Below are 50,496 nucleotides of genomic sequence, written 5' to 3'. Positions count from 1 at the left end.
GGCGGGGGGCTGGCTTCCCCGCGCGGGGCGGCCGGGGGGCGGCGCCGGGGGTCCCCCCCCTCTGGGGGCGCGGCCGCGGGCCGGCGGGCCTACCCCGGGCGGATACGCAGTTTCAGCGCCCTTTCAACACCTTCAGCAGCGCGGCATTGAACTGCCTGGGGTCCTGTACCTGCGGCGAATGGCCCAGTTCGGCGAATTCGACAAGCGTCGCGCCGGCAATCGCCGCAGCGGCCGATTTGCCCAGCGCCGGATAGTTGCCCAACCGTGCCTTCACTTCTGCCGGTGCCAGGTCACGACCGATCGCGGTGCGGTCCTTCTGGCCGATGAACAGCGCGGTCGGCACCTTCAGATTCTTCAGCTCGTACACCACCGGCTGGTTGAACACCATGTCCGAGGCAAGTGCCTGGCTCCAGGCCACCGCCTGCCTGCCGTCGCCCTCGTACATGCCCGCTTGCATGCGTGCCCAGGTTTCATAGGCAGGCTTCCAGGTGCCGTCGTAGTACACGTCCAGCTGGTAGCGGCGGATGCTCTCGTAACTGGTTTTCAGCTCGCCGGCATACCAGGCATCGACGCTTCGCCACGGCACGCCCAGCGCCTTCCAGTCCTCCAGGCCGATCGGATTGACCAGCGACAGGCTGCGCAGGTCCTGCGGATAGGTCAGTGCATAGCGCACCGCCAGCATGCCCCCCATCGAATGGCCGACCAGGTGCACGGGCAGGCCGCCGAGCTGCAGCTGCTGCAGCAGTGCATGGGTGTTGGCGGCGAGCTGGCCGAATGAATACTGGTAGCGCTCGGGCTTGCTGGATTTGCAGAAGCCGACCTGGTCAGGTGCGATCACGCGGTAGCCGGCGGCGAGCAGGGGAGGGATGGTTTCCTTCCAGGTCGCCGCGCAGAAATTCTTGCCATGCAGGAGCACCACCACGCCGATCGGCGCGGTCGTCGGCGCGATATCCAGATAGGCCATCTGCAGCGGTTGCTGCTGCGATTCCAGGGTGAAGGTCTGTACCGGATGGCCGTAGTCGAAGCCCTCCAGCCGTGGCCCATAGGCCGGTGCGGCAGCGGCGGTGAGGGGCAGGGAGGCCAGCAGCAGGGCGGCGATCACGCGCATGGGACATTCCGTGACAGGGGACGCCCGAGCCTAACCGGAATGCGGTGACGGTGTCGTCCGCCAGATGCCCGTCATCAGCACTCGATGACATTCACCGCGAGGCCGCCGCGGCTGGTTTCCTTGTACTTGTCCTGCATGTCGCGGCCGGTGTCGCGCATGGTCTTGATGACCTTGTCCAGCGACACCTTGTGCTTGCCATCGCCGCGCATCGCCATGCGCGAGGCGTTGATCGCCTTCACCGCGCCCATCGCGTTCCGCTCGATGCAGGGAATCTGCACCAGCCCACCGATCGGGTCGCAGGTCAGGCCGAGGTTGTGTTCCATGCCGATTTCCGCGGCATTCTCGATCTGGCTTGGATTGCCACCCAGCGCCGCAACCAGGCCGCCGGCCGCCATCGAGCAGGCCACGCCCACTTCGCCCTGGCAGCCTACTTCGGCACCGGAAATCGAAGCATTCTCCTTGTAGAGGATGCCGATCGCCGCCGAGGTCAGCAGGAAGTCGAACACGCGCTGCTCGTTCGCGCCCGGGCAGAACCGGTCGAAGTAATGCAGCACCGCGGGCAGCACGCCGGCCGCACCGTTGGTCGGCGCGGTCACCACGCGGCCACCGGCGGCGTTTTCCTCGTTCACGGCCAGCGCGTACAGATTGACCCAGTCCAGCGTGGTCAGCGGATCGCGCATCGCCGCTTCCGGCTTCGACGACAGCTCGCGGTACAGCGCCGGCGCGCGACGGCCGACCTTCAGGCCGCCCGGCAGCACGCCTTCCTCGCGGATGCCGCGCGTCACGCACGACTGCATCGCGCTCCAGATCTCGCGCAGCTGGGCGCGGATCTCGTCCTCGCTGCGCCAGCACTTCTCGTTCTCGAACATCAGCTGCGCGATGCTCAGGCCGCTGCGCGCGGTCTGCGCGAGCAGCTCGTCGCCGCTCTTGAACGGATAGGGCAGCGGGGTTTCGTCGGGCACGATGCGGTCATCGGCCGCGTCGTCCTGGTTGACCACGAAGCCACCGCCAACGGAGTAATAGTCGCGCGTGGCGATCACTTCATCGTCGGCGTTGTACGCGGTGAAGCGCATGCCGTTGGTGTGGTACGGCAGCTTCTGCCGCTTGTTCATGCCGAGGTCGCGCTTCTCGTCGAAGGCGATCTCATGCTGGCCCATCAGCTGGATGCGCTTGCTGCTGCGGATGCGATCCAGCGTGGACGGAATGATGTCCGGATCGATCAGGTTGGGGCGCTGGCCTTCCAGGCCAAGCAGGATCGCCTTGTCGGTGCCATGGCCGCGACCGGTCAGCGCCAGCGAACCGTAGACGTCGGCGCGGATGCGTGCGACCTCGTGCAGGCGGCCGGGGTCGAGCAGCCAGCGATGGATGAACCGCTCGGCGGCCTTCATCGGTCCGACGGTGTGGGAAGAGCTCGGGCCAATGCCGATCTTGAAGACGTCGAACGTGCTGACAGCCATGGATGCCAAACTGCGGGTACCGGACAAGCGGCTATTCTAGCGGCTTGCCGGGCCCTCCGATGGCTGCGGCGCAGCATTTCCGCCAAGCGAGGCAAGCCGGTGTTGACCCTGTTCCAGCGTGACGACTGCCACCTGTGCGATATGGCCCTGGCCGAACTGGCCAAGGCACGCGCGCCCGAGTTCGAATCGGTGTTCCTGGATGACCATCCAGCGCTGGAGGCGCACTACGGCGCGCGGGTACCGGTGCTGCGCGACGAGGCGGGCGGTCGCGAACTGGACTGGCCCTTCGATGCGGCGCGGGTGCGGGCCTGGCTGGCTGCGGGGTGAAGCCGCCGGGCATGGCCCGGCGCCACCCTGTATCACCGTTCCAAGGTGGAGCCGGGCATGGCCCGTGGCTTACTTCGCGTCGAACTTCACGATCGTGCTGATCGCGGTTTCGTCGGGGATGGTCTTGGTGTCGGCCCAATCGCCGGCGCCGACGCTGAAGTCCAGGCGCTTGACGGTGGCCTTGCCGGTCAGCACCGGCTGCGTGCCCGGCTTCCAGGTGAAGGTGAGCGTCACCGGCTTGCTGACACCACGCAGCTCGAGCGTGCCATCGGCGGCGAACTGGTCATTGCCGATGGCGCGGAAGCCCTTCGCGGTGTAGCGCGCGGTGGCGAACTTGCCGACATTGAAGAAGTCCGCGCTCTGCAGCGTCGAGTCACGATCGCTGTTGCCGCTCCTGGCGCCGGCCAGCGGAATCACGACGTCGAGTGAGCCGGCCGCCGGATTGGCGGGATCGAAGCTGAGCTTGGTGGCGAAGCCCGGGAAGCTGCCGGTGAACACTTCGCCGTCGTACTTGCTGGCAAATACCAGGATCGAGCCCGCGCCGGGAGCCTGTGCATAGTCAGCGGCCAACGCCGGGGCAGTGGCCAGCATGCCGGCCAGGGCAGCGGCCACGGCCGCCGGGGTGGTCAGTTTCAGATTCATCGGTCAGTCCTTCTGGGGAGAGGCAAGCCAGCCACGCGGCAGCATGCGGCTCAACGTCGCGTCGCGCTGGAACAGGTGGTGGTAAAGGGCAGCGCCGGCATGGGCCAGCACCACAGCGATCAGCAGCCAGAAGCCGTACTCATGGATCGCATGCGACACGGCGACGACCTGCGGATCCGGTCCGCTGAGCTTGGGCACATCGACCAGGCCGAACCAGCGGAAGGGCCGCAGCCCGCTGGCAGAGTCGTACAGCCAGCCCGAAAGCGGAATGGCGAACATCAGCACGTACAGCAGCACGTGGGTAGCGCTGGCGATGCGCTCCTGCCAGCTGGGCACACCCGGCACCGGCTTGGGCGCACCGGCGTAGAGGCGCCAGACCAGGCGCAGCAGCACCAGGGCCAGCACGGTGATGCCGATCGACTTGTGCGCGGTGTAGACCCAGAAGTATTTGGGCGTCCTGGGCAGTTCGCCCATGGTCAGGCCGACCACGCCAAGGGCGAGGATCAGTAGTGCGATCAACCAGTGCAGGGTCTGGCTGACACTGCCCCAGGCGGCAGGGGAGTTCTTGGCGGTCATGCGGGGTCCTTGGGGGCCGTCTTGCTGTCGGAGTGGGGAACCGGGGCAGGAGTTCCCGGCCTGTCGCTGCGGTCGAGGAAGGCCTCGGCCTCGATCCGTACCTGTACCGCGTCGCCGATCACCCCGGGCCAGGCGGTGATGCCGAACGCGCGACGGCTCAACGTGGTGCTGGCGGAAAAACCGGCGGTGCGGCGGAACGGCGGCAACGGATAGCGTTTGATGGCATTGAGGGTCACATCCAGCGCGACCTCCTGGCTGACCCCGCGCAGGGTCAGCGTGCCGAACACACGGGCGTGGTTGGCATCGATCGGTTCGACCCGCGACGATACGAACCGGGCGCTGGGAAACCGCTCGCCATCAAGCAGGCTGCGGGCCAGCGTGGCCTGGTTCCATTTGGCATCTCCCAGATCCAGCCGGGCGACCGGCACATCGACCTGCAGGGTTGCCTCGCGCCAGTTGTCGGGATCGAACTGAAGGTGGCCCTCACTGCCCGATACCGTCCCCATGGCCTGCGAGTAGCCGGCATGATCGATCATGAACAGCACCCGCGTGTGCACCGGATCCAGCCGGTAGGTATCGAGCTGTGCCCAGGCGGGCGCAGCGGCGAGCAGCAACGGCAGCAGGAGCAGGCGGGGTCGCATCGATGGCGGGCTCCGGGAGGGGACGCTGCGATCATACGCACAGCCCCCTGACAACGCTGCGTGCATGGCTGCAACAGTTCGTGGTGGCGGTGCCACTGGAAACGGGCTGTTGCAGTCGTGAAGCCTGGGCTGTGTGACAATCGCGGCTGGATCGGGGGTTCAGGATGACGAGTGGCTGGCGTCTGTGGTGCCGAGGCATCGCAGTAACGGGTCTGCTGCTGTTGGCAAGCGCCACGGTGGCCGCGACTCTGGACATGGCTGGGGAGACACCACGACTGCGCCGCTTCGGCGCCGCCGAGGGCTTGCCGTCGCGCATGGTCGTGGCCCTGGCCGAGGACCGCCAGGGGTACATCTGGGCGGCCACCGATGGTGGGCTGGCCCGCTATGACGGCACGACGCTGCGGGTCTGGCAGCATGAACCGGAGCGGCCGGGTTCGCTGCCGGGCAACGAGATCGAGACCCTGCTGGTGGATCCGCTGGACCGGGTGTGGGTCGGCATCAACGGCAAGGGCATCGCCCGGCTGGACGCGGATCGCGAGCGTTTCTCCAGCTTCGCCGCGGTGAACAATGAATGCCAGAGCCAGTTCTGGACACTGGCCTACGCGGGCGATGCGCTGTGGATCGGCACCAGCGGCCATGGCGTGTGCCGCTTCGGCGAGGATGGCAGCCTGCGCTTCTTCCAGCATGATCCGCAGCGCCCCGACGGCTTGCCCAGCAACACCATCTTCAGCAGCCTGGTGGACGCGCAGGGCCGCCTGTGGGTCGGTACCGAGGCCGGTGTCGCCCGCTGGAACGGCAACGGCTTCGAGGCCATCGCGCCGCGCGAGCTGGGCAGGGTCAGCGTGCTGCGTCTCAGCCGCGACCCCGATGGATCGATCTGGGTCGGCAGCCAGAACGAAGGCCTGTTCCGCATCGATGCCCAGGACCGCGTCAGCCGTCCACGCTGGTCCGGCAGTGATCGCTTTCGCTCGGCACTGGTGCTGGCGGATCGGCAGGGAGGCTACTGGGCAGGTACCTCAGATGGGCTGCTGCGCGGTGATGCGCAGACACTGTGGCGCCTGGAGGGCGATCGCGGCAGCGGCTTCCTGACCGCCCACAGCGGCGTGCTCGATCTGCTGCAGGACCACGAAGGCGGGGTCTGGGTGGCCCTGCTGAGCCAGGGGTTGGCCTATCTGCCGCCGGACTGGCGCCGCTTCTCCACCTGGAACCAGCTCGACGGCAAACCGCTGGACAGCCAGTACCTGCTCAGCGCGGCCACCGATGGCCGGAATTACTACGTGAGTTCGGCACACGGCGTGTACCGGATCGATGCGCAGGGCGTGCTGAGTCTGCTTGCCAGTGATCGCGAGCTGGGCAGTGGCGCGGTCTGGTCGGTATTGCCGCGGCCGGACGGCCGCCTCTGGCTGGGCCGCGCCGGGCGCATCACCGTCTATGACCCGGCTACCCGCGCAACCCGGGAGTGGCGCATCGACGGCGGCTCCGACCTGCGCCAGCGCATCGACCTGATGCGGCAGGCGCCGGATGGCACCGCCTGGGTGTCGGTGATGAATGTCGGCGTGCAGCAGCGTCTGGACGATGGCCGGGTGCTGCGCAGCTTCCCCGTCGAGGGATTCCGCGGCCTGGGCGATGCGCCGATCGAACAGATTCGATTCGATCCGCGCGGGCAGGCCTGGGTGATGGGTGACATGGGCCTCTGGCGCCAGCAGGGTGAGCGCTTCGAGGCGGTTCCTGGCGTCTCGCGGGGATCGATCTACGACCTGGTGTGGATCGATCCGCAGCAGCTGTGGCTCGCCCGCCAGGGCGCCTTCGAGCGCTACCAGTGGGATGGCATGAGCCTGCGCCTGGTGCAGCGCGTCGATGCTGCCGCCGGCGTGCCACCCCTGAGCATGGGTGGGCTGGCCTTGGCCGACGATGGCCGCCTGTGGGCCACCACGCCGCGCGGTCTGCTGCGCTGGGATCCGAAAACGAAGCGGCTGAGGCAGTTCACCGAGCGCGACGGACTGCCCGATGCCGAATTCACCGGCCGGCCGCCTGCGGTGAACGCCGATGGCCGCGTGCTCGCGGTGACCCAGACCGGCGCGGTCGGTTTCGACGTCAATGCCGCCGACACCCCGCTGCCATCCTCCGCGCTGGTGATCGCGCAGGTGCGCGTACGTCGCGACGATGCGCGCGGCTGGCAACCCCTGCCGACCACCGGGGTGCTGCTGCTGGGTCCGGATGACCGTGATCTGCAGATCGACGCGCGGCTGCTCTCGTACGGCAACCCGCAGGGCAACCGCTATCGGTTCCGGGTGCAGGGCTATGACCAGAACTGGGTGGAGCAGGGTGGCGACGGCCAGCGCACGCTGTCGCGCCTCGCGCCCGGTGCCTACGTGATCGAAGTACAGGCGGCCACCGACAGTGGTCCGTGGACGCCGTCGCAGCAACTGCAGGTGAAGGTATTGCCGCCCTGGTGGCGCAGCGGCATGGCGATCTTCGGCTACCTGCTGCTGGGCTCGTTGCTGCTGCTGGTGCTGGCATGGGCGATCCGCAGCCGTCTGAGAAGGCGCCAGCAGTGGCAGCTGACCGTGCACAAGCAGCAGCTCGCCGAGCAGGCCTCGCAGGCCAAGAGCCACTTCCTGGCCACGCTGGGTCATGAGGTGCGCACGCCGATGACCGGCGTACTGGGCATGAGCGAACTGCTGCTGGCCACATCACTGGATCCGGTACAGCGCAGCTATGCCGGATCGATCCAGCAGGCGGGCAGCCATCTGCTGCGTCTGGTCAACGATGCCCTGGACCTGGCCCGGATCGAAGCCGGGCGACTGGAGCTGGACCTGCGTCCGTTCGATCTTGCCGCGCTGCTGGACCAGGTGCAGATGCTGATGCGGCCGATGGCGCAGCAGCGCCAGCTCGATTTTGTACGCGAGGATGCCTTGCCCGGCCCGATCAGCGTCAGTGGCGATGAAATGCGCATCCGCCAGATCCTGCTGAACCTGCTCGGCAATGCCATCAAGTTCACCGAGCGCGGCCAGGTCGGCCTGGGCGTGCGGCTGCAGGAGGATGGTGGCGGGGTGTGCTTCGAGGTGTTCGATACCGGCCCCGGCATCAATGCCGAACAGCAGCAGCGTCTGTTTCATCGCTTCGAGCAGGCCGATGGCCCGCGGACAGCATCGCGCTATGGCGGCAGCGGGCTGGGCCTGGCGATCTGCCAGGAACTGGCCGTGGCGATGGGTGGGCGCATCGATGTCGACAGCCAGCCGGGCAGGGGCGCACGGTTCCGCGTGCAGCTGCCGCTGCCGTGGACCCGCCAGGCTGCCCACAGTGGTTCCGACAGGGCGTCGCCACCGCCGCTGCCGCCGCTGCGCATCCTGCTGGTCGAAGATGACCCCACGGTAGCGGACGTCATCGCCGGCCTGCTGCGCAGTCGTGGCCACGACGTAGTGCACGTGCTGCACGGCCTGGGGGCCTTGTCGGAGATCGCGACCGAGGGGTTCGATGTCGGTCTGCTCGACCTGGATCTGCCGGCCCTGGACGGAACGGCGATCGCCCGTCAGCTGCGCGCCATGGGCTATGAGCTGCCACTGGTGGCGGTGACCGCGCGGTCCGATGCCTATGCGGAGGCGCAGGTGCTGGCCGCCGGTTTCGACGGCTTCCTGCGCAAGCCGGTCACGGGCGACATGCTGGTGGCGGCCATCGTGCAGGCTCGCAGCAAGCGCCAGGGTGAGGGCTGATTGCGCCGGCGCCGGGCGTGAACGGCGCGACTTTCGGTTTACCATGCCGACGCCCGCACGACGGGCACCATCTGGGAACGCGTGAGGAGGCGATCAGTGGCGTATCTGCGGGCGGCGATGCTGCTGATGCTTCTGCTGTGCTGCCTGGCGCCAGCTGCCGCACAGCCGGTACCGCCCACGCCCCGGCAGGTGACGGTGTTCGATGGCCTGCCGTCCAACACCGTCAACCGCATGGCGGAGGACCGCTACGGCTACCTGTGGATCGCCACCAATGACGGGCTGGCACGATACGACGGCCGCAACTACCGGGTCTGGCGCTCCGAGGATGGCCTGCGCGACAACCGCATCTGGACCGTACTGGTCGATACCCGCAACCGCTTGTGGATCGGCACCGAGAATGCCGGCCTGGTAAGGATGTCGGCCGACCGCCGGCAGCTGCGGTTCTTCGACCGCAGCAGCCAGCCGCTGATGAGCACCAATACGATCTGGAGCCTGGCCGCCACCCCCGATGGCTCGATCTGGTTCGGTACCCACGAAGGCGGGCTGTACCGGGTGGATGGCAATGATCGGGTGCAGCGCTTCCTGCCCGAGGCGAACAATCCGCGCAGCCTGCCGGCCGCTGCGGTGCCCTATCTGGCCACGCTGCCCGACGGCAGCCTGTGGGTGGGCACCAAGCATGGCGTGGCGCGTTGGACCGGCAGCGATTTCGAGCGGGTCGGCGACGAGCAGGTGCCCGGCCAGCTGATCAACGGTTTGACCGCCGAGCCTGACGGCAGCCTGTGGATCAGTACGCTGGCCGGCGCATTCGTGCGCCGGCCGGATGGTCGCTTCGAGCGGCAACCCTGGTCGGTGCCGGCCGGCGACGAGGTGCTGGGCATGATGCTGCGCGATGAGCAGGGGGGCTACTGGCTGGACACCCGCAGCGGACTCGGTCGCGGGGTCGATGGCCAGTACCAGACGGTGCCGCTGTACAGCGCGATCGCGCGCGGCCAGGTGCGGCCGAACTGGACCGGCGCCTACGAGGATCGCGAGGGCGGCATCTGGCTGGCCAGCACCAATGCCGGTCTCTGGCATCTGTTGCCACGGTGGTGGCAGTTCTCGGTGTTCTCGCGTCTGGAGGACGATGCATCGTCACTGCGCAACGCCTACGTACTCGGCACCAGTGCGTCCAGCAACGGAGGTGTCTGGACGGTCGGCAGCCACGGCGCGCTGGATCGCTTCAATCCCCGTACCGGCCAGATCGAGCAGTTCCGGCGCGGCGTCAATGGCATCCACTGGCTGACCTCGGTTCGCGAGGACCGCCATGGTCGGGTCTGGATCGGTTCGTCCGGAGCGCTGCTGCGCTATGACCCGGCACGCGACGAGCTGCGCCGCTGGGGACGCGACGCGCCTGCCGATGCCGCGATGGAGGGCGATGTCGACGCACTGATGATCTGCGACAGCAACAGCCTGTGGTTGATGATGCCCGCCGGCCTGCAGCAGCGCGATCTGGAAGGTCGGCTGCTGCTCGAACTGGACAATGGCCAGAACGGACTGCAGACCGGCCAGCTGAACCAGGATCTGGTATGCGGTCCGCAGAACCAGCTGTGGCTGGCCAGCAGCCGCGGGCTGCTGCAGTGGCAGCCTGAGCAGCAGCGCTTCCAGCCGGTGCCCGGCGCGCCGGCAACGGCACTGTACGCGGCGTATACCGGCAGCGACGGCCAGGTGTGGCTGTCCGAGGACGGCCGGTTGTCGCGCTATCGATGGAGCCAGGGGCGTCTGGAGCGGCAGGGGGTCATTGGTGCCGAACAGGGATATCCGGCGGTTTCCGCCACCGGTCTGGTGGTCGATGCGCAGGGTGTGGCCTGGGCCACCAGCGCACGCGGCCTGGTGCGGGTCGGCGCGGACGGCCAGAGCGTGCGCCTGTATGGCGTGCACGATGGCCTGCCCAGCCAGGAGTTCCGCGCGCATACCTTGATCGCGACGTCTTCGGGACGGCTGGTGGCAGGCACGCCGGCCGGCGTGGTGGTGTTCGATCCGGAACAGGTGCGGCCTTCGGTGCGCCGCGCACCGCTGGTGATCGAGCGGGTGGAGGTGCGCCGCAACGAGCAGGTGCTGGACCTGACCCACGACGCACCGTTGCTGATCGCCGACGGCGACCGCGATCTGCGCATCGTGGCGCGCCTGCTGTCCTTCGCCGATTCGGCCTCCAATTCGTATCGCTACCGCCTGGCCGGCTATGACCCGGACTGGGTCGAGGTCGGGCCCGCCGGTGAACGCCTGTTCTCGCGGCTGCCGCCGGGCAGCTATCGGCTGGAAGTGCAGGCGCGCTCGGCCGACCACGTCTGGTCGCGGGTGCAGACCCTGGAGTTCCGCGTGCAGCCGCCGTGGTGGCGCAGCCTGTCGGGCCTGCTGGTGCTGACGTCGATCGCGTTGCTGCTGACCAGTTGGTTTGCATGGCTGTACCGTCGCCGCTTGCAGCGTCGCCACGCCTACCAGCTGGCGTTGCACAAGCAGGAACTGGCCGAGCAGGCCTCGGCGGCCAAGACGCGCTTCCTGGCCAATCTGGGCCATGAGATCCGCACGCCGATGACCGGTGTGATGGGCATGAGCGAGCTGCTGTTGTCCTCGCCGCTGGATCCTCAGCAGCGCGGCTACACCCAGTCCATCCGCCAGGCGGGCGAGCATCTGCTGCATCTGGTCAACGATGCGCTGGACCTGGCGCGGATCGAATCGGGGCGCCTGGAACTGCAGTCCCGGCCGTTCGCGCTCCATTGCCTGCTGCAGGACTTGGCCGCGCTGATGGGGCCGCTGGCCGCGCAGAAGGGACTGCGTTTCGTCCTGGACAATCGCTTGCCGCCCGGCCTGCAGGCCACCGGCGATGCGATCCGGGTGCGGCAGATCCTGCTCAACCTGCTGTCCAACGCGGTGAAGTTCACCAGCCGTGGCACCATCACCCTGCATGCCCGGTGCGATGAGGCGATGCGTGCACTCCAGTTCGAAGTGCGTGACACCGGGCCGGGCATCAGCCAGGAACAGCAGCTGCGCCTGTTCCGCCGGTTCGAGCAGGCTGACGGTGCACGTACCGCGGCGCAGTATGGTGGCAGTGGCCTGGGGCTGGCGATCTGCCGCGAGCTGGCGCAGGCGATGCAGGGCCGGATCCAGGTCGAAAGCCAGTTGGGGCGCGGAACCTGCTTTGGAGTGATGCTGCCCCTGCCGCTGGAAGTGGACGCCGACGCCGATGCGGACAGCGCCGCGCGGAGCGAGGATGCAGTAGCGAACATGCCCCCCCTGCGCGTGCTGCTGGTGGAGGATGACGCGACGGTGGCCGATGTCGTGCAGGGTCTTCTGAGTGCGCGCGGCCATGAGGTGGTGCATGCCGGGCATGCGTTGGCGGCGCTGCGCGAGATCAGCGGGAGTGATTTCGATGTGGCCCTGCTTGACCTGGACCTGCCGGGCCTCAGCGGCTTCGAGCTGGCCGAGCATCTGCGCAACCAGGGGTACACGCTGCCGTTGCTGGCGGTGACCGCGCGCACGGACCCGGACCTGCAGAAGCAGGTGGAAGCGGCCGGGATCGGCGGTTTCCTGCGCAAGCCGGTCACGGGCGAGCTGCTGGTGGAGGCCATCGCCAAGGTGTTGGGGCGCTGAGGCCGGGCACAGTCCGGCAGGCTACTCCGCGACGTGTTCGACCTGGCGGGGTTCGGGCTTGGTGTCCGGCAACTGCCAGAAGATCATCGTCGAAGTCAGTGTGATCGCGCCCACGCACAGGAACGTGGCGTGCAACGCCGCCGTCGCGCCGTGGCCCTCCAGGTGCGTGCCGAAGGCGGCCAGCAGGCTGCCCGCCGCCGCCGCGCCGAAGCCGGCAGCCAGCATCATCACCATCGACAGCAGACTGTTGCCCGAACTGGCGAACTCCCGATCCAGATCGCGCAGGGTCACGGTGTTCATCACGGTGAACTGCAGCGAATTGACCGCACCGAAGAAGGCCAGCTGCAGCAGGCGCCAGCCCAGGTGCTGGCCCGGCGTCATCAGGATGAAGCTGGCCATGGCCAGGCCCACCAGCACGGTGTTGGTCATCAGCACGCGCCGATAGCCGTAGCGTTCGACCAGCTTCACCGCCAGCCGCTTGGAGATCATGCCGGCCGCGGCCACCGGTACCATCATCAGTCCGGCGTTCATCGGTCCCAGGCCAAGGCCCACCTGCAGCAGCAGCGGAATCAGCATCGGCATGGCGCTGCTGCCGATGCGTGAGAACAGGTTGCCGAGGATGCCGATGCGATAGCTGGGCACACGGAACAGCGCCAGCGAGAACAACGGCGCGGTCGAGTTGGCCGCGTGCAGCCAATAGCCCACCAGTGCGGCCAGCCCCGCCACGGTCATCAGCATCACCAGCGCGTGCGGCGTACCCAGCCCGGAGATGCCGTCCAGCGCCAGCGACAGCACCACCATCGCAAAGGCCAGCATGATGTAGCCGCGCAGGTCGAAGCGGGTGCGGTGGCTGGCGTAATGGTCCGGCATGATCTTCATCGCAGCGATGAAGCCGATCACGCCGATCGGAAGGTTGATCAGGAACACCCAGTGCCAGGAGGCGATCTCGACCAGCCAGCCGCCCAGCGTCGGGCCGATCAAGGGGCCGATCAGGGCGGGGATGGCGATGAAGCTCATCGCACGCAGGAAGTCCTCGCGCGGCACCGAACGCATCACCGCCAGGCGGCCGACCGGCAGCAGCATCGCACCGCCGATGCCCTGCAGCACGCGGGCACCCACCAGCTGATGCAGGTGCTGGGCCAGCGCGCAGGCCAGCGAGCCGAGGGTGAACAGGATGATCGCCACCAGGAAGGTGCGCCGGGTGCCGTAGCGGTCAGCGATCCAGCCGGAGGCGGGAATGAACGTGGCGACCGCCAGTGCATAGCTGAACACCACCGACTGCATCTGCAGCGGACTCTCGCCCAGGCTGGCCGCCATCGCCGGCAGCGCCGTGTTGACGATGGTCGAGTCCAGCATCTGCATGAAGATCGCCAGGGACACCAGCCACAGCAGGGGGCGCTGGCGGTTGTAGGTCGATGGCGATGTGGACATGGGTTGTGGCCGGTGCAACGTGGGGGCGCCATGATCGCGCACTGCGGGTCACGGCGCGATCAACACCGCGCCGCAACCGCATGCGCACGGCTCAGCGCTGGCTGTGCGCGTGCACCGCGTCGACCAGTACCTGCACGTGGGCCGGGTCCATGTCCGGTGACATGCCATGGCCCAGGTTGAACACGTGGCCCTCGCGCGACCCGCCATTGCCGGCGGCGTAGGTATCGAGCACGCGCGCGGCAGCGGTGGCGATCGCATCGGGTGAAGCGTACAGCGTGGTGGGGTCGAGATTGCCCTGCAGGGCAACGCGACCACCGGTGCGGCGCAGCGCTTCGTCCAGGTCCAGCGTCCAGTCCAGGCCCAGTGCATCCGCACCGGTCTGCGACAGTGCTTCCAGGTGCAGGCCGGTGCCCTTGCCGAACAGGATCAGCGGCGTACGCTCGCTGCCTTCGCCACGGTCCAGGCCCTGGGCAATCCGCTGCAGGTAGCGCAGCGAGAATTCGCGGTACATCGCCGGCGACAGCACGCCGCCCCAGGTGTCGAAAACCTGCAGGGCCTGTGCGCCCGCGGCGCGTTGCGCGCCCAGGTAGGCGATGACCGCGTCGGTGGTGACCTCCAGCAGGCGGTGCAGGGCCTGCGGGTGGTTCAGCGCCATGGCCTTGATGCGCGAGAAATCCTTGCTGCCGCCGCCTTCCACCATGTAGCAGGCCAGTGTCCATGGGCTGCCGGAGAAACCGATCAGCGGCACCTGGCCATCCAGCTCGCGGCGGATCAGGCGCACCGCATCCATCACGTAGCCCAGGTCCTGCTCCATGTCCGGTACCGCCAGCCTGGCGATGGCGGCTTCGTCACGTACCGGGTGGCGGAACTTGGGGCCTTCGCCTTCGACGAAGTACAGCTCCAGCCCCATCGCGTCGGGGATGGTGAGGATGTCCGAGAACAGGATGGCGGCGTCCAACGGGAAACGCCGCAGCGGCTGCAGGGTGACTTCGCAGGCGATCTCCGGGTTCTTGGCCATCGCCAGGAAGCTGCCGGCCTTGGCCCGGGTCGCGCGGTACTCCGGCAGGTAGCGGCCGGCCTGGCGCATCAGCCAGACGGGCGTGCAATCCACCGGTTCGCGGCGCAGAGCGCGTAGCAGGCGATCATTGCGGAGAGGGCTGGTCACGTTGAACGTTCCTTGGATCGAAGGTGGGCAGCGGCATCAGTCGCCGTGCGAAAGGATCTGGAAGCCACGATGCAGTTCGGCATCGCGCGCTTTCTCGAAGGCGTGGCGGGCTTCGTCGGCCTGCAGGAACAGCTCGCGGCGCAGCTGCGAGCGGCCACCGACGCGGCCGCTTTCGCGCAGCAGCTCCCAGCCGCCGAAAAGATCCGGCTGCAGGCTCAGGCGCAGGAACCGCGGTGCCTGCGCACCGGCCTCGGGATGTTGCAGGTAGACATGCATGGCCCGATTGTAGCGGGGCCAGGGTGACCCCGGCCGCAACGCGGTAGCGCCGGGCCATGCCCGGCGGACGCTCAGGAAACCCCGGGCAGCGCCGGGCCATGCCCGGCGAACGCGGAAGCGATCAACCCTGGCCCAGCACCTTCAATACCGCTGCTTCATCCACGTCCGGCACCACCTCGGCCCGACCCATGCCGCGCCAGAGCACCAGGCGCAGTCGACCGGCCACGTTCTTCTTGTCCAGCCGCATGCGGCCGAGCAGGGCCTGCGGATCCAGGCCGGCCGGGATCGCGACCGGCAGCCCGAGCCTTTCCAGCAGCGCCTGCAGGCGCGCGCGGTCGGCATCGTCGGCCAGGCCGAGATCGGTGGACAGCCTGGCCGCCAGCACCATGCCCACTGCCACCGCCTCGCCATGGTTCAGCGCATCGCGGCCCGGCGCCGAATAGCCCTGTTCGGTTTCGATGGCATGGCCGAAGGTGTGGCCGAGGTTCAGCAGGGCACGCTCCCCCTTCTCGAACGGATCGCGCTCGACGATGGCGGCCTTGTGCCTGCAGCTGCGGGCGATGGCTTCGGCCAGCACCGCGTCCTCGCCAGCGGACAGCGCGTCGGCGTGGTGCTGCAGCCAGTCGAAGAAATCCGCATCGCCCAGTGCGCCGTACTTCACCACCTCGGCCAGCCCCGCGCGCAGCTCGCGCGGCGGCAGGGTGGCCAGCACCGCGGTATCGGCCACCACCGCGCGCGGCGGATGGAAGGCGCCGACCAGATTCTTGCCGGCAGGAATGTCTACGGCAGTCTTGCCGCCCACCGACGAATCGACCATCGCCAGCAGCGTGGTCGGCAGCTGCACGCAGTCGATGCCCCGCATCCAGCAGGCTGCGGCGAAGCCGGCCAGGTCGCCGACGACACCCCCACCGAGCGCGAACACACAGGCATCGCGGGTGGCGCCCAGGGCTGCCAGCGCTTCAATGGCGCGGCCGAATTCAGCCAGGGTCTTGGAGGCTTCGCCGGCGGCCAGCACGTGTTCGCCGACGATCAGGTCCGGACGCGCAGCCAGCAGGGTCTGCTTCAGCCGCGCCAGGTACAGCGGGGCGACGTCGCTGTCGCTGAGCAGCAGGACGTGGCGCCCCCGCACGTGGCGGGCGAGGGCAGGGCCATTGCTCTGGACGCCGGCGCCGATGGAGATGGTATAAGGGCGGTCACCGCCAACGGCGACCTGCAGCGGAGTGGGGGAAGTCATGCGATCAGGTCCTGGCGCTGCCATTGCGCGGCGAGCTTGACGACCAGCTGGGCGGTGGCGTCGGCAGCGGTGTACGGGTCGGTATCAAGGGTGAGGTCGGCCAGTTCGCGGTACAGCGGATCGCGATGGGCGGCCAGGTCATGCAGCACCTGCTCGCGGTCGGGGCGCTGCAGCAACGGCCGGGCCTTGTCGCGGGCCAGCCGTTCCAGTTGCGCGGTCACGCTGACCCGCAGGTAGACCACGAAGCCACGGCGGGCGATCAATGCCCGGTTGTCCGGGTCCAGTACCGCTCCGCCGCCGGTCGAGACCAGTTGGCCGTGGCCCTGCAGGAGGCGGGCCAGCGCGTCGCGCTCGAGGCTGCGGAAGCCGGTTTCGCCGGAGTGCTCGAAGATCGTGGGAATGCTGGCTCCGGCGGCGTCGACGATGGACTGGTCGACATCGACGAAGTCCAGCGTGAAGCGCTCGGCGAGGCGGCGGCCGATGCAGGTTTTGCCGGCGCCCATCGGGCCGATCAGGATCAGGTTCGGAGCAGGATTCATGCGCCCTGATGCTAACACCTCCGTGCCCCGGCCTTTACGTCCTTCACGTCAGGGTGGGACTTCCTGCGGGGATTCCCGCGTTCAACGGAGTACAGGCCATGTCGGTTGCCAAGGTCATCGAAATCACCGCCTCTTCGCCCACGAGCGTGGAGGATGCCGTGCGCAGCGGCCTGAAGAAGGTCTCCGGAACCGTGAAGGGCATCCAGGGGGCCTGGATCAACGAGACCAAGGTGGTCACCAATGGCAGCGGTGAGATCACCGAGTGGCGGGTCAATCTGCGGGTGACTTTCCTGGTGGAATGAGGGGCCTCAGCGCAGTGCCTGTACCTGGCGCTGCGCATCCAGCACCACCACCCGGTCGGCGAGGGCCGGCAGTGCATGCAGTGCCTGCCGGCTGACCCGCTCGAAGTACTGCACGAAGCGCTCCAGCTGCGGCCGGCTCATGCCATGCCGGCCGGGCTGAGCCGCCTGCAGGCTCTGCTCCTGCTGCCAGCGCCAGCGCGGTACCACCGAGAAGTCCGGCGGCTGCAGGAACCACAGGCGGTCACAGCGTTGCCACAATGCCGGGTAGTCGCGGCCCAGGGCCTGGTTGCACCAGTGGCGCCAGCGGCCATCGCTGTCGGCATCACGTTCAAGGGCGTTCAACGGCTGAGCCAGTTCGGATTCCTCCTGCGCCGGTGTGCCCAGGAACCAGCCTTCGAACACCAGCAGGTCCAGCGGCTTTTCCAGCCGTGGCCACTGCGCCTGTGGCAGGCGCTCGTCGGCCAGCTTGTCGAAGCGCGGCAGCGCCAGTGGTTCGCGCGCGGCGGCGGCATCGAGCAGCGCGTGGACCAGCGGCAGGTCGTGGGTGCCCGGCGGCCCCCGGGTGATCAACAGCGGATGGACCTGGCGTGCCAGCCGCTGCCGTTGCGCCCGGGTCAGGTAGACATCATCGATGGACAGCGTCGCGGCGTTCAGGCCCCGGTTCCGGGCGCGCGCCACCACCTGCTCGGCCAGCGTCGATTTGCCGCTCCCCTGCAGCCCGCTGATCGCCAATACTGGAACCGCCGCGCCGCTGCCCAGCGCATCATCCAGTGCCTGCTCGGCCAATGTCTCGGGAAATCCTTTCACCTGGGGCATATACGCAGCAGCGACCATGCCGCCACAATAGATCAATCCGTGTGAGAAGAACGCAATCATGAGCGACCTGTACGCCGAAGCCCTGTCCACGTTTGCGGCCCTGTTCGACGAGGCCAAACAGAGCCGCGAGGTCGAGCCCAACGCGATGACCGTGGCCAGTGCCGACCTGCACGGTCGTCCGTCGGCGCGCACCGTGCTGCTGAAGGCCTTCGATGAGCGTGGCTTCGTGTTCTATACCCACCTGGACAGCCACAAGGGCCAGGAGCTGCGGGCCAATCCGCAGGCGGCCCTGCTGTTCCTGTGGCGCAGCCTGCGCGAGGCCGGCATCCAGGTGCGCATCGAAGGCCGTGTCGAACAGGTGGCCGATGCGGAAGCAGACGCCTACTTCGCCAGCCGTCCGCGCATGAGCCAGATCGGCGCGTGGGCTTCGCAGCAGTCGAAGACGCTTGCAACGCGCGAAGAGTTCGATGCGCGCGTGGCCGAGGTCGAGGCACGTTTCGAGGGCAAGGACGTGCCGCGTCCGGACGGCTGGAGTGGCCTGCGCGTGGTGCCCGACCGCATCGAGTTCTGGTACGGCGCGCAGTTCCGCCTGCACGAGCGGTGGTGCTATGAAGCCGGCGCCGAGGGGCGCTGGAGCAAGCGCCTGTTGTATCCGTGAGCGGCTGCGCTGCCACGATCCGCCAGGCCACACCGGCCGATGCCGCTGCATGGTCGCAGCTGCGCGTGGGCCTGTGGCCCGACGCCGATGATCCGCTGGAGGAGCTGGCGCAGTCGCTGGCCGATCCGGAAGGTGCGGTGTTCCTGGCGTGCGCGGCTGATGGTGAGGCGGTCGGTTTCGCCGAGGTGCGCCTGCGCCACGACTATGTGAACGGCACCGGTTCCTCGCCGGTCGGGTTCCTGGAAGGCTGGTATGTAACGCCGCAGTGGCAGGGCCGCGCTGTCGGCCGTGCCCTGCTGGCGGAAGTGCAGGCGTGGACGCGGGACGCGGGCTGCAGCGAGCTGGCCTCGGACAGCCGCCTGGAGGACGTAGAGGCGCACGCGGCACACCGCGCCTGTGGCTTTGAAGAGACCGAGCGGGTGGTCTATTTCCGCATGCCGCTGGACGCGGCCACGCGGGGGTAGTGCCAATCTTGGCTGGCGGCGCGCCGCGCGGTCCGCGCTGCGCCTGCCTACAGTCCTTCCGCGCGCAGCCAGCGCCACAAGGTGGTGCGTGACACGCCGAGCACCTGGGCCATGCCTTCGCGGTCATTGCGGTGTTCCTGCAGCAGCGCCTGCAGCTGGGCCCGTGCCGGGCGCCTGCCATTGCTTTCCAGCCGCAGGGACGGGGTGCTTTCGCGCGCCAGTTCCGGCGCCAGCTGCAGCAGGCGCCCAGCGTCGATCATCCCGTCTGCCGGCTGCCAGTGGATGCGCAGGCGGTCGACCAGATTGCGCAGTTCTCTCACATTGCCCGGCCAGTCGGCGGCACCCAGCACTGCCATCGCGTCCTGGTCCAGGGGGGCGTCGATACCGCGCAGCTGGCGGAAGAAGTGCCGAGTCAGCAGCGGGATGTCAGCGCGCCGGGCACGCAGCGGGGGCAGTGCGATGCGCAGTGCCGCCAGCCGGTAGTAGAGGTCGCGCCTGAAGCTGCCGGCAGCTGCGCGATGCTCCAGCGACTGCAGCGTCGCGGCCACCACCCGCAGGTCCACGGGTGTTGGTTCGGTGGCGCCGACGCGCAGCACTTCACGTTCTTCCAGTACGCGCAGCAGGCGGGTCTGCAGCGGCAAGGGCAGCTCGCCGATCTCGTCAAGGAACAGTGTGCCGCCATCGGCCGCTTCGACCAGGCCGACCCGGCCGCCACGACGTGCGCCCGTGAAGGCGCCATCGCTGTAGCCGAACAGTTCGGCTTCCAGCAGCGATTCGCTGATCGCGCCGCAGTTCAGCGCGACGAAACGACCGCGCCGGCCGCTGGCGGCGTGCAGTTGCCGTGCCACCAGTTCCTTGCCGGTACCGGTCTCGCCGGTGACCAGCACGGTGCTGTCGTGCGGTGCATAGAGCGCGATCTGTGCGCGCACCTGCGCCATCGCCACGCTGTCGCCGAGCAGCGCGTATGCATCGCCGCGCGGGGCGGCACTGCGCCGCGTGGTGGGGCGTGGACCCACCGAGCGTGCCAGGGTCTGGGTCAGTTCCAGCGCATGCTCGAAGGCCTGCCGCACCGAGTCGGCCGAATACAGCAGCACGCCCGGCAGCCCGGCCTGCTCGGCATGGTCGATGGCCATCCCGGTGCCGACGATCACTTCGATGCCGTTGGCACGCAGATCGGCGATGCAGTCGCGCGCATCTTCGCGGGTGACGAAGCGGCGGTGCTCGATATCCAGGCCGAAGCTCTGCTGGAAGCCGCTGAACACCGGCACGTCGCTGGCATGGGTGACCAGGCCGATGCGTGCGGCGATGCGGCGCGCGCGCGCCAGAGCCTCCATCAGGTCGAAGCCGTTGGCCTGGATCGGCACCAGCGGCAGGTCGAGCCGACTGCGCAGCCAGGCCGCGTTCGAGCCACCGGCAATCACCACGTCGCAGTGCTCGCGGCGCAGGCGTTGGCCGATCACCTCCACTGCCTCTTCGAAGCCGAGGTTGATCTGTTCGATGCGCGCGCGGCGGTCGAACTCGGGAATGACGTCACCCAGCAGGCCGGTCAGCCGCGAAACGCTGACCGTCCAGATCACCGGGCGACCGGGGTCGGCGTCGGCATGGCGCAGGGGCGAGCGGGGCAGGTACATGGGGCGGACACCAGCACGGGAGTGTTTCATGATACATCTGTTTCAATGTTTCATATGTTTCATCGCTGTTAGCCGATCATGCCTTTGAAATCAATCGCTTGCAGCTTGGCATGGTGCTTGCGCCTGCCCACCTGTTCCTCAACATGGATTGCCGCATGACCGCTTCCGCCCCTTCTTCCGCCGGTGCCCGCTTCCGCGAGGCTCTGGCCGCCGAATCGCCGCTGCAGGTGATCGGTGCGATCAACGCCAACCACGCCCTGCTGGCCAAGCGCGCCGGCTTCCGCGCCATCTACCTGTCCGGCGGTGGTGTTGCCGCAGGCTCGCTGGGCCTGCCGGACCTGGGCATCAACACCCTGGAAGACGTGCTGGTGGACGTGCGCCGCATCACCGACGTCTGCGACCTGCCGCTGATGGTGGACATCGATACCGGCTTCGGACCCAGCGCGTTCAACATCGCGCGCACCGTGAAGTCGCTGATCAAGGCCGGCGCGGCCGCCTGCCACATCGAGGACCAGGTCGGCGCCAAGCGCTGTGGTCACCGTCCCGGCAAGGAGATCGTTTCGCAGGGTGAGATGGTCGACCGCGTGAAGGCCGCCGCTGATGCAAAGACCGATCCGGATTTCTTCCTGATCGCACGCACCGATGCCATCCAGGTGGATGGCGTGGACAAGGCCATCGAGCGCGCCATCGCCTGTGTCGAAGCGGGCGCTGATGGCATCTTCGCCGAGGCTGCCTACGATCTGGACACCTACCGCCGCTTCGTCGATGCAGTGAAGGTGCCGGTGCTGGCCAACATCACCGAATTCGGTGCGACGCCGCTGTTCAGCCGCGACGAGCTGGCCTCGGCCGGGGTCGCCATCCAGCTGTTGCCGCTGTCGGCGTTCCGCGCGGCGAACAAGGCGGCGGAGAACGTCTACCAGGCGGTGCGCCGCGACGGTCACCAGCGCAGCGTGGTCGACGCCATGCAGACCCGCGAAGAACTGTACGACCGCATCGGCTACCACGCGTTCGAGCAGCAGCTCGACGCACTGTTCGCCGCCAAGAAATAAGCAGTACCCTGCACCATCAAGTTTTCGGAGGGAAACATGAACGATACGACCGCAACCCCGACCTTCAAGCCGAAGAAGTCCGTCGCCCTGTCCGGCACTGCCGCCGGCAACACCGCGCTGTGCAGCGTCGGTCGCAGCGGCAATGACCTGCACTACCGTGGCTACGACATCCTGGATCTGGCCAACACCAGCGAATTCGAGGAAATCGCGTACCTGCTGGTGCACGGCAAGCTGCCGACCCGCGCCGAGCTGGTTTCGTACAAGGCCAAGCTGAAGTCGCTGCGTGGCATCCCGGCCGCGGTGAAAGCCGCGCTGGAAGAACTGCCGCCGTCGGCACACCCGATGGATGTGATGCGCACCGGCGTGTCGGTGCTCGGCTGCGTGGCGCCGGAAAAGGATGACCACAACCATCCGGGTGCACGCGACATCGCCGACAAGCTGATGGCCTGCCTCGGCTCGATGCTGCTGTACTGGTACCACTGGAGCCACAACGGCCGCGCCATCGACGTGGAAACCGATGACGATTCCATCGGTGGCCACTTCCTGCACCTGCTGCACGGCGAGAAGCCACAGGATTCGTGGGTGAAGGCGATGCACACCTCGCTGATCCTGTACGCAGAGCACGAGTTCAATGCGTCCACCTTCACCTGCCGTGTCATCGCCGGTACCGGCAGCGACATGTACAGTGCGATCTGCGGTGGCATCGGCGCGCTGCGCGGCCCCAAGCATGGCGGCGCCAACGAAGTGGCCTTCGAGGTGCAGAAGCGCTACGACAGCCCGGATGAGGCCGAAGAGGACATCAAGGCCCGCGTCGAGCGCAAGGAAGTGGTGATCGGCTTCGGCCACCCGGTGTACACCGTGTCCGACCCGCGCAACAAGGTGATCAAGGACGTCGCCCGTGAGCTGTCCGAAGAGCAGTCGAGCATGAAGATGTACGACATCGCCGAGCGCCTGGAGACGGTGATGTGGGACATCAAGAAAATGTTCCCGAACCTGGACTGGTTCAGCGCCGTCAGCTACCACATGATGGGCGTGCCGACCGCGATGTTCACCCCGCTGTTCGTCATCGCCCGCACCGCCGGCTGGAGCGCGCACATCGTCGAGCAGCGCATCGACGGCAAGATCATCCGTCCGAGCGCGAACTACATCGGCCCGGAAGATCGCGAGTTCGTGGCCATCGACAAGCGCGCCTGACCGCCGCGTGATCCATCCATCCGGTCGGCCAGGTGCTGGCCGGATGCCTTCATTGCCGCTCGCCGGCATCCGGCCCGCCCCAAGCATTCCGCCAGCCCATGAATACCGATTACCGCAAGACCCTCCCCGGCACCCCGCTGGACTACTTCGATGCGCGCGCTGCGGTCGATGCGATCCAGCCCGGCGCCTACGCCACGCTGCCGTATGTCTCGCGCGTGCTGGCCGAGAACCTGGTACGGCGTTGCGATCCGGCGATGCTCACCGCCTCGCTGACGCAGCTGATCGAACGTCGCCGCGACCTGGATTTTCCCTGGTTCCCGGCGCGCGTGGTGTGCCATGACATTCTCGGTCAGACCGCGCTGGTGGATCTCGCCGGCCTGCGCGATGCGATCGCCGACAAGGGCGGCGATCCGGCCAAGGTCAACCCGGTGGTGCCGGTACAGCTGATCGTTGATCACTCGCTGGCGGTGGAGTGCGGTGGTTTCGATCCGCAGGCATTCGAGAAGAACCGCGCCATCGAGGATCGCCGCAACGAGGATCGCTTCCATTTCATCGACTGGACCAAGCGGGCGTTCCAGAACGTGGATGTGATTCCGCCGGGCAACGGCATCATGCACCAGATCAACCTGGAGAAGATGTCGCCGGTGATCTACGTGCAGGACGGCGTGGCCTTCCCGGATACCTGCGTGGGCACCGACAGCCATACGCCGCACGTCGATGCGCTGGGCGTGATCGCCATCGGTGTCGGCGGCCTGGAGGCCGAGAACGTGATGCTCGGCCGCGCGTCGTGGATGCGCCTGCCCGACATCATCGGCGTGGAACTGACCGGTCGGCCACAGCCAGGGATCACCGCCACCGACGTGGTGCTGGCCCTGACCGAGTTCCTGCGCAAGGAACGCGTGGTGGGCGCCTGGCTTGAATTCTTCGGCGAGGGTGCGGCCGCGCTGACCATCGGTGACCGTGCCACCATCTCCAACATGTGCCCGGAATACGGCGCGACCGCGGCGATGTTCTACATCGACGGGCAGACCATCGATTACCTGCGCCTGACCGGCCGCGAGGAATCGCAGGTGGCGCTGGTGGAGAACTACGCACGCAGCACCGGTCTGTGGGCCGATGCGCTGGCCACGGCGCAGTACGAGCGCGTGCTGCGCTTCGACCTGTCCAGCGTGGTCCGCAACATGGCGGGCCCGAGCAATCCGCATCGCCGCCTGCCGGTGGCCGAGCTGGCCGAGCGCGGCATCGCCGACGCAGCCAAGCTCGATGCCGGCAAGGCCGAGCAGCTGCGGGGCCTGATGCCTGATGGCGCGGTGATCATCGCCGCCATTACCAGCTGCACCAACACCTCCAACCCGCGCAACGTGATCGCCGCCGGCCTGCTGGCGCGCAAGGCCAACGAGCGCGGCCTGCTGCGCAAGCCGTGGGTCAAGTCGTCGCTGGCCCCGGGTTCAAAGGCGGTGCAGCTGTATCTGGAAGAGGCCGGCCTGCTGCCGGAGCTGGAAAAGCTCGGCTTCGGCATCGTCGCGTTCGCCTGCACCACGTGCAACGGCATGAGCGGTGCGCTGGATCCGGCGATCCAGCAGGAAATCATCGACCGCGACCTGTATGCCACGGCCGTGCTGTCGGGTAACCGCAACTTCGATGGCCGCATCCATCCTTACGCAAAGCAGGCCTTCCTGGCATCGCCGCCGCTGGTGATCGCCTACGCCATTGCCGGCACCATGCGCTTCGACATCGAGAAGGACGTGCTTGGCGTGGACGCCGACGGCAACGAGGTGCGCCTGAAGGACATCTGGCCGAGCGATGCCGAGATCGATGCAGTGGTGAAGGCGGCGGTGAAGCCCGAGCAGTTCCGCAGCGTCTACAACCCGATGTTCAACGTGCGCGTGGAGCAGGGTGCGGCGGTCAGTCCGCTGTACGACTGGCGCCCGCAGAGCACCTACATCCGCCGCCCGCCGTACTGGGAGGGGGCGCTGGCCGGTGAACGCACGCTGGCGGGCATGCGCGCGCTGGCGGTGCTGCCGGACAACATCACCACCGACCACCTGTCGCCGTCCAACGCGATCCTGGCCTCCAGTGCCGCCGGCGAATACCTGGCGAAGATGGGCCTGCCGGAAGAGGACTTCAATTCCTACGCAACCCACCGCGGCGACCATCTGACCGCGCAGCGCGCCACCTTCGCCAACCCGAAACTGTTCAACGAGATGGTGCGCAACGACGACGGCAGCGTGAAGCAGGGCTCGCTGGCGCGGGTGGAGCCGGAGGGCAAGGTGATGCGCATGTGGGAGGCGATCGAGACCTACATGGAGCGCAAGCAGCCGCTGATCATCATCGCCGGTGCCGACTACGGCCAGGGCAGCTCGCGTGACTGGGCGGCGAAGGGCGTGCGCCTGGCCGGCGTGGAAGCGATCGCGGCGGAAGGCTTCGAGCGCATCCACCGCACCAACCTGATCGGCATGGGCGTGCTGCCGCTGGAGTTCAAGCCGGGCACCACCCGGCTGACCCTGGGCATCGACGGTACCGAGACCTTCGACGTGGTGGGCGAGCGCACGCCGCGCGCCGACCTGACCCTGGTCATCCACCGCCGCGATGGGCAGGACATCATCGTGCCGGTCACCTGTCGCCTGGACAGCGACGAGGAAGTGGCGATCTACGAAGCGGGCGGTGTACTGCAGCGCTTCGCCCAGGATTTCCTCGAAGGTGCCCGGGTGGCATGAGACAACCGACGGCCCGGCAACGGGCCGTCTTTCATTGCAAGGAGCCGTTCCATGAGCTTTCTTCCGCAACTCCGCATTGCCGCCACCTACATGCGCGGTGGCACCAGCAAGGGCGTGTTCTTCCGCCTGCAGGACCTGCCCGCAGCCGCACAGGTGCCGGGCCCGGCACGTGATGCGCTGCTGATGCGCGTGATCGGGTCGCCCGATCCCTATGGCAAGCACACCGATGGCATGGGCGGGGCCACGTCCAGCACCAGCAAGTGCGTGATCATCTCCAGTGCGTCCGTGCCCGATCACGATGTGGACTATCTGTACGGCCAGGTTTCGATCGACACCGCGTTCGTCGACTGGAGCGGCAACTGTGGCAACCTCAGCACTGCGGTGGGTCCGTTCGCCATCGCCAACGGCCTGATCGATCCGGCCCGGGTGCCGCGCGACGGCCTGTGCACCGTGCGCATCTGGCAAGCCAACATCGGCAAGACCATCATCGCCCACGTGCCGATGCGCAATGGCGAGGTGCAGGAGATCGGTGATTTCGAGCTGGATGGCGTGACCTTCCCGGCCGCCGAGATCCAGCTTGAGTTCATAGATCCCTCCGATGATGGCGACGCGGGCGCGATGTTCCCGACCGGCAACCTGGTCGATACCCTGGATGTGCCGGGCGTGGGCAGTTTCGAGGTGACGATGATCACCGCCGGCATCCCGACCATCTTCCTCAATGCGGCCGATCTGGGCTACAGCGGTACCGAGCTGCAGCCGGCGATCAACGACGACAAGGCTGCCCTGCAGAAGTTCGAGAGCATCCGTGCACACGGTGCGCTGCGCATGGGCCTGATCTCGACGCTGGAAGAGGCGGCGACCCGCCAGCACACGCCGAAAGTGGCGTTCGTGGCACCGGCGCAGGACTATGTATCGTCCAGCGGCAAGGCAATCCCGGCATCGGCCATCGATCTGCATGCGCGTGCGCTGTCGATGGGCAAGCTGCACCACGCGATGATGGGCACTGCCGCTGTGGCGATCGGTACCGCTGCTGCGATTCCGGGCACGCTGGTCAACCGTGCCGCCGGCGGTGGCCAGCGCGAGGCGGTGACCTTCGGGCATCCGTCCGGCACGCTGCGCGTGGGCGCCCAGGCCGGTCTCGTTGACGGCCAGTGGACAGTGACCAAGGCCATCATGAGCCGCAGCGCCCGTGTATTGATGGAAGGCAGCGTGCGGGTACCGGCCGACACCTTGTAACGCGGGACCATGGCGGTAGCGCCGGGCCATGCCCGGCGAGCGCGGCAGGGCCCGCCCATGAACCGCCGGGCGTGGTCCGGCGTTAGCGGAGAACAGACGATGTCCGACAGCCACACCCCGTCCAACGAACGTGCCGCGTGGGATGCGCTGCTGGTGGACATCGTCGATTACGTGCGCGACGTGCGCATCGACTCGCCACTGGCATTCCAGACCGCGCATTACTGCCTGCTGGATACCCTCGGTTGCGGCCTGGAAGCGCTGTCCTTCCCGGCCTGCAGCAAGCTGCTCGGGCCCCTGGTGCCGGGCATCAGCGTGACCAACGGCGCGCGCGTGCCGGGAACGCACTACGTGCTGGATCCGGTGCAGGCGGCGTTCAATATCGGCGCGATGGTGCGCTGGCTCGACTTCAACGACACTTGGCTGGCCGCCGAGTGGGGTCATCCGTCGGATAATCTCGGCGGCATCCTGGCCGTCTGCGATTGGCTGGGGCGCAATGCCGCGGCCCTGCGTCGTCCACCGCCGACCGTGCACGACGTGCTGGTGGCGATGATCAAGGCGCACGAGATCCAGGGCGTGCTGGCTCTGGAGAATTCCTTCAACCGGGTCGGGCTGGACCACGTGGTGCTGGTGAAGGTCGCCACCACCGCCGTGGTCGCCCGCCTGCTTGGGCTGGATCGCGAGCGCATGCTCAATGCGCTGTCGCTGGCCTGGGTCGATGGCCAGGCGCTGCGGACCTACCGGCATGCGCCCAACACCGGTTCGCGCAAGAGCTGGGCCGCCGGCGATGCCACCAGTCGCGGCGTGCGCCTGGCGCTGATGGCGGCCAGCGGCGAGATGGGGTATCCCAGCGTGTTGAGCGCTCCCACCTGGGGCTTCGAAGCGGTCTCCATGCATGGTCAGGCGGTGACGCTGGGGCGGCCGCTGGGCAGCTACGTGATGGAGAACGTGCTGTTCAAGATCAGTTTTCCCGCCGAGTTCCACGGCCAGACCGCGGTGGAGGCCGCGGTCGCGCTGCACGCGCAGCTGCGGGCAGGCGGGCGCAGCGTCGATGACATCGCGCATATCGCCATCCGCACGCAGGAGGCCTGCATCCGCATCATCGACAAGCGCGGCCCGCTGCACAATCCGGCCGACCGCGACCACTGCGTGCAGTACATGGTCGCCATCGCGCTGCTGCATGGGCGGCTGGTGGCTGAGGACTACGAGGACGATGTTGCTGCTGACCCCCGCATCGATGCGCTGCGCGCGCGAATGACCTGCCACGAAGACCCGCAGCTCAGCGCGGATTACCTGGACCCGGACAAGCGCAGCATCGCCAACGGCCTGACCGTCCGCTTCAACGACGGCAGCGAACTGCCGGAGGTCCTGGTCGAGTACCCGCTCGGCCACGCCCGGCGACGCGACGAGGGCATGCCCCTGTTGATGGACAAGTTCCGGCGGCATCTGGCCCATCGGTTCCCCACCACCCAGCAGCAGCGCATCCTGGCGGCCTCGCTGGACCCGGTGGCGCTGGCGGCCATGCCGGTGACCGACTACGTGGATCTGTACCGGCCGGGGTAGGGCGCGCCTTGGTAGGTGCCAACCTTGGTTGGCACGGGCCCAACGCCAACCAAGGTCGGCCGCTACCGGGACCGCCGGGCATGGCCCGGCGCTACCGTTCCGATGTGTTCCTGCCGGATCCGCGCCAACACCTTGACGCGGCGCGCCTATAATGGCCGCCTCGATCAAGGAGTGACGACATGAGCGGTCCGGCACGGCGCAAGCGGTGGGGATGGGCGGCGGCGGTACTGGCAGGAGGCCTGTTGCTGGGTCTGGCCGGTTGCCGCAACGACAGCGGGCAGCTGCCTAAGGCCAGTGGCGAGGCCATTGCCACCCAGGCCGAGCAGGTGAAGGATTTCACCCTGTTGCGCGCCTACCCGGACCAGAAGAATGACGGCCTGTCGCTGGCGCTGGAGTTCTCGCGCCCGCTGGTCGGCACGCAGGATTTCGACACGCTGGTGCGCTTCGAGGAGAAGGTCGGCACCGACGACAGCAGCTGGACCCTGTCCGATGACGGACTGACCCTGCGCTATCCGTTCGTCGAAGCCGGCAAGGAGTTCAGCCTGGTGGTATCGCCGGACCTGCTGGCCGCCGATGGCAGCCGGCTGGGCAAGGAGCTGAAGCAGAAGGTGTTCAGTGGCGAATTGAAGCCGGTGGCCGGCTTCGCCTCGCAGGGCAGCGTGCTGCCGGCCAAGGACAGCCGCGGCCTGCCCGTTGTCTCCGTGAATGTTCCCGAGGTCGACGTCGAGTTCCTGCGCGTGCGCGAGAAGGATCTGCCGACCTTCTTCAGCCAGTACCAGCGCGGCGGCCGTCGTGGCAGCTGGGAACTGAGCAGCGACTACGAGCGCAGCCCGATCAATGCGTTGGCCGAGCCGGTCTACGTCAACCGCTTCATCCTCGGCGGCAAGCAGAACGAGCGGGTGCTGACCTACCTGCCAACCCAGGACATCAAGGAGCTGCAGGAGCCGGGCCTGTACTTCGCACTGCTCAAGCGCACGGGCGATTACGAGGGCGAGTTCGACACCGCGTTCTTCTCGGTCAGCGACATCGGCCTGCACACGCGCGCCTACAAGGACAAGCTGTTCGTCCACACCGCCGGACTGAAGGACGGAGCACCGCTGAAGAACGTCGAGCTGCGCGTGCTCGACGGCAAAGGCGAGGTGGTGCTCAAGGGCAGTACCGATGGCAACGGCAATGCGCTGCTGAACTACACGCTCGACGCCACCCACGTGCTGGTGGCCAGCAGTGGTCGCGACACCAGCTTCCTGCCCTTCAACCAGCCGGCCCTGGACCTGAGCGAGTTTGCCGTTGCCGGCCGTGACAATGCCTGGTTCGATGTCTACGCATGGTCCGGCCGCGACCTCTATCGGCCGGGCGAGACCGTGCGCCTGTCCGCGCTGCTGCGCGACAATGATGGCAAGCCGGTCAAGTCGCAGCCGGTGTTCCTCCGCCTGAAGCAGCCCGACGGCAAGACCTTCCGCGAGACCCGCCTGCAGCCGGGCGAGCAGGGCTACATCGCCTTCGAGCAGGTCATCCCGGCCGAGGCGCCGACAGGACGCTGGCAGGTGGAGTTCCGTACCGATCCGGCCAGCAAGGAAGCGATCCAGGGCATGACCCTGCGCATCGAAGAGTTCCTGCCCGAACGGATGAAGCTGGACCTGGACAGCCCGCAGAAGACGCTCAAGCCGGGCGAAGATCTTCGTCTGCAGGCCGATGGCGCGTATCTGTACGGCGCGCCGGCTGACGGCAACCGCTTCACCGCGCGCCTGGCCGTGGCAGCCGAACAGCAGCCGGTCGAGGGATTGCCGGGCTACTTCTTCGGCGACCCGACCCTGCAGCTGCCGCGCGAGGCCAAGGACGTGATCGACACGACGCTGCCGGCCAACGGCCAGCTGCGCGAGGACGTGACGCTTCCGGAAGAAGCAGCCAAGGCCAAGGCGCCGATCGCGGTGGTGCTGTCCGGCAGCCTGTACGAGACCGGTGGGCGGACCGTGACCCGCACCCTGAAGCGGGTGATGTGGCCGGCCAATGCACTGGTCGGCGTGCGTCCGCTGTTCAACCCCGACGATGGTGCCGACTCCAACAGCAACGCACGCTTCGAACTGGTGCGCGTGGACGCGGCCGGCCGGCCGCAGCCGGCCAAGGGCCTGAAGATCACCCTGGTGCGCGAGCTGCGTGACTATCACTGGACCTTCAACGACAACCGTTGGGATTACGATTTCACCCGTCGGTTCGAGAACAAGGAAACCCGCACGGTCGATGCCGGCAGCAGCGCGGTGGCGTTCGATGTCCCGGTCGAGTGGGGCGAGTACCGGGTGGACGTGTTCGATCCGGGCACCGGCCTGACCAGTCGCTATCCGTTCCGTGCCGGCTGGAGCTGGGGCGATGACAATCGCGGTCTCGATGCGCGTCCGGACAAGGTCAAGCTGGGCCTGGACAAGACCGGCTACAAGGCGGGCGATACGCTGCAGGTGACGGTGACGCCGCCGCATGCCGGCAAGGGCATCCTGATGGTCGAGACCGATCGCATGCTGTACGTGCAGGACATCGACGCCAAACCCGGTGCCACCTTCAACATCCCGGTCACCGCTGACTGGGAGCGCCACGATGTCTACATCACCGCGCTGGTGTTCCGGGGCGGCAGTGCGCCGAGCAAGATCACCCCGGCGCGCGCTGTCGGCGTGGTGCACGTACCGATGGACCGCAGGGGCCGCACCGTGGCCGTCGGCCTGGTGGCGCCGAAGCAGATGCGCCCGGAACAGGATCTGCCGGTGACGGTCAGCGCACCGCAGCTGGCCGGCAAGGCCGCGCACGTCACCGTGTCGGCGGTGGATGTGGGCATCCTCAACATCACCCGTTTCCCCGTGCCCGATGCCGGCGCGCACTTCTTCGCCCAGCGCCGCCTCGGCATCGATGCCTATGACATCTACAGCCGGGTGATCGAGAGCTTCGACGGCGGCGCCGGCAAGCTGAAGTTCGGCGGTGACATGGCGCTGCAGTCCCTGCCTCAGGCCAAGCGGCCGACCGCGCGCGTGCAGACCGTGGATCTGTTCTCCGGCCCGGTACAGCTTGATGCCAAGGGCAATGCCCGCATCCGCCTCAAGGTGCCGGACTTCAACGGCACGCTGCGCGTGTCGGCGCTGGTGTACAGCGATGACCAGTACGGCAAGCGCGACGTGGAAACGGTGGTGCGCGCACCGATCCTGGCCGAGGCCAGCATGCCGCGCGTGCTCGCCCCGGGCGACCGCAGCACCGTGACGCTGGACGTGCGGAACTTCACCGGCAAGCCCGGCCAGTTCAACGTGCGCGTGGACAGCGAGGGACCGCTGGCCCTGGGCGAGGGCAGCCGCAGCGTGCAGCTCAACGCCGATGCGAAGACCACGCTGAGCTTCCCGCTGTCGGCACGCGAAGGCCACAGCGTGGCCAAGGTGCGGGTGCGTGTGGAGGGCAATGGCTTCAAGGCCGACCGCCGCTACGACCTGCCGGTGCGTGCGGCATGGCCGCAGGTGCTGCGCTCGCAGGTACGCACGCTCGACCCGCTGGCGGCGGTCAGCCTCGACAGCGGTCTGGCCGATGGCCTGATGTCCGAGTCGGTCAATGCGCGCCTGCTGGTCAGCCCGCTGCCCCCGATTCCGTTTGCCAGTGCTCTGCAGGGCGCGCTGAATTACCCGTATGGCTGCGCCGAGCAGACCACCAGCAAGGGCTACGCTGCGCTGATCCTGGATCAGGCCACGTCGTCGATGCTCGGCGCAGACGGCCTGGATGCCAAGACCCGCCGCGAACGCATGGAGGGCGCGTTCGGCCGCCTGGCGTCGATGCAGGTGGCCAACGGCAACTTCTCGATGTGGGGCGACGATGGTTATGTGAACCCGTGGCTGACCCCGTACATCGCCGAGTTCCTGCTTGATGCCCGGGATGCCGGCTTCGCCGTACCGGACAACGTGCTGCAGAAGGCACTGAACCGTCTCAGCGAGGATCTGCTGTCCGGCGGCAACCCGTTCTACGGGCAGGACGAGCGCGAGAAACTGAAGTTCGCCAACCAGGCGTATTCCGGCTACGTGCTGGCCCGGGTCAACCGTGCGCCGCTGGGTACGCTGCGCACGCTGTACGACAACGAGCGCAGCAAGGCGGTTGGCGGCCTGTCGCTGGTCCACCTGGGCGTGGCGCTGTCGCTGCAGGGCGACGCCAAGCGTGGCCAGGCCGCGTTGGAAGCTGCCTTCGCCAAGTCCAGCAGCGAGCGCCCGTCGTATTTCGGCGACTACGGCAGCGCGATCCGTGATGATGCGCTGATGATCGCGCTGACCCACGAGAACAAGCTGGCGAAGCCGGCATGGGATGCGCGTGCGGTTGATCTCGGCCGCGGCCTGGATGCGCGCCGCAACGCCGGCTGGATGTGGCTGAGCACGCAGGAGCAGGTCGCCATTGCCCGCCTCGGCAAGGCGCTGGCGGCCAACCAGAAGGCACTGGTGGCCGGCGAGCTGGTGATCGGTGGCAACAGTGAATCGATCAGCGAGCGCAAGCTGTTCGGCCGCACCTTCAGCGCCAGCGAACTGGCCAGCGGAGTGCGCTTCACTCCGCAGGGCCAGCCCCCGATGTTCGCCAGCATCGATGTGGCGGGCATCCCGCGCAGTGCGCCCGCGCCGGACAACAGTGTGATCGGTGTCGAGCGCAGCTACTTCGGTACCGACGGCAAGCCGTGGTCGCCGCGCCCGCTGAAGGAAGGCGAAGCGCTGATCGTGCGGGTCACCGTCAGTGCCGACACCACCATGCCGGATGCGCTGCTGACCGACCTGCTGCCGGCCGGCCTGGAGATCGAGAACTTCAACCTGGGCGATGCGAAGCAGTGGGCGGACGTGGTCGTCGATGGCATCACCATCAGCGACCGCGGTGACGCGGCCGATACCAAGCATGAGGAGTTCCGCGACGACCGCTACGTGGCAGCGCTCAAGCTCTCGCGCGGCGGAAAGGCCAATGTGTTCTACCTGGTGCGTGCGGTGACCCCGGGCACCTACTCGGTGCCGCCGCCGCTGGTGGAAGACATGTACCGGCCGCAGCTGCGTGGCGTCGGCCGCAGCAACCCGACCACGATCACGGTGGTGCAGCCGTGACCGCGCGGACGGGCCGCGACGGCGCGGCCCGTCCTGCTGGCAACCTGCAATGAAGAACGCGATGACGACCCGGCGGGCGGACCTGTGCCGCCGGCTGCGGCCGCTGTGGCCGTGGCTGCGCTGGGGAACGGCGGGTCTGCTGACGCTGCTGCTGGTACTGGACGTCGTTTTCCCGCCGCCACTGCCGAAGCAGCGCGACACCAGCACCCTGGTGGTGGCTGCCGACGGCACGCCACTGCGTGCGTTCGCCGATGCCGAGGGCGTGTGGCGCTATCCGGCCTCGATCGACAGCGTCTCGCCGTTGTACCTGCAGGCGTTGTTGACCTACGAGGACCGCTGGTTCTGGCGCCATCCGGGCATCAACCCGCTGGCGATCCTGCGTGCCAGCGGCCAGCTGCTGCGCGGCGGCCGCATCGTTTCCGGTGGCTCGACCCTGACCATGCAGGTGGCACGCATCCTCGACCCGCATTCGCGTACCCCGTGGGGCAAGCTCAAGCAGGTGCTGCGGGCCCTGCAGCTGGAAATGCATCTTTCCAAGCGGGAGATCCTGGCCCTGTATCTGGAGCGTGCGCCCTACGGCGGCACCATCGAGGGCGTGGAGGCTGCCAGCTGGGCCTACCTGGGCAAGCCGGCCGCGCAGCTGTCACATGCCGAGGCCGCGTTGCTGGCGGTGCTGCCACAGGCACCCAGCCGCCTGCGCCCGGACCGCCATCCGGAAGCGGCCGAGAAGGCACGTGACAAGGTGCTGGCACGCATGGCCGAACGGGGGGCGTGGACACCGGATGAGGTGGAGGATGCACGCATCGAGAACGTGGTGGCGCGGTCGCTGCGACCGCCGCTGCATGCGGCATTGCTGGCGCAGCGGCTGCATGCGGCACACCCCGGCCAGGCGCGCATCCGGAGCAGCATCGACATCGGCCTGCAGCGTACACTGGAAGAGCGCGTGGCCAGCTATTTCTCGAGCCTGCCGGAGCGGACGTCGGCGGCATTGCTGGTGGTCGACAACCAGACCCTGCAGGCGCGCGCCTACGTGGGAACGCTGTCCTTCGGCGACCGCCAGCGCCTGGGCCACGTCGACATGGTGCAGGCCTGGCGCTCGCCGGGTTCGACCCTCAAGCCGTTCCTGTACGCGATGGCGCTGGATGACGGCCTGATCCACTCGGAGAGCCTGCTGGTGGACGCGCCGCAGAGCTTCGGCAGCTACCGTCCGGGCAACTTCGACATGGCGTTCAATGGCCCGATCGGCGCCTCCAGTGCGTTGCGTCTGTCGCTCAACGTACCCTCGGTGGACCTGCTGCAGCGGGTCGGCGCCGCGCGCTTTGCCGCGCGCCTGTCACACGCCGGCATCCAGCTGCGTTTTCCCGCGGGCAGCCCCCCCAATCTCTCGCTGATACTTGGTGGCACCGGCGCGAGGCTGGAAGATCTGGTCGGGGCATTCGCCGCACTGAACCGCAACGGTATCGCCGGCCGCGTGCGCTACACCGATGACGAGCCGATGATCGAGCGGCGGTTGGCGTCGCCGGGGGCGAGCTGGATCGTACGCGAGATGCTGGAGTCGAACCCGCGTCCGGGGTATGGCGTGGGCACCTTCGATGTGGGAGGGCGCCCCCGCGTTGCCTGGAAGACCGGGACCAGTTACGGCTACCGCGATGCCTGGGCCATCGGCAGCACGCGGCATTACACCGTGGGCGTATGGGTGGGGCGGCCCGACGGCACGCCCCTGCCGGGCCAGTACGGCGCGGTCACCGCGCTGCCGCTGATGTTCGAGGTGGTCGACAGTCTGCCGCGCCAGCGTGGCGATTCGGCGGCGGCACCGATGCCGGCCAGCGTCAGCCAGGGCGACATCTGCTGGCCGACCGGTGAACGCGCCGAAGGATTGCCGCCGGCCGTGTGCCAGCGGCGGATGCCGGCGTACCTGCTCGACGGCGCCGTACCGCTCACGTTCCCCGAGCGCGAAGCCCGGCGTTGGCAACCGGGCCGTCAGCGCTACCTGGCAGATGCACGCACCGGTCTGCGCGTCTCGGCCGATTGTCGTCTGCCCCATGAGGAGGTGGCGCGCGAAATCGCCCGTTGGCCGGCGCTGCTGTCGCCGTGGCTGCCGAAGGCGACCCGGGAGCTGTCGCAGCTGCCGGCGCTGTCACCGGACTGCCGCGACGATGGCCGTGAGGCCAGCGTGGCGCTGCACGTGGACGGTCTGAATGACGGGGCCACGCTGGCGCGCGCGCCCAATGCCGAACACGGCGTGCGCCTGCAGCTGCGCGCGCTGGGCAGCGAGCAGGCAGTGGACTGGCTGCTGGATGGCCGCTGGATCGCACAGACCCGGGGATCTCAGCTGATGCAGCGCGAGTTCGCCGAACCGGGTACCCATACGCTGACCGCGCTGGCTGCCGATGGCGCGTGGACGCAGGTGCGTTTCAACGTCCTCCGGTAGGTGCCGGCTCACGGCCGGCACGCGGTATCCGATACGCGCAGCGCTATTCCCCGATCCACCCGTCCAGCAGGTCGGCGAACTCATCGGCGTGCTCTTCTTCCTGCGCCAGGATCTCCTCGAGGATGCGCTTGGTGGTCGTGTCGCGATCACCGATGAAGTCGATCATCTCGCGGTAGCTGTCGATGGCAATGCGTTCGGCGACCAGATTCTCGCGGACCATGTCACGCAGGTCGCTGCCCTCCTTGTACTCGGCATGCGAACGCGCGCTCAGCGTGTCCGGATTGAGGTCCGGCTCGCCGCCGAGCTGGACGATGCGTTCGGCCAGCTTGCCAGCATGCGCTTGTTCCTGCTGCGCGTGCTCAAGGAACTCGGCCTTGACCGCATCGGCCAGCATCCCCTTGGCGGTGAAGTAATGCCGGTAGTAGCGCAGCACACAGACATACTCGGTGGCGAGGGCGTCGTTGAGCAGTTTGATCACGGCCTTGCGGTCGGCACTGTAGCTTTCGGTGATCGCGCCATCTTCAATATTGCGCCGCGCGCGTTCGCGCAGGACCTTGCGGTCGCTGATGCCGGGAAGCGGGTGGGCAGACGTGGTGGCGTTGGCTGGCGTATTGGACATGGCTGGCCGTTTCCTCTTGCGGTGGAAGATCAGGTGGGCAGGTGCTCCAGCACGTACTCGGCCGAGGACACTTCGAACTGCCCGGGCTGCTCGATCCAGGCCGCGCGGACGACGCCGTCGTCCACGTACAGGGCAAACCGGCGCGAGCGGACGCCCATGCCCGAAGCACTGGCATCCAGTTCCAGGCCCAGCGCGCGGGTCAGTTCGGCATTGCCGTCGGACAGCATCAGCAGGCCCTCGGGTACGTGCTGGTCAGCGGCCCAGGCCTTCATCACGAACGGATCGTTGACCGCCATGCAGTAGACCTCGATGCCGCGCTGGCGGAACGCCTCGAACTTCTCGACGAAGCCGGGCAGGTGGCGGGCGGAGCAAGTGGGGGTGAAGGCGCCGGGCACGGCGAACAGCACCACTTTGCGGGCGTCGAACAGCGAGTGCGTATCGAGCGTCTCGATGCCCTCGCGGATGCGCTTGAGGGTCACTTCCGGAATGCGGTCGCCGACATGGATGGTCATGATGGACTCCTTGCTGGGGCAGGCTAGTGGACGGGATGGGACAGGGGCGTCAAGACATTGGAAACCCCGCGTGCAGGCCCCATCTTCAGGGGGCACGCGCCAGGGTTCCAGCCACAGCGTGGCGCAGGCCGATGGCAGGCGCATTGCGCAGGATCAGTCGGCCTCACCGGGGCCGCACGAGGGGCGGCGTAGCATCGCCGGCGCGTAGAATGAACCCGGGGCGGCGCCACCGGCGCGGCCGAAGCGAATCGAGGTAGCTGGATGGAATTCAAGGATTACTACGCCACCCTGGGGGTGGAACCGAGTGCGGGTGATGCGGAGATCAAGACCGCATACCGCCGGCTGGCACGCAAGTACCACCCGGACGTCAGCAAGGAGGCCGGGGCCGAAGACAGGTTCAAGGCGGTCAATGAAGCCTATGAGGCGCTGCGCGATCCGGAAAAGCGCGCGGCCTATGACCAGCTGCGCGCGCAGGGCTACCGGCCGGGCGAGGAATTCAATGTGCCGCCGAACTACGGTGGTGGTGGCTTCAATTTCGAGGAAGTGTTCGGCGGTGGTGGCCCCAATGGCGGCTTCAGCGACTTCTTCGAGAGCCTGTTCGCCCGCCAGCGCGGTGGCCAGGGACCGGGCGCGGGATTCAGCAGCCAGGGGCATGCACCCAACCGCGATACCCGCGCCAAGCTGTCCGTGCCGCTGGAGGCCGCCTACAACGGCGACAGCCTGCGCATCACCGTCAACGGCAGGCAGCTGGATGTGCGCGTGCCCAAGGGCATCCGTCCCGGCCAGGTGATCCGTCTGGCGGGGCAGGGCAACCACGGTGGCAACCTGCTGCTGGAGGTGGAGTACGCCGCACACCCGCAGTTCGAGGTCGATGGCCGCAACATCCTGTATTCGCTGCAGGTCACGCCCTGGCAGGCGGCGCTGGGCACCAGCATCAGCGTGCCCACGCTGGGCGGCGCGGTGGAGCTGAAGATTCCGGCCGATTCCGAAGCCGGTCGCAAGCTTCGCCTGCGCGGCCGCGGCCTGCCGGGCAATCCCGATGGCGATCAGATCGTCGAGCTGGAGATCATTGCCCCGGCCGCCACCGACGAAGCGCAGAAGAAGGCATACCGCAACCTGGCCAAGGCCTTCGGCGAATCAATCTGACGTCCTGTGCAGCGCCCTCGGTGAATCAACCCAGGGGTAGCCGCGGGGGGGGGGCCCCCCCCGGCGCCCGACCCCACGCCCCCCCCCCCCCCCCCCCCTACCCGCGCATGCTGCGGCTTCAGCCCTGCCCGGCGAACACCCGCTCCAGCACCTCGGACAGCTCATCTTCCGAGAACGGTTTGGTGATGTAGGCCTTGGCGCCCTGGCGCATGCCCCACATGCGGTCGGTGTCCTGGTCCTTGGTGGTCACCAGGATCACCGGGATGTGCCGGGTCGCCTCGTCGCGGGCGAGGGTGCGGGTCGCCTGGAAACCGTTGAGGTTGGGCATGACCACGTCCATCAGCACCAGATCGGGCAGCTCGGCACGGGCGGCCTCCACCCCGGCGGCACCATCGGTGGCGGTCAGGATCTGGTGCCCGAGCTTCTCGACGATGCGCTGTATCCCCAACAGCTGCGACGGTGAGTCGTCGACGATCAGAATGCGTGCCATGTTGTTCCCCAGGTAATGCCCGCAGTGTAGTGCGGGCGGATTACCGGCGGGAGGGCGGCGCCTGCCGTCCGTCGCCTGCCTGCAACGTTCAGTCGATCCGTACCACCGTGCGTCCCAGCGAGCCGCCGGCCAGCATGCGCTCGAACACCTCCGGCAGCGCCTCCAGGCCGACTTCCGCCGTACAGATCTGCTGCAGATGCTGCGGCTTCCAGTCGTCGCCCAAGCGCGCCCAGACGGTTTCGCGCAGGGCGCGTGGCGCGTTGGCCGAAGAAACGCCCAGCAGCGATACGCCACGCAGGATGAAGGGCATCACCGTCATGTCCAGCTTCGGGCTGGCGGCGAGGCCTGCGCTGACCACGCTGCCGTAGGGCACGGTCTGCGCCAGCAGGCTGGCAAGCATGTCGCCGCCGGCATTGTCCAGGCCCCCGCCGAAGCGCCCGGTCTGCAACGGGCCGGTATCGGCCAACGCCTCGCGTGGCAGAACCTCGCTGGCGCCGATGTCGCGCAGGAAGCGGGCCTGCTCCGGCTTGCCGCTGACGGCGTGCACGGTATAGCCGGCGCGGCTGAAGATCGACAGCGCCAGGGCACCCACGCCACCGCTGGCGCCGGTCACCGCCAGCGGGCCCAGATCCGGGGTCTGCCGATTGTCCTGCAGGCGCAGCAGCGCCAACGCGGCGGTGAAACCGGCCGTGCCCAGCACCATCGCCTCGCGCGGGCTGAGCCCGGGCGGCTGCGCGATCACCGCACTCGACTCCAGCCGCACGTACTGGCTGTAGCCGCCGTCGCGGGTTTCGCTCAGGCCGCAGCCGGTGGCCAGCACGGCGTCGCCCTCGCGCCAGGCCGGGTCGGTGGAGGCCACGACCGTGCCGGCCACATCGATGCCGCCCACCAGCGGGAAGCGGCGCAGGATCCGGCCCTTGCCGGTGCCGGCCAGGGCGTCCTTGTAATTGACCGAGGACCACCGGGCGCGGATCAGCACCTGCCCGGGGTTGAGGTCGTCGACCCCCAGCCGGGTCAGGCCGCTGCGGTAGCCGGCGTCGTCGCTCTCGATGCGGAAGGCGGTGAACGGGGTGGTGGGGACCATCGGCGTGCCTGACTTCGAGGAAAACGCCACCTTACCCCGTTCGCCCCCTTTCGATCCTGCCGATCCGCCCCATCTTGTATGATCGGTGATGGTTCACGGCTGGCGCCGCGGGAAGGGCCCGCGCCGCAGCCCATATCTTGATGGAGCGTGCATGGCCTGGAATACACCCGGCGGCAACAAGGGCGGACAAGGCCCCGAGGACAATCGACGCGGGCCGTTCGGGTCGCGCGGCGGTGGCAATGGTGGTGGCTGGGGCGGGCTGCCCGGGCCGTTGAAGGATCTGTTCGATGGCGGCATCGTCCGCTGGGTGGTGGCAGCCCTGGTGCTGCTGGTGCTGTTCTCCAGCTTCCAGCTGATCGGCGAGCAGCAGCGTGGCGTGGTGCTGCGCTTCGGCCAGTTCTCGCGCATCCTGCAGCCCGGACCGAACTTCAAGCTGCCGTGGCCGATCGAGTCGGTCACCAAGGTCAACGCGACCGAGATCAAGACCTTCTCGATCCAGGTTCCGGTGCTGACCCGCGACGAGAACATCGTCAACGTGTCGTTGAACGTGCAGTACCGCATCGATGATCCGCAGCAGTACCTGTTCGGCACGGTCGATGCCAACCAGGTGCTGGAACAGTCGGCCCAGAGTGCCGTGCGCGAGGAAGTCGGCCGTGCCGATCTGAACGCCGTGCTGAACAACCGTGGCCCGCTGGCCGCGGCTGCCGAGGAGCGCCTGCAGGCGCTGCTGCGCGCGTTCAAGACCGGCCTGACCGTCACTGGCCTGACCCTGCAGGACGCCCGTCCGCCGGAGGAAGTGAAGCCGGCCTTCGACGAGGTCAACGGTGCGCAGCAGGTCAAGGAACGCCTGATCAACGAAGCCCAGGCCTACGCCGCCAAGGTCGTGCCGGAAGCACGAGGCCAGGCCTCGCGCGCCCGTACCACCGCCGAAGGCTACAAGCAGGCCGTCGTGTCCAAGGCCGAGGGTGATGCGCAGCGATTCAGCCTGCTGCAGGCCCAGTACAAGGATGCGCCGGACGTGACCCGCAAGCGCCTGTGGCTGGAAACGGTGCAGCAGGTGCTGAGCGAGAACCGCAAGGTGATCGGTGGCGATGGCCGCCAGCTGATCTACGTGCCGATGACCGGCGATACCCGTCCTGCGACGTCGGCCGCCGGCGTGCCGAATCCGGACGTGGTGATGCCTTCGTTGCCGGGTACCACGGCAGCGGAACCTTCCCGTGACCCGGGCCGGCCCACGGGCCGCCCGACCGGGCGACCGAGCGGCCGTGAGGAGGGCAGCCGATGAAGAGTCCAATCTGGATCGCCGTGATCGTGGCGGTGGTGCTGGGCCTGCTGGGCTCGGTGTACGTGGTCCGCGAGGACCAGACCGCCATGGTCCTGAACCTGGGCAAGGTAGTGCGCTCGGACATCAAGCCGGGCCTGCACTTCAAGCTGCCGATCGTGGAAACGGTGAAGGTCTTCGACCGCCGCTTCCAGGTGCTTGATACCGCCCCTGCGCGTTACTTCACCGCCGAGCAGAAGGACGTCAGCGTCGACTTCTTCGCGATCGGCCGCATCTCCAACGTGGGTGACTACTTCCGCGCCACCGGCGGCGATCCGCGCATCGCCAATGCCCGCCTGGCACCGATCATCACCGACTCGCTGCGCAACCAGATCAACTCGCGCACCCTGCAGCAGCTGGTGTCCGGCGACCGCACCGAGCTGATCAACGAGCAACGCAAGAACATCAACGAGGCGGTGGCGGGGCTGGGCATGCAGATCATCGATCTGCGCATCAAGCAGGTCGATCTGCCGACCGACAGCCAGGTCATCAACGACGTGTATGAGCGCATGCGCGCCCAGCGCAAGCAGGAGGCCGCCAAGCTGCGCGCCGAAGGCGAGGAACAGTCGCTGACGATCCGCGCCCAGGCCGACCGCGACAGCACCGTGCTGATCGCCGAAGCCGAGCGTGATGCCCAGCGCCTGCGCGGTGAAGGTGATGCCGATGCCGCGCGCATCTATGGCAAGGCCGGTTCTGCCGATCCGGCGTTCTACGCCTTCTACCGCAGCCTGGAGGCCTACCGTGGCTCCATGACCGACGGCAACGGCGTGATCGTGCTCGACAAGAACGACCCGTTCCTGCAGTACCTCAAGAGCGATCGCTGAGGTCGCACGCACTACCCACGGGGCCCGGCCAGATGCCGGGCCCCGTGCCATTTCTGGAGTTCCCGATGAAAGACCTGTTCGCGGCCGTGTGCCTGGTCGCGATGCTGGAAGGCCTGTTCCTGTTCGCGGCCCCGCTGGCCTGGAAGCGCATGGCCGAGCGCCTGCTGGACCTGCCTGGACCGGCCCTGCGCAGCTTTGGCGGCCTGATCCTGCTGGCCGGCCTGAGCCTGCTGTGGTGGGCACGGCATTAGCAGCGGGTCATATTCCTTTCCGCAGGAAAGGGATCTGACCCCGTTTCGGGCCCCTGACCGCTGGGTGAAGCCGTCCGTCGGAAAGGTGGCACCCGACCCCGGAAACCCGGATAATGCACAAAAGCCGGACGGGCCTCCCCCGTTCGGCTTTTTCCGTGTCTGGGCCATCCATCGCCGGCCGCTCCCCGTTTGGAGCCGCCATGACCGCGCTGGCCACCCCCGCCACGGTTTACCCGTCCGCGGCCCCGATGGCCGCAACAAATCGAGGAGCCCGTCATGGGTCAGTCTGTCGTAGTGTTGGGTGCCCAGTGGGGCGATGAAGGCAAGGGCAAGATCGTCGATCTGCTCACTGAGGAAATCGGCGCGGTCGTGCGCTTCCAGGGCGGCCACAATGCTGGCCACACGCTGGTCATCAACGGCAAGAAGACCGTCCTGCACCTGATCCCGTCCGGCATCCTGCGCGACGACGCACTGTGCCTGATCGGCAACGGCGTGGTGATCTCGCCGGCCGCGCTGCAGAAGGAAATCGCCGAGCTGGAAACCTCCGGCGTGGAAGTGCGTTCGCGCCTGAAGATCTCCCCAGCCGCGCCGCTGATCATGCCTTACCACATCGCCCTGGACCAGGCGCGCGAACGCGCTGCCGGCGGCAAGGCGATCGGCACCACCGGGCGTGGCATCGGCCCGGCCTACGAAGACAAGGTGGCACGTCGCGGCATCCGCATCGCCGACCTGCATTACCCCAAGCAGCTGGAAGAACTCCTGCGCACCGCGCTGGATTACCACAACTTCGTGCTGACCAAGTACCTCAACACCGACGCGATCGACTTCCAGAAGACCTACGACGAGGCACTGGCCTTCGGCGAGTACGTCGAGCCGATGAAGTCCGACGTTGCCGGCATCCTGCACGACCTGCGCAAGCAGGGTAAGCGCGTGCTGTTCGAAGGTGCGCAGGGCGCGCTGCTGGACATCGACCACGGCACCTATCCGTACGTCACCAGCTCCAACACCACCGTCGGCGGCGCACTGGCCGGCGCCGGCGTGGGTGCCGATGCGATCGACTACGTGCTGGGCATCGCCAAGGCCTACGCCACCCGCGTCGGCGGCGGTCCGTTCCCGACCGAACTGGACGATGAGATCGGCCAGGGCATCCGCGACCGCGGTGCCGAGTACGGCGCCTCGACCGGCCGTCCGCGTCGCTGCGGCTGGATGGATATCGTCGCGCTCAAGCGCGCCGTGGCCATCAACGGCATCAGCGGCCTGTGCATCACCAAGCTGGACGTGCTGGACGGCATGGAGAAGCTGAAGGTCTGCATCGCCTACGAATACCGCGGCAAGCGTACCGAGTACGCGCCGCTGGACGCGCAGGGCTGGGAAGAGTGCACCCCGGTGTACCTGGAGTTCCCGGGCTGGAGCGAGAACACCCACGGCATCACCCAGTGGGATGACCTGCCGCCGGCCGCGCGCGCCTACCTGCGTTCGCTGGAGGAGCTGGCGGGCTGCCCGATCAGCATCGTCTCGACCGGCCCCGATCGCGACCACACCATGGTCCTGCAGGATCCGTTCGCCTGAGTGTCCGCCAGGCCACGCCGGGCCCGGTCCGGCGTGGTGGTAACGCTGTTCAATTGAAAAAAGAGCGCCGCGACTCCCTGTGGGGTCGCGGCGCTTCAGTTTGGGCCGGTTTCATCTGTCGGCGGTGGCGCTGTCAAGTGCAGCCACGGAAGCCGACACCATGACCGCTCGCAAGACCCCGCCGTTCCATGTTGTTGAGCCCATCAACGACGACGCCAATCCCGCCGACGATCTCAGCACGTTCCAGGGATGCCTCACCCGCATCCGTGATGGCGAGGGCTCCGATGGCATGTTGTGGCCGGAGGAGAACCTGTCCGACGGACGACGTCAGTCCTTGGCGCGGATCGACCGTGCGGCCGTGGGCATCCTCACCGCGGTGGAGATGCTGCATGCGGCCAACCGTTGCGCCACCATGGCGACGCCGCGCAGGCACCTGGACGAAGGTGGGGTGGAAGGGCTGTTCTTCGCCTGCCGCGAACTTGCCGAGCCGGTCTGCAGAGAAGTCAGGCCGGCCTGACCCCCTTCCGCATGTGCGATGCCTGGCCTCGCCATCTGGCGAGGTATCGGGTGGGTTCACGCGCTTCAGACTGACTTCCGCGCTGGCGCGCGTTCGGGCGTGCCGGGCTCCGGCATCACCCGCGCGCTGGAATCGGTTGAGTCCGCTGGAATTGCCGCCTCGTACTTCGGCTATGGGCGTGGCGACGCACGTCCGCGCGGGCGTTCCTGGCTGTGGCTGACCGTGCTGGAGGTCTGTGGCCGTTCTTCTTCTGGCAGCCCCTGGCACTGCTGTTACTGATTGCCGGTGGCGGGCTGGCGACCGCCAGCATCGCGCTGCGGCGGTGGCGACGCCGGTAGCGCCGGGCCATGCCCGGCGGGGTACTTGTCAGATACCCAATACGGCTGGGATCGTGCCCAAATCGGGCATCACTGCGACTGGCTCTGCCACGCGGCACACGCGCTACCCTCCCGCCTGCAACAGCGGGTACGGATTGATCGATTCCCCCTTCCACCACTGCTTCTCCGGCCCCAGCACGTGCACTTCGAAATGCAGGTGCGGGGCCTCGGCGCTGGCGTTGCCGGTGCTGCCTACGTAGCCAATCACCTCGCCACGCTTGATCACCTGCTTTTCGGCCAGGCCATCGGCATAGCGTTGCAGGTGGGCGTAGTAGTAGCACCAGTGCCCGCTCGGCTCGAACTGGTAGATCGTCAGCCCCCCACGCTTGCTGTCGAACAGCTTTTCCACAGTCCCATCGGCCACTGCCAACACCGGTGTTCCTGCGTCGGCCATGATGTCGATTGCATCATGCACGCGCCCTTCGCTGCGGGCATCGGTGAAGGTATCGCGCAGCTGCGAAGGCAGTACGCCCTGCACCGGCAGCAGCAGGCCGCTTGGCGCATCGGTGGCGCTGGACGGCGGCACCGCCGTGGGAGCCGCAGCGCCCACACGCGGCGTCGCAGCCGCAACCTCCGGCGCCGCAGCCACCGCAGGTGGTGCTGCAGGCCGGGCAACCGCTACTGGCTCACCCGCATCGCGGCGCAGCCACCAGCCCATTCCCACACCCACCAGCACGCCCAGCACGATCAACTGCGAAAGTCGCATCGGCTCACTCCTGCATAACCACGGGGACAGAGGTATCCACCGCATCGGCCACGCGCAGTGCATCCCAGTTGGTCATGCGCACGCAGCCATGCGATTCGGTCTTGCCGACATGCCCGGGTACCGGCGTTCCGTGCAGACCATAGTGGGGTTTGGACAGATCGATCCAGACCCGGCCGACGGGATTGTTCGGACCGGGCGGCAGCATGGCCTTCTTCTCGCCTTTGCGCGCATCCCAGAACAGCTTGGGGTTGTAGTGGAACGGCGGGTCGCGATGGACGCCGAGAATCTTCCATTCACCGATCGGCAGCGGATCGTGCTGGCTGCCGGACGAAACCGGCACCTGTGCGATCACCTTGCCCTGCGCATCCAGCAACTGAAGAGTGGAATCGGACTTGTCGACCACGATCTTCGCCGCCTTCGGCAATGCCGCGGGGGCGATGTTGGGCACCTGGATACGGCTGCCGGCCTTGGCCAGATCGACGCCGGGGTTGAGCAACTTCAGAAGGGCAGGGGACGCGTGGAAGCGTTCACCGAGCGCTTCCTCGACGCTGCTGTAACCCAGCGACTTCAGCTTTGCCTGTGCGGCGGGTTTCTTGGGAATGGACTGGAACGGACCGGCAACATCCTCGGCCGTCAGCGTGTAGCTGGCCAGCGGCGCGATCGTCTCGGCCTGGAGAGCCTCCCAGGTGCTGTCGTCCAGCTCTCCGCTCACCGTCAGGCCGTGTGCCGCCTGGAAGCCGGCCACGGCCCGATGCTGGTTGCTGCCGACTTCACCGTCGATCTCGCCCGGGGAGAAATTGGCGCGATCCAGCAACACTTGGGCGTGCAGCGGCGAGCGGGCTGCTGTATCGGGTCCGGCCTTCTCGGCAATGGGCTCCGGCAGCTGGGCCGGAGGCGGTACCTGCGCGAAGGCGGGCGACACCAGCAAGGACAGGGCGAGCAGGGCGGGGCGGTACACGGGCATGAAGATCTCCGGCAGATGGCAGCTCCACCCTGCCCGCAGAGGCTGCGCAGCCTCCGTGAAAGCAACCTGATGCCGGCATGAGCAGGGCAGCCCCGGCGTGGCTCAGGCCCTTGTCGCAGAAGTACGGGGCGGGCCTCACCAAGGTGAACGGCTGCCGACGCCCGTGCTTGTTGCCGATCAAGATTGCCGGTGGCGCGGCCGATACGGGCGCATCCCCCCGTTTTGGATGTACCCATGGATTACTTGAGGAATGTCAGGGTTGCCTGGCGTCTTGGGCTGGGCTTTGGCCTGTTGCTGCTGCTGGTCGCGGCCGTGGTGGCCACCGGCGCCACCGCCAGTGTCGTGCAGAAGCGCGCGATGCAGCAGGTAGTCGACGTCAGTGTGGCCAAGGTACGCCTGCTGTCGCAGATGCTCGATGCCAACAACCAGATGATGGTAGTGCGCCGCGAAATGCTGATCCGCCAGGGCGAAGACCGCGGCAGCGACGAGAAGCGCATTGCCGACCTGGTCAAGCGCTACGAGGCGGATTGGTCCGCCTATCAGGCACTGCCGAGCGATGCCGAGGGCAAGGCCATCGCTGAAACCATCGCGGCCAAGCGCGCCCTTGCGCGCCCGCTCAACAAGCAGACCAGCGAACTGATGGAGCAGGGCGACTACCCCGCTGCCGTGGCACTGACCCTGGGGCCGGTGCAGGACGCGGCCAACGGCTGGAACAAGGCATTGTCCGAGGGAGTCGACTTCGAAGAGAAGGAAAGCCGCGAGGCCGCCGCCGAGGCGATCCGCCTGGGTGAACGCAGTCTGCTGCAGTTGCTGGTGCTGGGAGGCGTGGCCCTGCTGGTCGGCATTGCCGCCTCGGTGATGATCGGTCGCAGCCTGACCGGTCCGCTGGCACGCGCGGTGAACCTGGCCGAGCGCCTGTCCAAGGGCCAGCTGGACCAGGAATTCCGCCTCGGCGGCCGTGACGAGCTGACCCGGCTGGGCGAGGCGATGGCCAGCGTGCGGCAGAGCGTGCAGGCCGCCATCGGGGCGCAGATGCACATGGCCGAGCAGCACGAGGCGGGTGCGATCCGCTACCGCATGGACGCCAGCGCGTTTCCGGGCGATTTCGGGCGCATGGTGCAGGCCACCAACAGCCTGGTGGAATCACACGTGCAGGTGGAACTGCTGATGGCCGAGGTCATGCAGCGCTATGCCATCGGCGACCTCAGCCGCGACCTTCCGGACTATCCCGGCGAGAAGGGTACGCTGACCCGCACCCTGGCCGCAGTGAAACAGAGCCTGCTGGCAGTCAACACCCAGATTGACGACCTGGTCCGCGCGGCGCGCGCCGGAGATTTCAGCGTGCGTGGGGATGCCAGTGCGTTCCAGTATCAGTTCAGGGCGATGGTCGAGCAGCTCAACGGCATGATGGCCAGTTCGCAGGCCAGCATCGCCGACGTCTCCGATGTGCTGCGCGCGATCTCCGGGGGCGACCTCACTGCGCGCATGGACGGTCACTACGACGGCGTGTTCGCCCGCATGCGCGACGATGCCAACACCACCACGGCCCAGCTGACCGGCATCGTGCGCGGCATCCAGGACGCTGCCGACAGCATCAACACTGCCGCGCAGGAGCTCGCCGCCGGCAACAGCGACCTGTCGCGCCGTACCGAACAGCAGGCCGCCAACCTGGAAGAAGCGGCGGCATCGATGGAAGAACTGACCTCGACCGTCCGCCAGAATGCCGAGCTGGCCCGCCAGGCCGACAGCGAGGCACACGCTGCCGGCGCGGCGGTGCGGGCCACCGAACAGGCAATGGCACAGATGGCATCTGTGATGGGAGAGATCGATCAGTCCTCGGCGCGCATCTCGGAAATCTCCACGGTCATCGATGGCATCGCCTTCCAGACCAACATCCTGGCCTTGAACGCTGCGGTGGAAGCTGCCCGCGCGGGTGAGCAGGGCCGCGGCTTTGCCGTGGTCGCCAGTGAAGTGCGCACGCTGGCGCAGCGTGCGGGCATCGCCGCCAAGGAGATCAAGGAACTCATCGAAGAGGCGGCAGGCAAGGTGCAGAGCGGTCTGGCGGTCACGGTCGAGTCGGAAGCGGCCATTGCCCGCTTGGCACAGGCCAGCGCACGCACCAACCAACTGATGAGTGACATCGCTGCGGCGAGCAAGGAACAGGCGGCCGGCATCGAACAGGTCAATCAGGTGGTGGTGCAGATGGATCAGGTGACCCAGCAGAATGCCGCACTGGTGGAAGAAGCCACTGCCGCCAGCCGTGCGCTGGAAGAGCAGGCCAATGCGCTGACCGCGTCGGTCGCGGTGTTCCATATCGAGCAGAGCGGTGCAGTCCGCACGGTGGCAGCACGCGCGGCCTGACCGTCGGCAGCCGCCTGAAGGCACGGGCCGCCACGTGTTCGCGCGTGGTGGCCGGTCAGTCCTGCATGCGGCGGATGCGGCCGTCCTCGATCTTCCAGATCACGTCCTTACCCGTGGAGACGTACATCGGCGAGCGGGCCCACAGGCTCCAGAACACATGGATCTCGGTCGGTGTCGGGTCCTGCAGATGGGTGATGAACATCGCCGCACCGGGTGGCGCACGCTTCAGCTGGATGCAGCTGTGGGTGAAGGCGCGGCGGGAGACGATCCGACCGTGGGCGATGTCGAGACGATGCGTGCCGCCCAGCGGAACTACGGCAGGATCGGTGGTGGCGGGCAGCAGGTAGACCGTCCACGCATCGGCGGCCGTACCGGGCGCCGGAAGAACCACGCTGTTGTAGGTCTGCGCGCAGGCGTCGAAGGCGCTGTTCAACGCCAGTGCCCGTGCGGCGGCAGCGCCGGCCTGGTAGGTCGTTGGCGCCGCTGGAACATCCAGAGTCTCGGTTGCGCCGGTCATCCTTCCCTGCGCGTCGGTGGCGGCCCTATACAGGACCACTGCGCCGTCGCCGATCATGCTGACTTCGTAGTGGCTGCCGCGCTGTTCGGTTATCCAGCCCCTTACCCGGGTGTCGCCGCGCATACCGTGTGCGAACAGGGCGTCGGTTGCGCGCTCGGCCGCCAGGTCGTGCTCGAACATCTGCCGGCCACGCGCTTCAGCCTGTGCGACGGCCTGCGCGGTACCCACATCGTCCGCTGGCGCGGCGGGAGCCCGCGCATTGCCGGAAACGGCCGGTGACGCGGCGCAGAGCCACGCCAGCAGCCCCAACATGCCAGTCCATCGTTTCATGGCCCTTTCCTCCCCTCTGCGCCCTGCGGCACCGTGGAGTATGCCGCAGGCCGGTGGTCTACCGCGCGCCACCTTTTTCGGCGATGCTCGCTGAAAAGGGGAGCGGGCATGGACAACAGGGAACCGGAAGGGACCTATGGCGATGTGCCGCGGGTGCAGGGCATCGAGGTGGCTGCGGCGCCACCGGAGCCGGAAGCAGCGACCGACTGGTCGATGCTGCCGCTGACCCGTGGTGATGATGACTCGGCGGTGATGCAGGCGCTGTCCCGCATGCGCCGTGAGCCGGCACTGCTGTTCACCACTGCCTATCTGCTGGTGTCGCTGCTGGGGCTGTGGTGCAGCTTCTGGTTTTACCGGGGATTCGAGCTGTCGATTCTGGATTACCTGCAGCCCAGCGATTTCCTGGTGGCCGGCATCCGTGACCCGGCGTATGCACTGCTGCTGGCTGCGGGCGTGCTGCTGGTGCTGCTGGTGAGCTGGCCGGAAACGCTGCGGATGCGCAATGCGGCCAAGCTCGAGCAACTGCGCGCACGCAACTGGGCATGGCGGGCGGTGCTCATGCGCTCGGTACTGACCAGCTGGGAGGGCGTAGGTCTGCGGCCGCTGACGGCGATGACCCTGGCCGTGGCCGCTTTCATGGCCATCGGCGCGGCCAACTACGTGCAGGTGCGGGGGCAGCAGATCCGCAACGAGGGACGTGGGGAAGTGATCCGCCTGCAGTTGAACGGCGACGCGGCGCCCTTGCCTGGCACCGCGCGCCTGCTGGGCTCCAGCAGCGCATTCCTGTTCGTCTGGTGGCCGCAGCAGCGACGGGCCGAAGCGATTCCGATCGCTGCGGTCCGCAAGCTGCAGGCGGTGGCCGTGGCGGCACCCGCGCCCAAGGGCCGGGCCGGCGATTGACTGAGCCGTGGGGGCCCCCCGGGGTGATGGTGGCCCCCGGGCGCCACCGGCCCCGGGAGGGGCCCCCGCCGAGGGTGGCCCCCGGGCGGGCGGGGGGGGGGAAACCCCCCGCCCGGGGGCGCGCCGG

Annotated in this window: 40 protein-coding genes and 1 pseudogene; 22 read left to right on the top strand and 19 right to left on the bottom strand. The window is 67.8% G+C overall.

Features of this window, described 5'->3' with window-relative positions:
- Positions 1-112 precede the first annotated feature (112 nt).
- Positions 113-1,108 carry an alpha/beta fold hydrolase gene (locus tag ACVOMM_RS14930; RefSeq protein ID WP_262100872.1) on the bottom strand — a complete coding sequence of 332 codons (996 nt, stop codon included), beginning with the start codon at positions 1,106-1,108 and terminating at the stop codon, positions 113-115.
- A gap of 74 nt (positions 1,109-1,182) precedes the next feature.
- Complete coding sequence (locus ACVOMM_RS14925) at positions 1,183-2,565, bottom strand: L-serine ammonia-lyase (protein WP_053519882.1); 1,383 nt, start codon at positions 2,563-2,565, stop codon at positions 1,183-1,185.
- A gap of 141 nt (positions 2,566-2,706) precedes the next feature.
- Between ACVOMM_RS14925 and ACVOMM_RS14920 the strand changes: the two genes are divergently transcribed.
- A complete protein-coding gene (locus ACVOMM_RS14920) occupies positions 2,707-2,892 on the top strand; it encodes a thioredoxin domain-containing protein (RefSeq protein ID WP_053519891.1) in 186 nt (61 codons plus the stop codon).
- 69 nt (positions 2,893-2,961) lie between these two features.
- Here ACVOMM_RS14920 and ACVOMM_RS14915 read toward each other — a convergent pair whose 3' ends face one another.
- Genes ACVOMM_RS14915 through ACVOMM_RS14905 form a run of 3 tightly spaced genes read right to left on the bottom strand, consistent with a single transcriptional unit; the run spans position 2,962 to position 4,751 of the window.
- Positions 2,962-3,534, bottom strand: a complete 573-nt coding sequence (locus tag ACVOMM_RS14915) for a YceI family protein (protein ID WP_053519881.1) — start codon at positions 3,532-3,534, stop codon at positions 2,962-2,964.
- Between the two features lie 3 nt (positions 3,535-3,537).
- Positions 3,538-4,110 (bottom strand): cytochrome b, encoded by a 573-nt coding sequence (locus ACVOMM_RS14910; RefSeq protein ID WP_053519880.1) that lies wholly within the window; start codon positions 4,108-4,110, stop codon positions 3,538-3,540.
- Positions 4,107-4,751, bottom strand: coding sequence for a YceI family protein (locus ACVOMM_RS14905; protein WP_065174806.1), 645 nt, complete (start codon positions 4,749-4,751; stop codon positions 4,107-4,109). The genes ACVOMM_RS14910 and ACVOMM_RS14905 overlap by 4 nt, the downstream gene beginning before the upstream one ends.
- Positions 4,752-4,915: 164 nt before the next feature.
- On the opposite strand from ACVOMM_RS14905, the gene ACVOMM_RS14900 reads away from it, so the two are divergent.
- Both ACVOMM_RS14900 and ACVOMM_RS14895 read left to right on the top strand, forming a co-directional pair.
- Positions 4,916-8,464: a sensor histidine kinase gene (locus tag ACVOMM_RS14900; RefSeq protein WP_481526456.1), complete on the top strand. Its 3,549-nt coding sequence runs from the start codon at positions 4,916-4,918 to the stop codon at positions 8,462-8,464.
- A 96-nt stretch (positions 8,465-8,560) separates the two neighbouring features.
- On the top strand, positions 8,561-12,091 hold the full coding sequence (locus ACVOMM_RS14895) for a hybrid sensor histidine kinase/response regulator (RefSeq protein WP_481526455.1): 3,531 nt from the start codon (positions 8,561-8,563) through the stop codon (positions 12,089-12,091).
- 21 nt (positions 12,092-12,112) lie between these two features.
- On the opposite strand, the gene mdtD is transcribed toward ACVOMM_RS14895, so the two are convergent.
- The 5 genes from mdtD to ACVOMM_RS14870 all read right to left on the bottom strand — a co-directional run bounded on the left by mdtD (position 12,113) and on the right by ACVOMM_RS14870 (position 16,736).
- On the bottom strand, positions 12,113-13,522 hold the full coding sequence (gene mdtD / locus ACVOMM_RS14890; protein WP_481526454.1) for a multidrug transporter subunit MdtD: 1,410 nt from the start codon (positions 13,520-13,522) through the stop codon (positions 12,113-12,115).
- A gap of 91 nt (positions 13,523-13,613) precedes the next feature.
- The gene (gene hemE / locus ACVOMM_RS14885; RefSeq protein WP_065182628.1) at positions 13,614-14,687 is read right to left on the bottom strand and encodes a uroporphyrinogen decarboxylase; all 1,074 of its coding nucleotides are present in this window, start codon (positions 14,685-14,687) and stop codon (positions 13,614-13,616) included.
- Between the two features lie 36 nt (positions 14,688-14,723).
- Positions 14,724-14,963, bottom strand: a complete 240-nt coding sequence (locus ACVOMM_RS14880) for a WGR domain-containing protein (RefSeq protein WP_053518663.1) — start codon at positions 14,961-14,963, stop codon at positions 14,724-14,726.
- Between the two features lie 121 nt (positions 14,964-15,084).
- Positions 15,085-16,197, bottom strand: a complete 1,113-nt coding sequence (gene aroB / locus ACVOMM_RS14875) for a 3-dehydroquinate synthase (protein ID WP_481526453.1) — start codon at positions 16,195-16,197, stop codon at positions 15,085-15,087.
- Complete coding sequence (locus tag ACVOMM_RS14870) at positions 16,194-16,736, bottom strand: shikimate kinase (RefSeq protein ID WP_065174808.1); 543 nt, start codon at positions 16,734-16,736, stop codon at positions 16,194-16,196. Before ACVOMM_RS14870 ends, aroB begins: the two co-directional genes overlap by 4 nt.
- 98 nt (positions 16,737-16,834) lie before the next feature.
- Between ACVOMM_RS14870 and ACVOMM_RS14865 the strand changes: the two genes are divergently transcribed.
- Positions 16,835-17,038 (top strand): dodecin family protein, encoded by a 204-nt coding sequence (locus tag ACVOMM_RS14865; protein WP_053518657.1) that lies wholly within the window; start codon positions 16,835-16,837, stop codon positions 17,036-17,038.
- A 6-nt stretch (positions 17,039-17,044) separates the two neighbouring features.
- Here ACVOMM_RS14865 and ACVOMM_RS14860 read toward each other — a convergent pair whose 3' ends face one another.
- Complete coding sequence (locus tag ACVOMM_RS14860) at positions 17,045-17,872, bottom strand: kinase (protein ID WP_111186370.1); 828 nt, start codon at positions 17,870-17,872, stop codon at positions 17,045-17,047.
- 40 nt (positions 17,873-17,912) lie between these two features.
- Between ACVOMM_RS14860 and pdxH the strand changes: the two genes are divergently transcribed.
- Both pdxH and aacA read left to right on the top strand, forming a co-directional pair.
- On the top strand, positions 17,913-18,512 hold the full coding sequence (gene pdxH / locus ACVOMM_RS14855; protein WP_053518654.1) for a pyridoxamine 5'-phosphate oxidase: 600 nt from the start codon (positions 17,913-17,915) through the stop codon (positions 18,510-18,512).
- The gene (gene aacA / locus ACVOMM_RS14850; RefSeq protein WP_065182632.1) at positions 18,509-18,976 is read left to right on the top strand and encodes an aminoglycoside 6'-N-acetyltransferase; all 468 of its coding nucleotides are present in this window, start codon (positions 18,509-18,511) and stop codon (positions 18,974-18,976) included. Before pdxH ends, aacA begins: the two co-directional genes overlap by 4 nt.
- 47 nt (positions 18,977-19,023) lie before the next feature.
- On the opposite strand, the gene prpR is transcribed toward aacA, so the two are convergent.
- Complete coding sequence (gene prpR / locus ACVOMM_RS14845) at positions 19,024-20,607, bottom strand: propionate catabolism operon regulatory protein PrpR (RefSeq protein ID WP_481526452.1); 1,584 nt, start codon at positions 20,605-20,607, stop codon at positions 19,024-19,026.
- A 155-nt stretch (positions 20,608-20,762) separates the two neighbouring features.
- Here prpR and prpB point away from each other — a divergent pair, with 155 nt between their 5' ends.
- From prpB to pbpC, 7 genes are all read left to right on the top strand, one after another.
- Positions 20,763-21,656 (top strand): methylisocitrate lyase, encoded by an 894-nt coding sequence (gene prpB / locus ACVOMM_RS14840; protein WP_481526451.1) that lies wholly within the window; start codon positions 20,763-20,765, stop codon positions 21,654-21,656.
- 36 nt (positions 21,657-21,692) lie between these two features.
- The gene (gene prpC, locus ACVOMM_RS14835; protein ID WP_053518648.1) at positions 21,693-22,850 is read left to right on the top strand and encodes a bifunctional 2-methylcitrate synthase/citrate synthase; all 1,158 of its coding nucleotides are present in this window, start codon (positions 21,693-21,695) and stop codon (positions 22,848-22,850) included.
- Between the two features lie 98 nt (positions 22,851-22,948).
- On the top strand, positions 22,949-25,567 hold the full coding sequence (acnD, locus tag ACVOMM_RS14830) for a Fe/S-dependent 2-methylisocitrate dehydratase AcnD (protein WP_164151582.1): 2,619 nt from the start codon (positions 22,949-22,951) through the stop codon (positions 25,565-25,567).
- Positions 25,568-25,618: 51 nt separating this feature from the next.
- A complete protein-coding gene (prpF, locus tag ACVOMM_RS14825; protein ID WP_053518644.1) occupies positions 25,619-26,803 on the top strand; it encodes a 2-methylaconitate cis-trans isomerase PrpF in 1,185 nt (394 codons plus the stop codon).
- A gap of 99 nt (positions 26,804-26,902) precedes the next feature.
- Positions 26,903-28,363, top strand: coding sequence for a bifunctional 2-methylcitrate dehydratase/aconitate hydratase (locus tag ACVOMM_RS14820; protein WP_481526450.1), 1,461 nt, complete (start codon positions 26,903-26,905; stop codon positions 28,361-28,363).
- 179 nt (positions 28,364-28,542) lie between these two features.
- Positions 28,543-33,450, top strand: a complete 4,908-nt coding sequence (locus tag ACVOMM_RS14815) for an alpha-2-macroglobulin family protein (RefSeq protein WP_481526449.1) — start codon at positions 28,543-28,545, stop codon at positions 33,448-33,450.
- Between the two features lie 49 nt (positions 33,451-33,499).
- Complete coding sequence (gene pbpC, locus ACVOMM_RS14810) at positions 33,500-35,881, top strand: penicillin-binding protein 1C (protein ID WP_481526448.1); 2,382 nt, start codon at positions 33,500-33,502, stop codon at positions 35,879-35,881.
- A gap of 43 nt (positions 35,882-35,924) precedes the next feature.
- On the opposite strand, the gene ACVOMM_RS14805 is transcribed toward pbpC, so the two are convergent.
- Both ACVOMM_RS14805 and ACVOMM_RS14800 read right to left on the bottom strand, forming a co-directional pair.
- Complete coding sequence (locus ACVOMM_RS14805) at positions 35,925-36,500, bottom strand: ferritin-like domain-containing protein (RefSeq protein ID WP_197572018.1); 576 nt, start codon at positions 36,498-36,500, stop codon at positions 35,925-35,927.
- A 29-nt stretch (positions 36,501-36,529) separates the two neighbouring features.
- Positions 36,530-37,012 (bottom strand): redoxin family protein, encoded by a 483-nt coding sequence (locus ACVOMM_RS14800; RefSeq protein ID WP_481526447.1) that lies wholly within the window; start codon positions 37,010-37,012, stop codon positions 36,530-36,532.
- Between the two features lie 261 nt (positions 37,013-37,273).
- Between ACVOMM_RS14800 and ACVOMM_RS14795 the strand changes: the two genes are divergently transcribed.
- Entirely contained in the window at positions 37,274-38,158 is an 885-nt protein-coding gene (locus ACVOMM_RS14795; protein WP_164151592.1) for a DnaJ C-terminal domain-containing protein, read from the top strand.
- Between the two features lie 118 nt (positions 38,159-38,276).
- Here ACVOMM_RS14795 and pilH read toward each other — a convergent pair whose 3' ends face one another.
- Positions 38,277-38,648, bottom strand: coding sequence for a twitching motility response regulator PilH (gene pilH, locus ACVOMM_RS14790; protein ID WP_053518630.1), 372 nt, complete (start codon positions 38,646-38,648; stop codon positions 38,277-38,279).
- An 88-nt stretch (positions 38,649-38,736) separates the two neighbouring features.
- Positions 38,737-39,732 carry a YhdH/YhfP family quinone oxidoreductase gene (locus tag ACVOMM_RS14785; protein WP_053518628.1) on the bottom strand — a complete coding sequence of 332 codons (996 nt, stop codon included), beginning with the start codon at positions 39,730-39,732 and terminating at the stop codon, positions 38,737-38,739.
- A gap of 151 nt (positions 39,733-39,883) precedes the next feature.
- Here ACVOMM_RS14785 and hflK point away from each other — a divergent pair, with 151 nt between their 5' ends.
- The 6 genes and pseudogenes from hflK to ACVOMM_RS14755 all read left to right on the top strand — a co-directional run.
- Positions 39,884-41,017 (top strand): FtsH protease activity modulator HflK, encoded by a 1,134-nt coding sequence (gene hflK, locus ACVOMM_RS14780; RefSeq protein ID WP_065182642.1) that lies wholly within the window; start codon positions 39,884-39,886, stop codon positions 41,015-41,017.
- Complete coding sequence (gene hflC, locus ACVOMM_RS14775) at positions 41,014-41,877, top strand: protease modulator HflC (RefSeq protein ID WP_065182643.1); 864 nt, start codon at positions 41,014-41,016, stop codon at positions 41,875-41,877. The genes hflK and hflC overlap by 4 nt, the downstream gene beginning before the upstream one ends.
- 65 nt (positions 41,878-41,942) lie before the next feature.
- Positions 41,943-42,128, top strand: a complete 186-nt coding sequence (locus ACVOMM_RS14770; protein WP_481526446.1) for a DUF2065 domain-containing protein — start codon at positions 41,943-41,945, stop codon at positions 42,126-42,128.
- 276 nt (positions 42,129-42,404) lie between these two features.
- A complete protein-coding gene (locus ACVOMM_RS14765; protein WP_053518619.1) occupies positions 42,405-43,697 on the top strand; it encodes an adenylosuccinate synthase in 1,293 nt (430 codons plus the stop codon).
- Between the two features lie 160 nt (positions 43,698-43,857).
- Positions 43,858-44,214, top strand: a complete 357-nt coding sequence (locus ACVOMM_RS14760) for a hypothetical protein (RefSeq protein WP_065182644.1) — start codon at positions 43,858-43,860, stop codon at positions 44,212-44,214.
- A gap of 72 nt (positions 44,215-44,286) precedes the next feature.
- Positions 44,287-44,552 (top strand): annotated as a pseudogene (locus ACVOMM_RS14755) (hypothetical protein); the annotation flags it as partial.
- A gap of 103 nt (positions 44,553-44,655) precedes the next feature.
- Here ACVOMM_RS14755 and ACVOMM_RS14750 read toward each other — a convergent pair.
- Both ACVOMM_RS14750 and ACVOMM_RS14745 read right to left on the bottom strand, forming a co-directional pair.
- Positions 44,656-45,297, bottom strand: coding sequence for a M23 family metallopeptidase (locus ACVOMM_RS14750; RefSeq protein ID WP_164151601.1), 642 nt, complete (start codon positions 45,295-45,297; stop codon positions 44,656-44,658).
- A 4-nt stretch (positions 45,298-45,301) separates the two neighbouring features.
- A complete protein-coding gene (locus ACVOMM_RS14745; protein ID WP_346475982.1) occupies positions 45,302-46,261 on the bottom strand; it encodes a L,D-transpeptidase family protein in 960 nt (319 codons plus the stop codon).
- Positions 46,262-46,495: 234 nt separating this feature from the next.
- Between ACVOMM_RS14745 and ACVOMM_RS14740 the strand changes: the two genes are divergently transcribed.
- Entirely contained in the window at positions 46,496-48,622 is a 2,127-nt protein-coding gene (locus ACVOMM_RS14740) for a methyl-accepting chemotaxis protein (protein ID WP_481526445.1), read from the top strand.
- A 55-nt stretch (positions 48,623-48,677) separates the two neighbouring features.
- Here the strand turns inward: ACVOMM_RS14740 and ACVOMM_RS14735 are convergent, their stop codons facing one another.
- Positions 48,678-49,469, bottom strand: coding sequence for a hypothetical protein (locus ACVOMM_RS14735; RefSeq protein ID WP_481526444.1), 792 nt, complete (start codon positions 49,467-49,469; stop codon positions 48,678-48,680).
- 108 nt (positions 49,470-49,577) lie between these two features.
- On the opposite strand from ACVOMM_RS14735, the gene ACVOMM_RS14730 reads away from it, so the two are divergent.
- On the top strand, positions 49,578-50,369 hold the full coding sequence (locus tag ACVOMM_RS14730; protein ID WP_065174820.1) for a hypothetical protein: 792 nt from the start codon (positions 49,578-49,580) through the stop codon (positions 50,367-50,369).
- The last annotated feature ends 127 nt before the right edge of the window (positions 50,370-50,496 follow it).

It is taken from the genome of Stenotrophomonas sp. STEN009, assembly GCF_056760395.1.
The sequence above is the reverse complement of the archived record's forward strand: the minus strand, read 5'-3'. Positions and strand labels throughout refer to the sequence as shown.

Excerpts from the sequence above, each read along its gene's own strand:
- aroB (WP_481526453.1), bottom strand. The coding sequence starts at position 16,197 with ATGACTTCCCCCACTCCGCTGCAGGTCGCCGTTGGCGGTGACCGCCCT.
- pbpC (WP_481526448.1), top strand. The coding sequence starts at position 33,500 with ATGAAGAACGCGATGACGACCCGGCGGGCGGACCTGTGCCGCCGGCTG.
- prpB (WP_481526451.1), top strand. The coding sequence starts at position 20,763 with ATGACCGCTTCCGCCCCTTCTTCCGCCGGTGCCCGCTTCCGCGAGGCT.
- ACVOMM_RS14865 (WP_053518657.1), top strand. The coding sequence starts at position 16,835 with ATGTCGGTTGCCAAGGTCATCGAAATCACCGCCTCTTCGCCCACGAGC.
- mdtD (WP_481526454.1), bottom strand. The coding sequence starts at position 13,522 with ATGTCCACATCGCCATCGACCTACAACCGCCAGCGCCCCCTGCTGTGG.
- ACVOMM_RS14820 (WP_481526450.1), top strand. The coding sequence starts at position 26,903 with ATGTCCGACAGCCACACCCCGTCCAACGAACGTGCCGCGTGGGATGCG.
- ACVOMM_RS14880 (WP_053518663.1), bottom strand. The coding sequence starts at position 14,963 with ATGCATGTCTACCTGCAACATCCCGAGGCCGGTGCGCAGGCACCGCGG.
- ACVOMM_RS14795 (WP_164151592.1), top strand. The coding sequence starts at position 37,274 with ATGGAATTCAAGGATTACTACGCCACCCTGGGGGTGGAACCGAGTGCG.
- ACVOMM_RS14815 (WP_481526449.1), top strand. The coding sequence starts at position 28,543 with ATGAGCGGTCCGGCACGGCGCAAGCGGTGGGGATGGGCGGCGGCGGTA.
- ACVOMM_RS14920 (WP_053519891.1), top strand. The coding sequence starts at position 2,707 with ATGGCCCTGGCCGAACTGGCCAAGGCACGCGCGCCCGAGTTCGAATCG.
- ACVOMM_RS14905 (WP_065174806.1), bottom strand. The coding sequence starts at position 4,751 with ATGCGACCCCGCCTGCTCCTGCTGCCGTTGCTGCTCGCCGCTGCGCCC.
- ACVOMM_RS14740 (WP_481526445.1), top strand. The coding sequence starts at position 46,496 with ATGGATTACTTGAGGAATGTCAGGGTTGCCTGGCGTCTTGGGCTGGGC.
- acnD (WP_164151582.1), top strand. The coding sequence starts at position 22,949 with ATGAATACCGATTACCGCAAGACCCTCCCCGGCACCCCGCTGGACTAC.
- ACVOMM_RS14770 (WP_481526446.1), top strand. The coding sequence starts at position 41,943 with ATGAAAGACCTGTTCGCGGCCGTGTGCCTGGTCGCGATGCTGGAAGGC.
- ACVOMM_RS14900 (WP_481526456.1), top strand. The coding sequence starts at position 4,916 with ATGACGAGTGGCTGGCGTCTGTGGTGCCGAGGCATCGCAGTAACGGGT.
- prpC (WP_053518648.1), top strand. The coding sequence starts at position 21,693 with ATGAACGATACGACCGCAACCCCGACCTTCAAGCCGAAGAAGTCCGTC.
- ACVOMM_RS14870 (WP_065174808.1), bottom strand. The coding sequence starts at position 16,736 with ATGAATCCTGCTCCGAACCTGATCCTGATCGGCCCGATGGGCGCCGGC.
- ACVOMM_RS14750 (WP_164151601.1), bottom strand. The coding sequence starts at position 45,297 with ATGCGACTTTCGCAGTTGATCGTGCTGGGCGTGCTGGTGGGTGTGGGA.
- ACVOMM_RS14925 (WP_053519882.1), bottom strand. The coding sequence starts at position 2,565 with ATGGCTGTCAGCACGTTCGACGTCTTCAAGATCGGCATTGGCCCGAGC.
- ACVOMM_RS14805 (WP_197572018.1), bottom strand. The coding sequence starts at position 36,500 with ATGTCCAATACGCCAGCCAACGCCACCACGTCTGCCCACCCGCTTCCC.
- ACVOMM_RS14860 (WP_111186370.1), bottom strand. The coding sequence starts at position 17,872 with ATGGTCGCTGCTGCGTATATGCCCCAGGTGAAAGGATTTCCCGAGACA.
- ACVOMM_RS14745 (WP_346475982.1), bottom strand. The coding sequence starts at position 46,261 with ATGCCCGTGTACCGCCCCGCCCTGCTCGCCCTGTCCTTGCTGGTGTCG.
- ACVOMM_RS14760 (WP_065182644.1), top strand. The coding sequence starts at position 43,858 with ATGACCGCTCGCAAGACCCCGCCGTTCCATGTTGTTGAGCCCATCAAC.
- pdxH (WP_053518654.1), top strand. The coding sequence starts at position 17,913 with ATGAGCGACCTGTACGCCGAAGCCCTGTCCACGTTTGCGGCCCTGTTC.
- ACVOMM_RS14730 (WP_065174820.1), top strand. The coding sequence starts at position 49,578 with ATGGACAACAGGGAACCGGAAGGGACCTATGGCGATGTGCCGCGGGTG.
- ACVOMM_RS14765 (WP_053518619.1), top strand. The coding sequence starts at position 42,405 with ATGGGTCAGTCTGTCGTAGTGTTGGGTGCCCAGTGGGGCGATGAAGGC.
- ACVOMM_RS14930 (WP_262100872.1), bottom strand. The coding sequence starts at position 1,108 with ATGCGCGTGATCGCCGCCCTGCTGCTGGCCTCCCTGCCCCTCACCGCC.
- ACVOMM_RS14785 (WP_053518628.1), bottom strand. The coding sequence starts at position 39,732 with ATGGTCCCCACCACCCCGTTCACCGCCTTCCGCATCGAGAGCGACGAC.
- prpR (WP_481526452.1), bottom strand. The coding sequence starts at position 20,607 with ATGTACCTGCCCCGCTCGCCCCTGCGCCATGCCGACGCCGACCCCGGT.
- ACVOMM_RS14910 (WP_053519880.1), bottom strand. The coding sequence starts at position 4,110 with ATGACCGCCAAGAACTCCCCTGCCGCCTGGGGCAGTGTCAGCCAGACC.
- ACVOMM_RS14800 (WP_481526447.1), bottom strand. The coding sequence starts at position 37,012 with ATGACCATCCATGTCGGCGACCGCATTCCGGAAGTGACCCTCAAGCGC.
- hflC (WP_065182643.1), top strand. The coding sequence starts at position 41,014 with ATGAAGAGTCCAATCTGGATCGCCGTGATCGTGGCGGTGGTGCTGGGC.
- pilH (WP_053518630.1), bottom strand. The coding sequence starts at position 38,648 with ATGGCACGCATTCTGATCGTCGACGACTCACCGTCGCAGCTGTTGGGG.
- prpF (WP_053518644.1), top strand. The coding sequence starts at position 25,619 with ATGAGCTTTCTTCCGCAACTCCGCATTGCCGCCACCTACATGCGCGGT.
- ACVOMM_RS14915 (WP_053519881.1), bottom strand. The coding sequence starts at position 3,534 with ATGAATCTGAAACTGACCACCCCGGCGGCCGTGGCCGCTGCCCTGGCC.
- hflK (WP_065182642.1), top strand. The coding sequence starts at position 39,884 with ATGGCCTGGAATACACCCGGCGGCAACAAGGGCGGACAAGGCCCCGAG.
- ACVOMM_RS14735 (WP_481526444.1), bottom strand. The coding sequence starts at position 49,469 with ATGAAACGATGGACTGGCATGTTGGGGCTGCTGGCGTGGCTCTGCGCC.